Below are 54,799 nucleotides of genomic sequence, written 5' to 3' on the forward strand. Positions count from 1 at the left end.
TCCGAGATATCTCCCGGTGCGTCCTTCACTTTCGTCGCGAGTGTCCCTGTGGCCGACCCGCCCGTACAGCCGGCCAGCCCCGTGATGCCCGCGAGACCGATTGCGCCAGCCGCTCGGAGATACGTTCGTCGTGTCGTCGTTGTGTCGCTCATACACTTGTCGGGAGTGCCCAGACAGGGGTAAACCGGGGAGTTACTCGGCCGGAGTTGGGGGCGACTTTACCCCGATTAACCGCGGATTAGGCCCAGCGAACCGCAAGCAGTGGCCGGGGCGCCGCAGAAGGGGTGAATCGCGGCGTTCCGCGAGCGGCCCGCGGGTCACGCGACACTCAGTAGCCCTCGCTCAGTAGCCCCGCTCAATACCCCTCACCCAGTAGCTCCCGCGCGACGATGTTCTTCTGAATCTCGGTCGTCCCCTCGTAGATCTGGGTGATCTTCGAGTCCCGATAGAGTCGCTCCACGTCGAAGTCGTCGACGAAGCCCGCGCCGCCGTGGATCTGGACCGCCTCGTCGGCGACGTCCGTCGCCACGTCGGAGGCGAACTCCTTGGCCATCGACGCCAGCATCGTGAGGTCGTCCTCGGCGTGTTCGACGCTCCAAGCGGACTTGTACGTCAACTGCCGGGCCGCCTCGGTCCGGGTGTGCATCTCCGAAAGCTTGTGCCGAATCGCCTGAAACTCCGAAATCGAGCGGCCGAACTGCTCGCGCTCCTCCGCGTACGCCAGCGCACGCTCGGCGGCGCCCTTCGCGATACCGACCGCCTGCGCCGCGACCATCGTTCGCGTCTCGTCGAAGAACTGCATCAACTGGGGGAACCCCATCCCGCGCTGGCCGACGAGGTTCTCCTCGGGCACGCGCACGTCGTCGAACCGGAGCTCCGCCGTGTCGCTGGCCCGAATCCCCAGCTTTCCAGTGATCTTCTCGCTCTCGAACCCCTCGCGGTCGCGCTCGACGATGATCTGGGAGAAGCCGGTGTAGCGATCCCCAACGTCCGGGTCCGTCTCGCACATCACGACGAAGTAGTCGCCGACCGAGCCGTTGGTGATCCACATCTTCGAGCCATCGAGGACCCACTCGTCGCCGTCCTTCTCGGCAGTGGTCGAGATCGAACTTACGTCCGACCCGGCGTGGGGTTCGCTGATGGCCGCGCCCATCACCGCCTCGCCCTCCGTGATCGGCGGGAGATATTCCTCCTTCTGTTCCTCGGTGCCGAACTCCATGATGGCCTCGGCGCCGAAGCCGGCGCTGGTGATACAGAGCGCGATGCCCGGATCGACCGCGAACAGTTCCTCCGTCACCAGCGCCATCTCCAGCGTCGAGTAGCCGACGCCGCCGTACTCGATGGGGAAGTGGGCGCCCGTCAGGCCCAGATCAGCCGCCTGCTCGACGAGTTCGGCGGGGTACCTCTCCTCGCGGTCGTACTCCCCGGCGACGGGTTTGATCTCGTTTTCCGCGAACCGGCGCACCTCCTCCCGTAGCTGCTCCTGTTCCTGGGTCAGTCCGAACTCCATAGCTAATGCAACGAGAAACAGGTGAAGAGTTTTTTGCCGAACGAGGGTGACTGCGCCTCGAAACACGGGTCGACCGCCGACCGAGCGCGTCTCGCTACCAGACGAACCGGAACAGCAGCGTGAACGCGACGTAGGCGCCGACCGTCGAGAGCACGGGCACCACGTTCTGCATCACGAGCACCCGACCCGTCGTCGCGGGGTCGAACAGGTCCGAGGCCGACGGGATGTCCTCCGGCTGTTCCTCACCGATCTCTGGGGGCTGCTCGCCCGGCTCGTCGGCGGCCAGCGCGCCGACCGAAACCTTGGCGGACTCCTCGCCCTGGACACCGCCCGAAAGCGTCGCCGTCCGGGTCGCTCGCCCCCAGCCAAGCCCCACGATAGAGGTGGTGGCGATGATGACGAACGAGGCGGGGATGCCGATCGCCGAGAGTCCGATCACGATGGTCGAGGAGACGACGGCGACGACGATTGCCGCCGTCAGCGGGAGGTCGGTGATGTCGTTGCCCAGCGTGTCGAGCGTCCGGCGGGCGATAGTGAACGCCCCGACCGCGACCGCGACACAGCCCAGCAGGATCAGCATGTTCATGTCGACGCCCGCGCCGGTCAGCGGCGCGATGGCGTTGGCGATGTTGGAGGTGCCCGAGGCAAAGGCCATCAGGCAGCCAATCGAAATGACGACGATGCCGCCGACCATCTCCCGGCGGGTCGTGTTCGGCCCCGGCGCTGGCTTCGGAAACGCCCCAGAACGGTCGAGTTCCATCAGCGCCCCTTCGCTGTTGTCGATGGCGACCCACTGGTTGATCCGTGGGTAGAGGTAACGACCGATCATCCCGGAGACCCAGAAGCCGACGGTCGGCGCGACGAACCACCAGACCGCGATCTCGCCCATCACCTCCCAGTCGAGTTCGCCCGTCGCGACGCCCAGCCCCGCGATGGAGCCGACGGCGGTCATCGACGTCGACGCCGGGACGCCGAAGTAGTTGCCGACGAACAGCGCGCCACCGATGAAAAAGAGCACGACGATGCTCGTCTCGATGGTGAACACGCTGGTGCTGGTGATCAGGTCCTGCCCGAGTTTGTCGACGACCCGGCGCCCGATTGTCCACGCGCCGACGAAGAAGAACACCCCCATCAGCGCCCCAGCGCCGGTTTTGGAGATGGCGTCGGAGCCGACAGCCGGCCCGAACGCGGGGCCGGTCGTCGACCCCCCGATGTTGAACCCGACGAACAGCGCGACCGCGATCCCGACGAGGAGAAGAATATCGACCATACCGAAACGACGTGTGGCTCGCTCTTAAGCGATTGGACCGGGATCGGCGACGGCCATCGGGAGAGATGGGTATACCCGTCTGGAAGCCCGTCGTTACGTATGAACGAACTTCGACAGCGCGAGGTGGGCCGATGAAGCCCTCCCGCGTCGACGCCGTCGTCGACATCGCGTACGGCCTGACCATCTTCGTCGCCATCGTCCTGATCCTCGAACTCGGCACCGCCGTCGGGGTCGCGTTCGGCCTCGGGGTGCTGCTCTCCTACATCATCCACATCGCCTGGAAGATGGCCCGCTTCGACCCCGACTGGATGACCCAGGAGGTCGCCCAGCAGGTCGAAGAGACCGTCAGCGAGGAAGTCTCCGAGAAAGTCACCGAAGAAGTCACGGAAACCGTCAGCGACACCGTGAGCCAGGAGGTCGATCAGGTGACCGAGGAAGTCACGGAAACCGTCAGCGACACCGTGAGCCAGGAGGTCGAACAGACCGTGAGCAAGGAAGTCGACGAGGTCGCCGAGAAGGTCAGCGAAGAGGTCTCCGAAGAAGTCTCGGAGAAGGTGACCGAGGAGGTCAGCGACACCGTCACGGAGGAAGTCAGCGAGACCGTCAGCGAGGAAGTGAGCGAAGAGGTCTCCGAGAAGGTCACCGAGGAGGTCGAACAGACCGTGAGCAAGGAAGTCGACGAGGTCGCCGAGAAGGTCAGCGAAGAGGTCTCCGAGGAGGTCTCGGAGAAAGTCACCGAAGAGGTCGAACAGACCGTCGAGCAGACCGTCAAGCAGGCCGAAGCGGCGAACAACGACGAGGACTCGACGGACGAGGAGGACGGCGAGGAGACAAGCGACGAGGAGGCCGACGACGCCGACGCCGAAGACGGCGAGTAGTCAGGGCGGCGTCGTCGCGTCGACGGCCGTCTCCAGCAGATCCAGCGCCGCGGGGTCGTAGTCGTCCTCGACGCCCGCGACGTTCCAGAGCCCCGAGTCCCGGATCGCCGCGCTCGGACTGTGTCGGCCAAGCCAGTCGACGGGTCGGGGATCAATCGGCTCCCGTCCGGCGTTGCTCACCAGCGCGATGACGCTCCGTTCGAGGACCGCACGGTCACTTTTCGGGCCGGGTTCGTCGTCCAGATCCATCCAGAGGAACGGCTGTTCCCGGAGATACGTGCTCACGCGACGCTCCAGCAGATATTCTTCGTCGCGAACCACTGTCCGGTCCCGATCCACCGTCGACCAGCGCTCGCCCCAGTCGGGGTACTCGGTGTGGAGGTCGTGGTTCTCGATGATCGCTTCACCGACTCGCTTCCGGTAAACCGAGCCACGGTGGTTCCCGCCGTGAGGGTGGGCGTCGCTGCCGTCGCCGGTGCCGGAGTGCTGTTTCAGTCGGTCCCAGAGCGTCGTACTGCTGCCAGCCGACACGGCGTGGGTGCCGACGCGGGTGACGCGCCGCACGCCGTCCTCGTGGTACTGCCCCGGTTCGAGGAAGGCGTAGACCCCGCGGTCGGGCCAGTCCATGTGGCCCGTGCAGTTCTTGAGTCGACGCGCGCCGCCGACGCGCCGATCCAGCCGCTCGAGTACGTCGTAGAACCGGTCGAGGTCGTCCGCCCGGGCCATGCCTCCGCTGTGAGCGCCGCCGACTCAAGCTGTTCGGTCGCGTTCTCCTCGTTTCGACACGTTCGCCGCATGCATGGCGGATGGTCTTCACTCCGCAGCCATATCGGTCGGGCGGAACTGAGATGGAGGGGAAGCCCCCACGCCTCGATCACAGGCACCGTTCCGCTGTCGTTTTTCGTGCACTCACCCGTCGTAGTCGCGGGAAACCGCGACACGTTCAAACGTTTCTGTCCCGTATTCCCCGACACAATGATGCTCCCCACCCACGCGCTGTTCGGGATGCTCCTCGCGCTGCCCGTGGCGGCGCTGGCGCCGGAGCACAGCGCCGCCGCGCTGGCCGCCGGCCTCGTTGGGGGAGTTCTCCCGGATCTGGACCTGTACGCCGGCCACCGGAAGACGCTCCACTTCCCCGTGGGGTACAGTCTCCTCGCCGGTGCCGCCGCCGTCGGCGCGCTGCTCCACCCGACGGCGCTGACGGTCGGCGCCACACTCCTACTGACTGCGGCGGCCAGCCACAGCCTCGTCGACGTCTTCGGCGGGGGACTGGAGCTCCGCCCGTGGGAAGGAACCTCCGACCGCGCGGTCTACGACCACTACCGCGGGCGCTGGATCGCGCCCCGGCGCTGGGTTCGCTACGACGGCGCCTCCGAGGATCTGCTGCTTTCGGTCGGACTCGCCGGCCCGCTCTGGGTTCTCGTCGATCCGCCGTTCCGCCCGGTCGTGGTCGCGGCACTGGGCATCGCCGTGGTGTACACCGCTTCCCGCCGGACGCTCCCACGGATCGCCCAGACGCTCGCGATGTCGGTGCTCCCGGGTCGCGTGCCGCCGTCGCTGCTGGCGAAGCTTCCGGACCGGTACTCGGCCGAGGACGCGGGCCGCGACGACGGCACCGAGCGGAGAGCGTGACCACAGTCCCAGCCCAGAAACTACTTCCCCGTACTGTGACGCCTCACTGATACGCCGATGACCCCGTTGACCGTTGGCGCCCTCCTCCTCGTGGGCGCGCTGTTCGTCCTGCTCGCCGTCGGCTACCGGCGGGAGAACACGGCCGCGGTCGCCAACACCGCCACCGCGATTGCGGTGACGCTGGTCCCGCGGACGGTCGGCTGGGCACTCGGCGTCGATAGCGAGGCGGCCGGAATCTCGGCGCTCACGTTCTGGATCGCCGTCGCCAGCGTCCTCCACTGTCTCGGCATGCTCGGGCGCTACGAGTCGGTCTCGTGGTGGGACCACCTCACCCACGCGCTCTCGGCGTCGCTGGCCGCGGCGCTGCTGTACGCATGGCTGCTCGTCTCCGGGCCCGAGCGCGTCGCCTCGACGACCGTGATCGCCGGGACGTTGCTGGGAATACTGGCACTCAGCGTCCTCTGGGAGATCGGGGAGCTACTCGCCCGGGAGGTCGCCCGCCGGTACGGCATCGAACCGGTGCTCGTCCACTACGGCTGGCGGGACACCGCGTTCGACCTGCTGTTCGACATCGTCGGCGCGGCGCTGGTGGTCACACTGGACCTGCGACTGTTCGTCCCGACCGTCGAGTCGATCGTTCGGGCTATCTGAATCGAGTGACTTCGGCGGGTCGGGAGGGCAAACGTCGAAAACCGGATCGTTGATCGTCTAACACCGTCGCCAAAGAATACCGGTTATCCGTGCGGAGTACGAGCGTGGGATTAAGGCTCATGTCCGGCAAGTACGACCTCGTCATCGTCGGCGGTGGCATCAGCGGCGCGTCGCTTTTGTACACGACCGCGAAGTTCACCGACGTGGACTCGATTGCGCTGATCGAGAAGGAGGCGGAGATCGGCGCGATCAACTCCCATCACACCAACAACTCCCAGACGCTGCATTTCGGCGACATCGAGACCAACTACACCCTCGAGAAAGCCGAGGAGGTCAAGGAGGGCGCCGAACTGCTCGCGGGCTATCTGGAGAACCACGACCCCGACCGCGAGATGTACGCCAAGCGCAGCAAGATGGTGCTGGGCGTCGGCGACGAGGAGGTCGGGAAACTCGAACAGCGCTACGAGGCGGAGGGCTTTGGCGACCTGTTCCCCAAACTCCAGCCCATCGGCCGCGAGGAGATCGCCGAGACGGAGCCAAAGGTCGTCGAGGGCCGGGACCCCGACACCGACCTGCTGGCGCTCCAGACCCCCGACGGCTACGTCGTCGACTACGGCGAGGTCGCCAAGTCGTTCGTCGACGCCGTCCGGGATGAGGAGGGCGTCGACGTCCACACCGGGACGGAAGTCACCGACGTGACCCCGACGCTGGAGGGGCACACTATCGCGACCGACGACGCCGGGCGCTTCGACGCCGACGCCACCGTCGTCGCCGCCGGCTCCCACAGCCTCCAGATGGCCAAGGACCTGGACTACGGGCAGGACAAGGTCCTCCTGCCCGTCGCTGGCAGTTTCTTCCTCGCGGACGACCTGCTGAACGGCAAGGTGTACACCCTCCAGATGAAGAAGCTCCCCTTCGCCGCGATCCACGGCGACGCCGACGTCCACGACGGGAGCATCACGCGGTTCGGCCCGACAGCGAAACTGGTACCGACGCTCGAACGCGGCCGCATCTCCACGGTGGGTGACTTCCTCGACGTGTTCGGCCTCAACGTCGACTCCTTCCTCAGCTACGCCAACGTCCTCGCGGACCGCATCCTCCTGCCGTACGTGCTCCGGAACCTCGTCTACGACGTGCCGGGGATCGGCCCCAAGCAGTTCCTCCCGCACGTCCAGAAAGTCGTCCCCAGCGTCGAACTCGACGACATCGAGCGCGCAAAGGGGTACGGCGGCGTCCGCCCCCAGATCGTCGACACGAAGCAGAAATCCCTGGACATGGGCGAGGCCAAGATCGTCGGCGACGACGTGATCTTCAACATCACGCCCTCGCCGGGCGCCTCGACCTGCCTGAAAAACGCGATGCGGGACGCCCACACCGTCGTCGACTTCCTCGGCGACGAGTACGAGTTCGACGAGGACGCGTTCCGCGAGGACACTATCGCCGAGTTCCCGCGGGCAGAGTAAGCCGGCTGAGCCGGCGCTCTCGTCGTTCGGTACCATATTCTACTGCATAGCCACCACTAAGCACCCGCCGACGGAACGCCCGGCGTGAACCTTCCGCCGTCACTCGCTGCCTACCGGGAGCGCTGGGCGCAGATCACCCGCCTCGGCGCCCCGGTCGCCGCCAGTTCCGTCACGCGGAGCGTGATGGGCGCGACGGACATCCTCGTCGCGGCCGCCATCTCCCCCGGCGCCGTCGCCGTCGTCACCATCGCCGACCTCTATCGCCAACTCACGGGCCGCGTCGGGGCGGGCGTGGGCGGCGGCGCGGTCGCGCTCGCCAGTCAGGACACCGGTGCGGGCGCGGAAGCCAACCGCGACGAGACCCTCGCGCAGGCAACGCTGCTCTGCGTGCTGTTCGGCGTCGTCGCCGCGCTCGCGGCGCTCCTGTTCGGCGAACGGCTCATCGGGCTGGTCGAGGGCGGCCGACTCAACCCCGCGGCGGTCGCCGACGGCGCCGACTACCTGCTGGCGACGCTACTCGTCGCGCCGCTCACGCTCCCGAAATCCGTGTTCGCACAGGCGTTCTCGGCCATCGGCGACACCAAGACGCCGTTCTACATCGGCGCCACCGGCGACGTGCTCAACGTCGTCGCCTCGCTGGCGCTGGGGCTCGGCTTCGCGCCGCTGGGGATCCCCCGCCTCGGCGTGCTCGGGCTGGGCGTCGCGACTGCCGGCGCCAGCGTGGCGACGACGATCCTCTACCTCGTCGCGCTCCGGCGCCGGAGCCCGTACAGCTTCGTCCGGCCGAGGGACCCCACGCTCGGCAAGCAGGTGCTGCAGGTCGGCCTCCCGCAGTCGGCCGGCGGCTTCGTCACCAGCGCCGCGATGTTCCCGTTCAGCCGGATCGTGATCGGCTTCGGCACCGAAATCTACGCCGGCTATCAGGTCGCGTGGCGGCTCTACCAGCTGACGGTCGGCACCGTCGCCCCGGGGCTGGCGGTCGGCACGAAGATCCTCGTCGGGCAGGCCGTCGGCGAGGGCGACGTGGCCGGCGCCCGGCGCACCGTCCGGGCGGCGCTCTGGCTGAGCATGGTCGTCGCCGGCGGGGTCGGGCTGCTGCTCGCGTCGGCGACCGAGCCGCTGGCTGCGCTGCTGGTCGCCGGCGAGGACGCGAACCAGTGGACCGTGACGTTCGCCCGCCTGCTCGGCGCCGTCGCGCTGCTGGGCGTCGCGAACAACGTCCTCACGGCAGCGCTGCAGGGGGCCAGCGAGACCCGTGTCGGCCTGGCGTCCCGGATCGCCGGCATGGTCGGCGGGATGGTCGGCGTGACGTGGCTCGTCGGCGTCAGGCTGGGGTACGGCGTCCTCGGCGCCTACGCCGGCATCGCGGCGTGTTACGTGCTGTTCATCGCGGTGTCGGCGTGGGGGTATCTGTTCACGGACTGGGAGGCGCGGGCGGCCGGGATGATGGCCGAGCGCGGCTCGACGGACTGAGTGACTCCGGAGCCCGACCCACTCGAACTCCTTCTCGGCGGCGTCGACGGCCTTCCCAGCCGCGCTGCCCTCCCCGCCCACGCCCAGCGCCCGAATCAGCCACGGCAGCGAGAGCGCCTGAATCAGCAGTCCCGCGAGCGCGAGGCGTCCACCGCCACCGCATCCGGCGGTGGCGCGAATCCGTCGCCGCTCCGTCGGCGTCATCAGAAATCGAAGATTTCTGATTGGCAGACGAGAGCTCCGCTCTCGTCGACGACGTGGCGCGAGGGATGAGCGAGGGTTGAGCCCGAGTGAATCGGCTGGGGAGGCTGAGGCTGCGGCGCGTCGCGGTGCGGTCACAAGTTGCCAAGGGAACTCCGCGGTGACGTTCGCGGTCGCTGTCGGCGACGCACACCCACGAATCACCGGATTCAGAACCATCTTCGCACTAATAATCAAAGCCTGCGTTTAACTCCGCCCACCCACAACCACTGACGATGGCAGACGACTACGGCGGTATCCTCGGCGCCTTCCCCTACGCGTTCCGGCGGAGCGACTCGCTGCTGTTTCGCTCCTACGTGCTCGTGGGCGGCCTCGTGACGCTCGGCCTCGCTCTCACCTGCGTGCTCGCCGTCGTCGTCGTGTTCGGCCAGACCGCCGGCGCCCGCGGCGGTAACTTCACGCTCTCGCGGTCGTTCGTCGCCCTCCTGGGCCTGCTCGCGGTGCTCCCCGTCGTCGCACCCGTCCTGCTGGCCGCCCGGACCCGCCGGCGCGGCCTCGCGGAGGACGCGTCGTTCGAACCGCCCGAGCACTACGAACCGCTGCTCGCCGTCGGGGGCTACCTCTGTGTGCTCTCGCTGTATCTCGCGCTCGTGGCGTCGATGCCCGAGACGTTCACGCTCGACGGCGAGACGGTGACTCGCCCCGCGCCCTCGGGCCCGCTCGCGCCCGTCGTCGCCGCCCTCTACGCACTGCCGTCCCTCGCGGCGCCGCTGCTCCCGATTTCGGCGGCGGCGTTCGTGCTCGCGGTCCACCGACGGCTCACCTGAGGGCCGACGGCTCACCTGAGGGCCGACGGCTCACCTGGGGGCTGACGGCAGACCTGCGCCGGCCGCGGGCGAAATCCCGAAAAGCCTCCGGCGCCCAGCATCCGTATGAGCGACGCAGAACTCGACGGCGCGACCGAGGGCACGTTCCTCGTCACGCACGCCGACGACGACAGCGTACTGTTGCGGGACGTGGATCGCGGCCAGGTCCACACCCTCTCCGAGAACCCCGGACTGGAAGTCGACGACGCCGTCGAGGGTGTCGTCGCGCCCGAGCCACCGCTCGAACTGACCGCCGAACTGGTCGAGGTCAAGGAGCGCCGCTCGCTCTCGATCCGGGAGAGCCGGGAGCCCCCGACCACCCACGAACGCGAGATCGCGGCCGAGCAGTCGGTCGGCGAACTCACCCGGGAGGAACGCGCCGGCATCGGCGAACTCCACATCATCAGCGTGCCCGAGGCGGAGACCGAGGCGGCCGTACAGGACGTGCTCGAGGACCGCGAGGCAACCCTGGGCCGGGCGGCCCGACTGGGCGTGAACCGCGTCGAGATCCGGTCGGCGCCGGGCGTCGTCAGCGTTCGCTACCTGCCGTAGTCGCGTCGCCGGCGTTCTCGACGGCGCCGGCGCGGGCGAACTGCGGGCGATTCTCGATCAGCGACGCGAGGCTGAGTTCCAGCCAGATCAAAAAGGGAAGCAGCACCACGCCCAGAGCAGCCAGCAGTTGGACGACCGCGGGGGAGTCGACGACGGTCAGCGAGGCGCCGACGGTCAGGACGAGGTCCGTCGCGACCATACTCGGCGGGGAAGCGCCGACGGAACCACTGTCGCGGTGCGGCCGCTCTCACGCCGGACAGCTACTCCTCGTCCTCGAAGTCGAGCGCCACCGAGTTGATGCAGAACCGCTTCCCGGTCGGTTCCGGCCCGTCATCGAACACGTGGCCGAGGTGGCCCTCGCAGTTCGCACAGACCACTTCGGTCCGGGTCATGCCGTGGCGGGGGTCCTCCCGGGTTTCGACGGCGTCGTTCTCGGCGGCGTAGAAGCTGGGCCAGCCACAGCCGGAGTCGTACTTGGTGCCGGAGTCGAACAACACCTCGCCACAGCCCTTGCAGCGGTAGATGCCGTCGTCGTCGCGGTCGACGTGCTCGCCGCTGAATCGGGCTTCGGTGCCGCGCTCGCGCAGGATCTCGTACTCCTCGTCGGTGAGTTCCTCGTGCCAGTTCGGTTCCGAATCGGGGGAAGATTCGCTCATGGGTGTAGTTGGGTCGGGACGGGCCTAACGCTTCCGCCAGTTCGTTATGAGGATTCGTCAGTGGCACTTGTGCCGTTACGACAGCCGCGACGGCGAACAGCACCGCGGAGTTCCCAAGGACACTTGCGACCGCCGGGTGCCGGACACGAGGTCCGGTCACCAGAAATCGGAGATTTCTGGTTGGCAGACGAGAATCTCCGATTCTCGTCGACGCCCGCGAGGCGTCCACCGCTCAGCAGCCGGCGGTGGCGCGAAGCGTTCGCGTCGACGGACGCGAACCAAGCGCGAGGGACGAGCGCAGCGAGTGAGTCGGCTGGGGAGGCTGTGGCTGCGGCGCTGTGCGGTCACAAGTAGTCAAGGGAACTCCGCGGTCGTGTTCGCAGTAACAACTCCGACTCTCGGGAACCAGATCGAAACCCGAAAATCACCTCGAAATCCGCCCAAAAACTACTCTTCGCCCAGAATATCGTTCGCCTCCTCCTCCCCATCGCCCTGCCCCATCGCCGACTCCACGAGCAGATGGCCGCCGATGACGGCCGGGCTGATCACGGTGTCGGCGCCGGCGCGTTTGAGTTTACTCACGTTCTCGCGCTGGCTCACCCCGGCGGCGATGTGGAGGTCGGGGTTGAGTTCCCGCGCGGTCAGGATCGCCAGCGCGTCGTTGGCGTCGTTCTGCGTCGCGGCGATGGCGGCCCGCGCCCGCTCGATACCCGCACTGCGCAGGGGTGCCTCGTCGCTGGGGTCGGCGGTCAGCACGTGCACGTCGCGGGTCGCCAGTCGCCGCGTCGTCGTCTCGTCGTCGGTGATGACGACGAACTCCGCCTGGGACTCCAGTTCTTCGAGGATCGGTTCGGTCAGGTCGCCGTAGCCCAGAACCAACACGTGGTTCTCGAGCGTGTCGAGTTGTTGTTCTGTCATGCGTCCGAATGCGGCCGAGAGTCGGGCTTCGATCATCGGCGTCAGCACCACCCCGAGCGCGACGGCGAAGGAGGACACCGAGAGCACCACCACCGACATGGCGAACAGCCGTGCCTGCTGGCTCTGGGCGTAGACGTCGCCGTAGCCGACGGTGCTGCCGGTGACCAGCGTGTAGTAGAACGCGTCGGTCAGGGTGTGCAGGCCGTTGAACTCGTCGCGCAGCGCGTAGGCACCCGCGGTGCCGTACACCTGCGCGGCCACGAGCGACGCGACGGCCGCGACCTGCGTCGTCGAGACGTCCAGTTCCGCGTCGAACGTCCGGCGGTTGAGCGTCACCACGAGCAGCGCCAGCAACGACAGCGCCACCAGCGGCACGGAGTAGTTGGTGGCCTGCAACAGCCCCTGGGCGGCGGTCAGGGGGAGCATCACTACCGTCAGGAGCCAGCCTGCCCGGTAGCGCCGCCGGAGCAGGAGTGCCGCGATCATCGTCAGAAAGCCCGTCAGCGTCCCCGTGAAGCCGACCGTCCGGCGGACAATCGGGGGAACGAACTCAGACAGCGGCCCGGCGGCCGTCATCGTCGAGATGTTGACGATACCCGTCCCCACGGAGAGCGCGGCGACGGCGAACGTCAGGATGATCGAGGCGCGTACCCCCACCCAGTCCCGGTCCAGCTGCATACGCGACGACAGACGGAGGGTGGGCTTAAAAGGGCCAGCAGTCCCGGCCGCCGTCGCCGGTACGCCTATGTCGTCGCCGGCGGTTCGCCCGTGTATGACTCCGCTCCCGCTCCAGATCCTGCTCGGCGTCTATCTCGGGCTGGTGACGGGGATCGTTCCGGCCTTGGTCGCGTGGGGGCTGGGGTTCCTGTTCAAGTACCTGACCAACGTCACCATCCCCGGGTTCGGGGTGGTCGTGCTGGCGCTGGCCATCGCGGGCGTCAACGGCGGCCTGCTGGCGCTCAACGACAAGGCGATCACGGGCAGCGCCAACGGCGTCGCCATCCTCGTGGCCATCGTCGTCGTGCTGATGCTCTCGCTGTACGCCCACGCGAAGGGCGACCAGATGGGCGCGGCGACGCCCAAACGGCTCACGCTGCGAAAGCTCGCGGACCGAACCCTCTCGGCGGACGTGGTCGAACTGGTCGGGAGCCGCGGCCAGGTGAAGCTGAAGATCACCGGCGACGTGGGCGACATGGAGGGCTCGCCGCCGCTGCCGGCCGAACTCCGCACCGCGATCCGCGAGGCGCATCTCGCGCTCCCCGCGGACCTCCCGCTCTCGGAGCTCGAGCGCCGCGCCGAGGACCAACTCCGCACTGGGTTCGACCTCGCGGACGTCTCGGTCCGGATCGACGAACGCGGCCACGCGACCGTTGCCGCGGCGCCGCCCAGCGCCGGCCTCTCGAAGCGCGTCCCCACCGGGAAGCGCGCAGTGTCGCTGACGACGATGGTCCCCACGGGTCTCGCTGCTGGCGACGAAGTGCGCATCCGGACGGCGACGACGAGCTATGAGGGGACCGTCGTGAGCGTCACGCCGCCCGCGGAGAAGGCCGCGAAGCCGACAGTGACCGACGGCGGTACCGACGTCCCGGCGTCGACGCCGACGGCAAAGACTGCGGCAGGGGGCCCCAGCCGCGTCAGCGTCGCCGTGACCCGCGAGACCGCGCGGGCGCTCGTCGGCACAGAGGTAACCGGGCTCTCGGTCCGCTCCCGTGGCGAGCGCCAGGAGTTCGAGCTACTGGCCCTGCTGCGGCGCTCGGGCAAACGGCTCCGCCGGGTCACCGTCCGCGACGACGGGCCGCTCGACGGCGCCAGCATCGGTGAAGTCGGCATCCACTCGACGTACGGCGTCGTCGTACTCGCCGCTCGTGGCTCCTCGGGCTGGGTGCTCGCGCCCGGCAGCGAGTACGTCGCCGAGCCGGGCCAGGAGCTGTTCGTCGTCGGCACGCCCGGCGATCTCGACGCGTTCGCGGAGGTGGCGGCGTGATCCTCCAGTCGCTGCTCGCGCCCGCGGAGCTGCTGCCGTCGCTGGGGCGCCTGCTCTGGCTCTCGGCGCTCTCCTTCGTGGTCTCGCTGTCGCTCTCCGCGCTCTACCGCTGGTACTTCCGGGAGCCGATCCCGCGGGGGCTGGCGGCGCTGTTCGGCGTCGCCGCCGTCGCGCTCTACCTCAACACGGTGGGGCTGCTGGGCCGGGTCATCGGCGCGCCCGGGGCGGACCCGTTCGACGCGACCGGCGTCGGCACCGAACTGCTGACGCTGTTCGCGGCGTTCGTCGCGACGGTCCTGGGCCGCCGGGTCGGCAACGCGCTCCGCGGGGAGATCGCCGCCGCCGCGGGCGCTCACGAGGTCAACGCCGGCGTGGGAAGCGTGCTCCGCCGGGCGGTCCGGCTCTCGGCGGTCGAACTCCCCGACGCCGAGGCCATCGCGGACATGCCCAGCCACGACCCCGTTCCCGCGGAGACGAAGGCGGAACTCGGCGGGAAGACGCTGCTGTTCCCGCGGTCGAACACCACGACGCTGCGCGAGCGCCTGACCACCCGGCTGAAGGAGGACTACAACGTCGGCTACGTCGACGTGGAACTCGACAAGGACGGCACAGTCACGTATCTCGCGCTGGGCTCCCGGCTGGCGGGCATCGGCCCGACGCTTGGGCCCGGCACCTGCGCCGTCGCCGTCGAGGCCGACCCGGCGACTGACGCGGGCCCAGGCGACGTGGTGCAGGTGTGGACGGTCCCCGAGCACACTGCGCCGGCCGAGATGACGGTTCCGGAGGCCGAGACGCCGGACCCCGGGGCGGCCGTCCCCGAGGCGGAGGCGACGCCGCGCCGGGTAACGACCGCCGAGATCCGCGCGACGGCGGGCGAGACGGTCACGCTCGTCGTCGACGAGAACGACGCCGAGGCGCTCTCGCCGGACCGGCGCTACCGGCTGGTGACGCTGCCAGTCGACGCCGGCGCCGACCGGGAGTTCGCCTCGCTGCTGCGCGCGGCCGACGAGACGCTGGGCGTGGTGAAACTTTCCGAGGGGAGCCCGGTGGCCGGCGTCGCCGTCGGCGACCTCGACGCGACGGTCGTGGCGGTCCGGAACGGGGCCGGCGCGCTCGACGCGCTGCCCGACCGTGAGCGCGCGCTCGCGGCCGGGGATCGGGTGTACGCCATCGGCCGCCCCGACGTGCTGCGGTCGCTGGAGGAGCGGGTGGCCGCCTGAGCGCAACGCTCTTTGACGGGCGTCGCCGACGGATGGCCATGCAGTGGAAGCTTTTCGCTGATCTCGCGGAGGCCGCCGGGGAGCGAACTGTCACGGTCGAGGACGACGCCACGACCGTCGGCGACGCCCTGGAGGCGCTGCTCGAGGCCAAGCCCGCACTTGAGGCGCGCGCGCTCGACGCCGACGGTGAGCTACGCGGCGACGTGAACCTCCTCAAGAACGGCGAGAGCGTCGACGCCGAGGAGAGCGTCGCGGCCGGCGACGAACTCGCGCTGTTCCCGCCGGTCAGCGGCGGGGTGTAGCGACGGACGCGGACCCGCCGTCCGTCTTCTCGGCGTCGCGGTCGACCGCCGGATCCACCGCGCCGGCGGTCCCGCCGTCGGCGGCTGTCTGAGACGGCCCGGCGTCACTGTCCGCGCTGACTTCGCCTGCCTCTCGGTGGCTGCCGGTGTGTGTCCCGTTCGCGCTCGACCTCTCGCCGTGCCTTCGCATGGCTGCCGGCCGAGTGGGTCGGCTCCTCCCCCTCGTCGATCAGTCGTCGGTGTCCTCGGTAGACGTGTGTGTGGACTGGCCGGTCCCACGGCCGCGTCGCGTCCTGTGGATTCGGGGTGGCTACACGTATCGTGCTCCCCGGGTCGTGCGTCGGACTGCTCGTCCCGGGATCTGCGAGACTCATCCGGTCTCGACTGTCGGGACCGGGGCTGTACCGATCAGCCGTCGCTCGCGGGCAGGCGCGTCGAAAGAAACGTGGACGGACGACCGATTACGTCGGTCAGTCGCGTTACTGCTGTCGGTACCAGTAGGCGCCGCCGAGGAGCACCAGCACCGCGATGATCCCGATGATCAGGCCGGTGTTCCCACCGCCGTCGCCGCCCGGCGTCGTCGTCGCCGTGGCCGTGTCGGTCGGCTGGTCGGTCGCCGTCGCAGTGGGCGTCGCCGTCTCATCCGGCCGATCGGTCGCCGTCGCAGTCGGCGTTGCCGTATCAGTCGGCGTCGCGGTTGGTGTCGCAGTCGGCGTCGCGGTTGCCGTAGCCGTCTGCTGGTCGCCGCCGCCGGTCTGCCCGCCGCCGGTCTGCCCGCCGCCGGTCTGTCCGCCGCCGCCCGGCGCCTCAGTCGGCGTCGGGGTTGCGGTGGGTGTGGTCGGCGTTTCGGTCGGCGTCGGGGTGGTCGTCTGCTCCTGTCCAGCGACCGCGAACGGCGAGAAGCCGCTCACGTCGGCCGTGAGCGTGACTTCGTTGCCGCTCGTGTCGGTGGACGTAGTCAGCGGGTTCCACGAGCCATCCGTGTAGTGCAGGATGGTCGCGTCACTCGCGGGGATCCCCGCGTTGTCGAGGGCGCTCTGGGAGACGGTGATCTCCACCGTTCCGGAGCTACCCGACGGCGCGGAGATGTCGAGATACGCCGCGACGGAGCGTTCGGACACCGCCGGTGCGCTACCGGGCGGGCCGGACGTCTGTCGGACGTTCACGGTACCGGACGTGCCGGCGCCGAGGTCGACGGAGACGCTCGAAACCTCGTCGGTTCCGAGGTTCACCGTCGCGCGGCCCTCGCTGTCGAGGTCTGCGGAACCGCCCGCGACGGTGTCGGAGTCGACCTGGAAGTCGAGCTGCGTCGTGCCGCCGGACTCCCAGATCGCGACTTTGGATTCACCCATCACCTCGACGGTGACTGCGTCGCCGTCGGAGAGGCCGTTCTGTTGTGTGACTTCGACCGAGTACTCCCCGTTGGAGTCGGTCGTCGTCGTGTTGATGACCTCCCCGTCGTAGCGGACCTCGACGGTAGCATCGGGTACGGGTGCATCGCCGTCAGTCACCGTCCCCGAGTAGACCTGGGGCGGCGACGGCGGCCCTTCTTGCGCCACGGCAGCGGGCGCGAACGCGCCTGTGACCGTCAGCAGAGCGACGGCTACAACAGCGAGTAGCCGCAGCGCCGAACGGTTCGTAGTTCGTGTCATTTTGTAGGTGTCTGTGTCGTGTCCTTTTGGTTGCTATAAATAATTTGGTGGATGGGAGTTAGTTAGGGGGCAGTCCCCGAAATCTGTACGTCATTCGGGAGACTGTTTCCGTTCCCGTCATTGATGTCGTTGTTGTTGCTGTCGATGGACACAATGACTTCTTCGTCCGAATTGATGGTGTAGGTATCCATCGTGATAGTGTAGGTCGGGTCGGCGCTGTTAACGGTCCCGATAGTCCTATCTGTGCCTCCGACGCTCACATTGAAGTCGGTCGCATCAACGTTATTGACCGACTCGCTGAACGTCACATCAACTGAGTCAGACCCAGTGTTGATGGTGACGCTCTGAATCACCGGAGCAGCACTATCACTGACGATTGCATCGCCAGATTTGATGGTCACATCAGCGAGTTCGTTACCCGCGATGTCAGCGGTCGCACCACTACTGCCCGATGCGTAGACGACATCGACAGGAGCACTGCCGATACCGTCATCAGCCGTAGCATCACTGCTGGTGTCGATGGACACCTCAATGGTGTTGTCGTCAGCAGTGGTGCCGGTGGCCTTCGTAGTAGCGGTCGTGCCGCCGATGGTGTAGTCACCGGGTTCGACGGTCGAATCGTCGATCGATTCGGAGAACGTCAGGACCGCCGTGTCGATGTTCCCGTCACCATCGCTGTCCTGCTGGTCAACGCCAGTGCTTGTCGGCGCATTGTCGTCGACGGTCAGCGTCGCGATCTTGTCGTCCTGAACGCTCGCCCCTTTGCTGGGGACGATCTTCGCACCGACAGTGTAGTCGCCGATAGCGGACGGGTAGTCAAGGGTTAGGCTGCTCACCTCGACTCTCACACTCTCTTTCTGCGCGGAGAACGACAGTTCGACTGTGTCGTAGACATTGTCCCCGTCATCGCCGAGTACGAGATTGCTACTGTAGTCGACGTTGTCACCGTCCACGACGTCGACTGTACCAACGCGGGAGTTCTGACTCGTCTGACTGTTCACAACCTTGTCGGGGAGGTTGATGTAGACCGTGTCGGTGTTACCGTCGTCCCATTCGGTGTTCGGACTGACGTCGAACTTGATAACCTGACTGTCGGTAGACGTACTCGGCTGAACTGCCGCCGGGTCCACCATCGGGTTACTGAACGTGCTTGTGCTACCTACGCTCTCAACCTTCAGCGAATCGGAAACACTACTAACGCTGTCTTCAGCGTTGTTGGTGTCCACAGCGTTGTCGATGGTCGCCGTGTACGTGTTACCTCCCGTTGTGGTCGTACTCGTGACTAGCGTGTACGTGTACGGACCCGATCCACTTTCGGTGAATTCGCCTTCAGCAGCACCGATCGTGTCGTAGGTACCACCCAGGTTGTTACTTCCGGTGACCTTGAGCGTGCTAAGCTTCTCGTTCGAAGTAACCGTCAGGACGACATTATCGCTACTGTTTTTCGACACTGAGATGTCGGTATTCAGCGGCGTAGCGTCGTAGTTGACGGTATCGGAGCCGTATTCGACGTTACCACTCGCATCGATGACGGTGACATCCACGTCGGTCTGGCCTTCGTCAGCTGTCGCCGTCGCAGCGTCGATGGTGAAGGTTCCGACGTAAACGCCAGCGGCGTTTTTCTTCAGCGGAACTTCACTCGGACCGCCGAGTGCAGATCCGTCCGCGTAGACTTTCGAGACACCGGAATCGTCAGTTGCATCGACTTTCACTTTGACGGTGTTTCCGTCAACGACGAGTTCGTCGGTCGCATCGCCATTCTCGTAGGCGTTGGTGCTAACGATTGTCGGCTGCCCGCTCTGCAGGCCCGTGTAGTCGACGGGTGCGAGCATGCCACTGTCGTCGTTCGTGAAGAGCCAGTAACCCTCGCCGGGTTCCAGCACCTGCACGTTCTGACCAGTGTAGCCCTTCTCGACGCCCCAGTCAGCACTGCTCGGGAGCGTGGACATCGCCTGGTCGACGGACTGGTCACCTTCCTGGAACGCACCTACCAGGTTCCAGCCGTTGTTCAGCGATTCGCTGTTAATAGCGACTGCTTCCTCGTCGGACGGCACGTTCTCGACTTCAACGTCGACGGAACCGCTGGAGTTGGCCTTGACGATGTAACCGACACCGCCGACCATCTCCTGCAGGTCACCGTCGCCGGTCTGGACGTTGTAGGACATCCAGCCGTCGTCGTAGGTCATCACCGAGTCGACCTCGTCACCGAACTCGACGTCGTCCAGCGCGACCGAGCCAGTCTCGGCCGGGATGGAGACGACATTGAGGTCTTCGGTGTAGCTGAGTTCGAACGTGACATCAGCACCGGTCGTTGCGGTGGACGAGCTGTCACCGAACTGCTCGGTGACAGTCGTCGCGTTCAGCATCGCGTCGCCGCCGGTCTGCACTTCGTCCGAAACGGTGACGTTCACGATGCCGTCGCCGTCCGTTGCGGAAGCGTCAGCCACGGAGACGCCCGCACCGTTGAACTGCTTGTCGAACGTCGCCGCGCTGATCGGCTCGCTGAAGGTCAGTCGAACATCGATCTGACCTTCGCTACCACCGACGATATCGGCGTCAACGAGATGCGAATCCTCGGTGTCCACGGTGGTCATGTCGGTTCCGCCCTCGACGCCAGCGGCTGCCTCGTTGTCGGCGTCAACGGCGTCGTGGACGGTCAGCTTGTACTGGCCGTCGTAGTCGGCCTCAACAGTCGTCGTGTATCGGACATCACCGTTGCTCTTCGTCGTTGCAGTGAAGTCGTCAATCGTGACGTTGGTGGTGCTGTCCTCTGCGTAGTGGACGTTCGTCACGCCCACGTCGAGCGTCGAGAGTGCCTCGTCGGACACGATGACGACCTGCATCTCGCCGTCAGCGTTGGCGTTCTCGAGGTGGACACTGTCCGAAGCCGGGTCAGCACCACTCTGGTACGTAACTGACGGGACGTTGTCGACCTCGGCAGTCTGGGTAGCCATTACGGAGCTACCGTCGTCCTTGGTGATCGTCAGCTTGGCCTTAATTAGGCCGTCCTCCAGCGTGCTCGTGTTGAGCGTGTGATCGGCCAGTTCGGTGTACTCACCGAACGTGCCGCTCGTCCCGTTGTACACGGCGTAGGACACTGTCACGGACTCGTCGCTGGCCAGACCGCTGTAGTCGAAGAGATCTGCAGCCTGCACGCCGGCGGGCGTGTCCGCCGACAAGCCGGTAGTCAGGTCGGCATCACCGGTCAGCAGGGTATCTCCCTTCGCGGTGATCGTCCCTTCGACGTTGTTGATCGTTAGCGACGAGCTAACGCGGTCCGTGTTGCTGGCATTGTCTTCGGCAACGACGACCAGTTTGTAGCTGGCGCCGTCAGCCACAGTTCGCGTGTCGAAGCTGGCCGCCTCGGACGGCGTCAGCGTCGCCACGGTTTCGCCATTGGATGTCAGTTCGTACGTCCTCGATACGACGTCGTCGCCAGTGACGGTCACCGCGTTACGGAAGTCGACGACACCGCTAAGGTCCTTGGTGAAGCTGCCACCGACGTGCGAGGTGACGCTCGGATCGGTTGTATCGACGCCGAACGTCGTGTTCGCGTTCGAGGCGAGGCCGTTCGTAACGTCATCCTGAGCGGCGACGACCTCAACCATGGCAGAGTCGTTCTCGAACCCAGTACCGATGGCGAGGGTCGCTTCAGCCACATTCGGCTCGCCCGTCGGTGACGTGAAACTCGCCAGGCCGATGTCAGAGGCGGTTCCTTTGAGGAAGACATCGGCTTTGACCTGACTCGCGTCGACCGAGTCATTGAACGTGACACGGACGGTCGCGGAGTCAGACGTGTTGTACGTTCCACTGTACCCTGCGAGTTCGACACTCTCGACGCCGATCTCGGTCGTGTCAACGGAGAACTCGTAGTTCGCGCTAGCCGAGTTTCCGTTGGCATCGGCTGCCGAGACTTCGACGTAAATCGGCCCGTCCGGGAGCGTCGTCTGACTAGACGCTTGGGATGGGTCAATCACAATCTCGGTCTCGTCAGAATCGCCGTACGCCGCATTTACTGAATATGCATCACTGCTCTCAGTATACAGCGTTGCCGAGTCGTTCGTGACAGTCACTTCGATACTGTCGGTGTTGAGGTTAGCCTCAGTAGCGATGATGCTAATCTTCTGCTGATTGTCACCAACTTCACTGTCCGCAGTCGGTGAATTGAGGCTAAGCGTAGGTCCACCAACATCGACGGTGAACGTCTGCTCGCCCGAAGTGAACGAATTACCCGCGTTATCGGCGGCCGTCACGGTCCACGTCATACTACCGTCGACGAGGTCCGGAATATTCTCACTCGAGAAGTCGACCGTCAGGTTGTCAGTGCTCTCGTCGTAGGTGACACCCGTGGGTGCCTCGGAGACGTTGAGCTTGTAGGTCTTCTCTTTATCTGACTGATCGACACTCACTTCGACGGTGTCAGAGTTAATACCCGCCTGACCATTTTCGGTGAGGTTGATCTCCAGCGTAGGCGTAGTGGTGTTAACCGTCCCACCCGCGATGTTGCTGACCGTGGCCCCCAGCGATGGCTCAGAGTTATCGATCACGAACGAGGTAATCGCTTCTGCGCTTGCTGAGGTGGTGTCACTACCTTCACTGGCGTATACGGATGCCTCACCCTCAGCTGCACCGCCAAGGGAAAGCTCCGCGGTTACGACGCCGTTCTCTTCTCCGTCGACGTCGTTCGTACCACCGTCAGTAACGGTCGTCTTTGAACCAACCGGGGAATCACCACTATCCACTACTAGGAAAGTGGCATCATTTCCTGCTGTCGATACATCTGTTGAGACAGTGATAGTGTCTCCTGGTTGAGCAGGAGCACCACTGTCTACGGATAGGCCGCTTGCGGCCGCCGCGGCCGTTCCCGCCAGCGCCATGGTGCCTCCGAAGACGGAGACGACCATCAGCGCCGCTAGGAACACCGCGCGCGCCTTCTCGCGTGTCTTGCTGTGTGTCATGATTTCGTTTATCATGCCCGAACGGGAGCCGTTATGTTGACCCTAACTCCCATTCGCACATACCACCGGTATATACCCCCTCTTTGTTAAATGGTTGGGGTGTCTCGCAGACGTTGGGTTCTCAACACGTATCGCGAAAACGGGATGCCGTCGACGCCGCTACCCCTGCCCACGTTCCAGTAGTTCCTCGAAGTCGGCGTCCGGGTCGTCGTACCGATCCCGGAGGGTGCGTGCCACCTCCCCCGTGGAGGTGAGTTCGTACAACCCGGAGTTCTCTGCGGGCCCGACACGCTGGACTAACTCCTTCTCCGCCAACGCCCGCAGCCGCGTGTTGACGTACGAGCGGTCCCGATCCAGCCCGGCGGCGATGTTGATCGCGTTGTTCCGCCCCTGCTCGTCGAGGAATGCGAGTATTTCGAAGTCGGTCGGTTCTACGAGCTGCATCGCCGGAGTGATGGCCGTCGTCCCTGTCGACGCGCTACGAACGGTTCCATACCCCTAGTATATACCAATGGAATATAATACTTCGTCCGGCGTGTCCCGCGGCAACGGGAGGAACAAACCCCGAGAACTGTCCGCCAGCGCCGGGCGGGCGCTGTCACACCCCGGGTGGCCGTCAGTCCCGCGCTTCCAACCGCTCCTCGACCAGCGCGTCGAAGTCGACGTTCTCGTCGGCGTACTCCGCCTGCAGGTCCGCGACGACGATCCCCGTCTCAGTGATCACGTATAGGCCGCTGTTCGGCGCCGGCCCCACACGCTCTAGGAGTCCGTAGTCCGCGAGCACCGGGAGACGGGTGTTGATGTACGAGCGGTTCTTGTCGAGAACGTGAGAGAGGTTGCTCGCGTTGTTCCGTTTCCCGTCGGAGAGGGCCTGTAGAATCTCGAAATCCGTCGGGGCCGTTAACCTCATACAGCCCATACTCACCACCGGCAGCAATAATCCTTTGGAGTCTAACGCGCGCGTGAGTGGTCAGTCCCCCCCTGGTCCATCGCCGTTCACTGCACCCAGTGCGAACTGCAACTCGTCGATGATCTCCTCGTGACGGGAGATCGCCTCCTCGAGGTACTCTTTGGTCGAACGGTGATCTGTCTCCGACCGAGACATTCTGAAAACGTGTTCCTCTAGGGCACGGGTGGTGTACGAGTCCGCCTTCAGGAGCGAGCAGGCGATCTGCCAGCTGAGCTCGGACTCCCCGGGCGGCCCCCCAGCCAGCTCCGGCCCGTGGCCATCCGCCTCGATGTCGATTTCGGGGTCACTCCGACTTTTCATCACATAGGACATTACTCCTATCCAACTTAAAGCCATTCACTGCGTTTACATTTTTCCGGCGGCAGCTATCGCAGATATATTCAACTACGCATCGAACTCAAATACTGATAATTTAGGTGGATAAACCCCCCCGCAAGCGAGGGGTAGGACGCTATCAGAAATCGCCGGCGGCTGATCGGTGGCGCCGATGCGCTGGAGCCGGAGGGTGGCCCCGCGGGGTCGGTCGGCGTGACGACGGTCGTCGGCGAGAGTTCGGCGACCGCACGGCGGAACTCCCCGACGCTCCGGCGCTCGATGCCGCCCAGCGAACTCGACAGGGCCGTCATCGAGAGGCTGGTCACTCCGACTCGTCTAACTGCTCGGCCAGCGTCACGGCGTCGGCGGCGACGGTGGTGTAGTCGACGCCGGCCTCGTCCGAGACGAGGCGGATGTGGGAGGCAAGCAGCGAGAGCGCCTGCATCCCCTCCTGCTGGGGGTCGTCGGCCTCCTGGGCGAACGTCGAGTCGACCTCGCGGCCCTCGCGGACGACGCCGACGTAGAACGCGGTGGCGTCCTCGCCGATCAGGTCGCGGGCCTCCTCGACCCGGCGGGCGAACGCTTCGTCGTCGGTCTCGCCGCCGGTGCTCTCGGCATCGGCGTTCCCGTCGTTTCCGTCGTGGTTGTCGGCCACGTTACTCGGGGCGGGGGCGGGCGACAAACAGCGTTTGGACGATGCTGAACGGGTCGTACACCGACTGGTGGCAGGCACAGTAGACGCCGTCCTCGCCGCCGAACGACGCGGCGCCGGCGCTCTGCTTGTAGCCCGGCACACAGCAGAAGTGGGTACATTTGTTGAGCCACGCGATGAACCCCTGACTGGTGCTCGCGCTCAGCCAGTCGACGATGGACTGGTCGGCGTCGGTGTTCCCGTTGGCGATCTCCTCGATGATCGGGCTCCGGATCACCTGAATCGGGATGGTGTTCTCGGCGTCCTCGGAGCGCCAGCGACCGGTCGCGGGCTTGCCGAGGCCGTCCTCGCCGATCCCGTTGCCCCAGGACTCGTAGTTCTCGAACATGCTGACGTTGAGTCGGTCCCCACCCTCGAGTTCCTCGCTCTGCCAGTCGTAGGCCGGCCCGGCGTCCGAGCGGAGGTAGTTCTCGGACTCGTAGGTGGGGACGATCCCCTCGTAGGACTCGACGCCACAGTACTGGAACCACTCGGAGGAGTAGGGGACGCCGCCCATCTCCGTCTCGGCGACTTCGATGGTTCGGCCACCCTGTTCGACCTCCTGGACCTCGGGCCAGACGCCCTTGAGGTAGCCTTCGTCGTCGATCTCGATGGGAATCTGGGGCATCCCACGCGGGGCGGGACCCGCGGTGTTCTCGATGGCCATCGCCTCCGTCGACCCGCCACCCTCACCGGGTGAGGTAGTCGCGGAGTTGATGCCGACCGCGCTGGTCATCCCGACGGCCGCCAGCCCCGAGCCGCCGACGACGCCCTTCACGAACCGCCGCCGCCCGGATTCGGCGGGATACTTGTCCTCGTCTGCGCTCATGGCCAGTAGGTCGGGACCGCGTTCTCAAAAGCATGGCGAAGCACACGGGACTCGCCTACTCCGGAGGTCGTCGACGGTGGTCGATCAGCACCGTCCCCGCGCGGACGACGACGTACAGCGCCGTCGTCGCCAGCGCGAGGGCGCCGACGACGAGCCAGAGCTGCTCGACGTTCTGCGCGACCTCGCTGAGCAGTCGGACGGCGGGTTCGAACAGTCCTCCTCCGACGCTTAGCAGGCTTCCCAGCGCACCGATCACCCCGGCCGCGACCAGCGCGAACGCGATCCAGAAGGCGGCGATGGCTACGATGACGAGACACTCTTCGAGCACCCACCGAACCCGGTCGGGGAGCGCGTCCGGCGGCGGGGACTGAACCATACACTTGCGTATCACATATGGCGGGAAAAAAATGTCGGCCGGTGCTACAAAGGCCCCCGGGCCCCTCGCCTCGGCCATGCACGACGCAGAGCGAATCACGCTCGCCAGACTCCCCTCGGGCGTCGAACTGGAGACAACGATCCACACCTACGGCGACGGCGGCGGGCCGACGGTGTACGTACAGGCGGCCCAGCACGGCCGCGAGATCAACGGAACCGAACTGCTGCGGCGGCTCCACGGCGAACTGCTCGCCAGGCAGGACGACTTTTCGGGCACGCTCGTCGCCGTCCCCGTCGCCGACCCAATCACGTTCGACCGGGTCTCCTACACCGCACCGGAGGCACTGGATTCCGTCAACGCCAACATGAACCGCTGCTGGCCCGGCGACGAGGACGGGACCCTCCACGAGCGCATGGCGGCACGGCTCTGGGAGTACGCCGGCGAGGCCGACGCCATCGTCGACCTCCACACCGGCGGGAAGGCGATGCTGAGCCACACCGTCTACCTGAAAGGCGACGCCGAGTGTCGCGCGCTCGCGGAGGCGTTCGACCACGACCTCCTGCTGGCGGAGGCGGCGGGCGAGGACGCCGACGCCGAGTGGGCCGACCGCGGCTTCGGCGGGAAACTCCGCGTCGCGGCGACCCAGGCGGGAATCCCGACCATCACGCCCGAACTCGCGCACAACACCGAACTCGTGGAGGACGCCATCGACGCCGGCGTCGCGGGGATGCTGGAGGTGCTCCGCCACCTCGACATGCTGCCCGGCGAGACGGCGCCGACGAACGCCACCATCGCGCGGAACCACCTCGGCCGGGTGAAAGCCGCCGACTCGGGGCTGTTCCACATCGACGGCGACGTGGAACTCGGGGACTACGTCGAACCCGGCGACCACGTCGGGGCGGTGTACGACCCGACGACCTACGGGGTGCTGCAGGAGGTGACGGTGGACCGTGAGGGTATCGTCTACTCGCTGGAACAGGAGGCGACGGTGACCGCCGGGGCGACGCTGGTCGGGGTCGCCCTGTTGCTGGAGGAGTAGCCGACCGAAACCGACTTCCGGGATAGCGGGGAAGCCTCGGGTACGCGAGGGTGGCCGAGTCAGGACAAAGGCGGCGGGCTTAAGACCCGCTCCCGTAGGGGTCCGTGGGTTCGAATCCCTCCCCTCGCATACCGCCTCGAACGCCAGTGAGAGGCGTGTATGCGTCTCGGAGGGTTCGAAGCAGGGAGCGGGAGGTGAGCGAGCAAGGCGGGACCGGAGGTCCCGCTGGCAGCCGACGGCTGCGGCCGTCGGCGACGAAGCGAGTTCGCGTGGTTCGAATCCCGCCCCTCGCGATTCTCTGTTCGGCGTGCGGACTCGCTCGAGTCCTTTCGATCTGCGCTGTGGTGAAACAGTCAAAAATCTCGGATCACTCAGCGACCGCGCTGCTCTTCTTCGAGTTCCCGAGCCCGCTCGTTGATCTCGGCGAGTTCCCGGAGCCGTTCGTCCTCGGAGCCGCCGTGGCCGATTCGGACAGACAGGTCCATCGGCGACGGGACGAAGCGCCCCTCGTCCTCCTCGTCAGCTTCGGGTTCCGCTTCCTCGCCACCCCTGAACAGAGCGAGGAACAGTTCCCAGACACTGCGGGCCATACGGTACTCTACGAGCCGAAGGTTGGTAAGCGTTAACGTGGATTTCTCCGCGGGACCGACTATCCGGTAGTCTCACCGGCCCGAGTCACTGGCTCTCGGAATCATCGACGACCCCACACCGCCTGTATCGACGCCACAAAGCCTTTCATCGACGCCTAATTATATCTCATTACCATGCTACCGTCGTCGACGCCGGCCCGCGCCGACCTCCATCTCCTCTTCATCGCGGTCGCCCTCGCGGCCGGGTTCGGGTGGGGGCTGGCGTCGCCGCTGTCGCTCGGTGCCGGCGGCGCCGCCGGGTCGGTCGTCGCGAGCCTCGCCGTCGTCGATGGCGTCGTACTCAACCCCCCGACGGAGAACTGAGCCGTCGCTGATCGAGTGAGCCGTCACTGACGAACGAAGCCGTCACTGATCGAGTAGCGCTCAGCGAAAACGGGCCGCGCCGCCGCGAAAAAGCGCGGCGGCACGAGCCCGGTTGGTCCCCGCTGACGCTTCGGCCCTCCAAAGCGAAGCGTCAACTGAACCATGTGGGTGGAACAACTTAAACCTACTCGCTCCGGGTTTTCTTCGAGCGAACCCAAGTCGCGCCGACTCTACTGCCGGGCCGGGTGGTGCTCGGGCAGGCGCTGCTGGCCCTCGCCGTAGAGGCGCTCACGGAGGGTGTCGCCCGCGTACTCAGTTCGGAACAGATCCCGGTCCTGTAGCTCCGGCACCACCTGATCCACGAAGTCGTCGAGGCTGCCCGTGCGGACCGCCTCTTTCACGTTGAAGCCGTCGACGCCGACCTCCTCGTGCCAGTAGACCAGTTCGTCGGCGACCTGTTCGGGCGTGCCGACGACGATTGGGGAGGTAGAGCCGAGACCGGAGAACTCCGCCACCTCGCGCACCGTCCACTCCCGGTCCGGGTCGGCCTGCGTGAACGCGTTCATCGTCCCCTGGATCGCCTGGGTCTCGATGTGCTCGACCTTCTGGTCCGGATCGAGTTCGGAGAGATCCATGTCGAGAAAGCCCGAGAGGAGCGCGAGCGTCGCCTCGACGTCGATGGACTCCTTTAGCGCCTCGTACTTCGCCTCCGCTTCCGCCTCCGTCGGCGCGACGATGGGGACGATGCCGATGAAGAACGAAATCGAGTCCTCGTCGCGGCCGGCGTCGGCGGCCCGCTGCTTCACGTCCGCCATGTACTCCCGGACCCCCTCCTCGGTGGGCTGGGAGCAGAACACCGCCTCGGCGTTGGCGGCGGCAAAGTCCCGGCCGTACTCCGAGGAGCCGGCTTGATAGATCACGGGCGTGCGCTGGGGCGACGGCTCGGAGCCGTGCGGGCCGGGGACGTCGAAGAACTCGCCTTCGTGGTCGATGCTGTGGACCTTCTCCGGGTCGGTGTAGCGGCCGGCGTCGGCGTCCCGCAGCACGGCGTCGTCCTCCCAGGAGTCCTCCCAGAGCGCGTAGCAGACCTCGAGGAACTCCGCGGCGCGCTCGTAGCGGGTTTCCTTCTCCATGCGTTCGTCGAGGCCGAGGTTGTCGGCAGCGGACTCGAGGTAGGAGGTGACGACGTTGAACGCCACCCGGCCGTCGGTGAGGTGGTCGAGCGTGGAGAACTCCCGGGCGAGCTGGTAGGGGTGGTTGTAGGTGGTCGACTTCGTCACCGCGAAGCCGAGGTCCTCGGTGGCTTCGGCCATCGCCGGCACGACCAGCGCGGGATCGTTCGAAGGTGTCTGGACGGCCTTCTCGATAGCCGTCTCGCGGTCGCCGCCGTAGACGTCGTAGATGCCGCGCACGTCGGCGAAGAACACGCCGTCGAACTTGCCGCGTTCGGCCGTGCGGGCCACGTCGGTCCAGTACTCGCGGTCGGTGTACTCCGCCGACCGGTCGCCGTCCCGGCGCCACGTTCCGGGCGAGACGTGCTCGACGGAGTTCATCGTGAAGAGATTGAGGTGCAGATGCTCGTCGCTCATCTTGGTTGTTGGTTGGGGGCTGCGGGTTAGGAACTACCGGGTGCCGGCGAAACGGTGGGGTTTCGAGGTTATTCGGATTCGTTTGTTTTTGGATCGATGTTGGTGGCGTCGACGACAACCGCGACAGCAACAGCATCTCGTTCGTTGGCAAATTGTGACCGCATGGCGCCGGGGATGAACCCCGGCACAGCGCCGAGTCCCCACCCCTCCCCCCGCGCTCGCCGACTGCTGGCGAGCGCGAGGCGTCCACCGCAACCGTACCGCGGCGGCGCGAAGCGCTCGCGCCTCTGTGCGCGAGGCGAGCGCGAGGGATGAGCGAGGGTTAAGCCCGAGCGAGTCGGTTGGGGAGGCTGTGGCCGCGGTGCAGTAGCTGTGCGGTCACAAGTAGTCAAGGGAATTCCGCGGTGCCGTTCGCGGGGCTGGTCCAGACCCGAAAAACGACCGCTAACCCACCAAACGCGCCTAACAGGAACAGTAGTAGTCCCGATCCGTGAACTCCGTATCGATCAACTGCGCGGTCGGCACGGGATCGCTCGGGCGATACACACCCGTCGTCAGAGTCCCCTCCGTCTCGAACGCGCCCGAAACCAGCGACGCCCAATCACCCGTATCCAGCACGTCCCAGAACGTCTCCTCGCCCGCCAGCAGCGTCAGGTAGTCACGCAGGTACACCCAGCGCCCGTCGCCGATTTCGCCGGCCTTGAACGCCTCGCCGGTGGCGTCGGCGTACGCCGCGTACGGCAGGTCCGCACCCACCGAAACCGGGAGCGAGACCCACTTCCAGGGCCGCGTGTTGATGTCCAGTAGCACGTACTCCTCGCGGTCCGCGTCGTAGACGAACTCCGACTCGCTGATGCCGTAGTAGCCGGCGTCCTCGATCACCGAGAGCGCGCGGGCCTCGATCTCGGGCGCGTCGACGGTTTCGACCAGACACGAGGTGCCGAACTCCAGCGGGAACCGCACGGCGGCGTTTCCGACGACGGCGATTGGGTCGCCCGCCTCGGGCACGTAGGAGGCCAGCGAACGGTCCTTCCCCGTCGCGATGTTCACCTTCTCCTGCAGCATCACCTCGACGCCGGCCGCGGCGGCGGCGTCGAGCACGTCGTGCAGTTCCTCGCCGTTCACGACTTCGACGACGTTGCTCCCGATAGCCTCCTCGCCCTCGCGCTTGCGTGCGGGCTTGACCACCAGCGGGAAGCCGAGTTCCTCGGCGGCCGCGTCGGGGTCGGTCTCGCTCGGGAAGTACGTCTCGGGGTAGGGGACGCCGAGTTCCTCGGCGCGCTTGTAGAGTCGGCTCTTGTCGAGGACGCTCACGTGGTTGCCCCACGGCAGAGTCACGTTCTCCACGCCGGCGTCGGCGAACCCGTGGACCCACTCGTCCATGCAGCCGAAGGCGACGACCTCGCCAGCCGCGTCGGCGATAGCGGCAAGGTCTTCCGCGAACCCCTGAGGATCGTCCAGTGGGTAGCGCACTCGGCCGGCGAAGTCGATGGCGTCCGAGTGGGGCGCCACGCCGTCACCCACCTGATCGATGGCGATGACGGGCACCCCGTGGGCGTCGAGCGCGCGGGCGACGCTCAGCCCCGTGATGTGTGCGTTCGCGACCACAGCGGGCGTGCGGTCGAACTCGGCGTCGGCGACGGCGTCGACGAGCGCGTCGGTGTCGAGGAACTGCTCGGCCATACCCGTCCTACGGGGTGGGTGGGGAAAAGCCCCTCAAAACCGGCAGTCACGCGGTCGTACCGCCGTCAGTCCTGTTCCTCCCGCTCCCGCCCAACCGGGATTCCTCGCGGAAGGACGCGCTTATTCGCCTCGCGCGCCTGGTTCGGGTATGAGCGAGCTCCCCGATAGAGCCCTGCGGGCGTTCCGCGACCACGACGCGTTCGAGGCTGAGGACGGCCGATACGTCGCGACTGCCACCCCCTTCGAGGGTGTCGTCGACGCCGAGGCCGCCGAGGGCGGCCGGATCGAGTTCGCCGTCACGGTTCGCGTGCCGATGCTCGACGACGTGACCGAGGACGACGTGGCACCCATCGTCGAGGACGGCTGGTACGAGACCCTCGAACGCCGACTCGGCAGCATCGGTGGCGGCATCCTCGCGGGCGACGAGCGCCCCGACCCGTCCGTCGAATCGACCACCCACGACGGCGCGCGCGTCGCCGAGGCGACGCTGACGTTCGAGGACATCGACCCCCGGCGCGGCGTCAACGATGCAGCGGCAATCGTCGACTTCGTCGAGGGGACGTACGTCCAGGGCGTGATTCCGGGCTACGAGTACACCGATCCCGTGGCGGGGATTCTGGCAGAAGCGCGGCGGGCGGCCGGCAGCGACGGGATCGAACAGTAAGCAACGCGGGACTCTCAGTAAGAGTCGGCGACCGGCAGCCGGCGGATTCTCAGTAGGAGTCGGCGACCGGCAGCCGACGGATTCTCAGTAGGAGTCGGCGACCGACAGCCGACGGATTCTCAGCCGGAGTCGACGCTAACCGACAGCGACAGCGAAAAGGTCACGCGGCCCCGAGCGGGCGGTATGGCTTCGGCGCTCTCGGTCGCGCTCCTGCTCGCACTCGTCGCCGTCCACTCGCTGATCGCGGCGGTGTTGACCCGCTACTTCCGTATCGCGCTGGACACCCGCGGGGGCGCCGCGCTGTTCACCGTCACGGCGATCCCGCTGGTGCTGCTGGGCTCGACGTACGTGCTCTCCGGCGTGCTCAGCCTCGGCCCCCAACTCGGGAGTCCCGCCATCGTGTTCACGCTGCTGATCGCGGTTCCGGTCGGTCTGGGTGCGCTGGTCGACGTGCTCTACGTGCCGCCGCCGGAGGACGTCGCCGTCCCGGATACCTGGGAGTGAACGATACTGTCACCAACACGGCCACGGCATCCGGCTCCGTCGGCGCGACACGGCGGTCGCGCCGGGTCGCTCGCCGCGGCCGGTGTCACTCCTCGTGTTCAGCCAGTAATCTGTCCACGACGCCCTCGACCGTGTTGATCACGACTTCGGGCGACTGCGTGCCGTCGACGCGCACGAACCGCTCGGGTTCGGCCTCGATCAGGCGCTCGTAGTTCGACTCCACCTGCGCGAGAAAGGCGGTCTCCTCGAACTGGTTGGTCTTCCCGCTCCGAGCCGCCGCCGTCTCCGGATCGACGTCGATGTAGATGGTCGCGTCCGGCTCCCGGGTGAACGCCGAGTGGATGCCGCGGATGTACTCCATCGGCCGCTTGAGTTCGCTCCCTGAGAGCGCCGCCGCCTGATAGGCGTATCTGGAGTCGGAGTAGCGGTCCGAGATGACCAGTTCGTCGTCCTCGAGCGCCGGGCGGACCGTCTCCGAGAGGTGGTTCGCGTGATCGGCCGTGAACAGGAACAGCGTCGCCAGCTGGTCGGCCTCGTCGTCGTCGATGGCGCGGTTCACCGCGTCGCCGTACCACGACTCCGTGGGCTCCCGGGTGAACGTCGCCTCGGGGTGGGAGTCGTGGAGGGCCTCCCAGACGGTGGTTTTGCCGCTACCGTCGAGTCCCTCCAGCGTGATGAGCATGGCCGGAGCGTGTTCGCCCCCGGATTAAGGGCCGTCGGTTAGCGGCGATGGAGAGGCAAATGGGCGACGACCGACCACCGACGCCGCCCCGTTTTAAGTTAGCGCGCATCAAACAGCCGGGTATGCAGGTACTCGTCGCCGGCGGAGACGGCTTCATCGGTCGCCCGCTCTGTGCGGAGCTCGCCGAGCGCGGCCACGACGTGACCGCGATGTCCCGCAGCGCGCCGGAGGACCCGCTCCCCGACGGCGTGACCCACGCGACCGGTGACGTGACCGACTACGAGTCCATCGAACCGGTCGTCGACGGCCACGACGCGGTCGTCAACCTCGTTGCGCTCTCGCCGTTGTTCACCCCGAGCGGCGGCGAGGAGCAACACTTCTCGGTCCACCTCGAGGGGACGCGCTATCTCGTCGCGGCCGCCGAGGAGACCGGCGCCGACCGCTTCCTCCAGCAGAGCGCGCTGGGGGCGGACCCGCAGGGGCCGACCAACTACATCCGGGCGAAAGGGCAGGCCGAGAAAGTCGTTCGCGACTCCAGCCTCGACTGGACCATCACCCGGCCCTCGGTCGTGTTCGGCGAGGGCGGGGAGTTCGTGACGTTCACCAAACTGCTCGCGCCGCCGTACGTCACGCCGCTACCCGGCGGCGGGAAGACCCGATTCCAGCCGATCCACGTCGCCGACCTCGTGCCGATGCTCGCCGACGCGGTCGAAAAGGACGAGCACGTGGGCGAGACCTACGACATCGGCGGCCCCGAGACGCTCACGATGGCCGAAGTGGCGCGGCTGGGCCACCGGGCCGACGGCCGCGGGGTGAACGTGCTCCCGATCCCGATGCCCATCGCGAAGATCGGGCTCTCCGTCCTCGACTACGTCCCCGGGTTCCCGTTCGGCAGTGACCAGTTCCGCTCGCTCCAGATGGACAACACCGTCGACGACAACGACGTGTCCGCGTTCGGCGTCGACGAGGGCGACCTCACCACGCTCTCGGCGTTCCTCAAACTCGACTGACACGAGGGCGGGCCGTCCCCACCGTTTTTGGTTGTTCCCGTGAATCTCCGCTCGTACTATGGCGTGGCATCCGGGGCACCCGTCGCTGCTGCTGTTCGCGGTGAGCCTCTTTTCGGGCCTGCTCGCGGTCGCGATCCGGCGCACCCGGAGCGAGCGCTACGTCGGCGGCTTCGTCGCGCTGGTCACCGTCATCGGCACGTGGACGCTCAGCTACGGCGTCCAACTCGGCTTCGACACCCGGCCCGACCAGTTAGTGTGGTGGCAGCTAACCCTCGCCGTCGCGGGGTTCATCCCGACCGCGTGGCTGCTGTTCTCGCTGCGCTACGCCGGCAAGGGTACGTGGCTCACCCGCGCTGCGCGCTGGGCGATGGTGTCCGAGCCGGCGGTGTTCGCGGCGTTCGTCCTCACCAACCCCCAGCACGAACTGATCTGGTCGAGTCTGATGGTGCCGGCCGACGCGCCGCTGACGGTGTTCGCGCCGACGTTCGCGGTCGGCTACTACGTCCATATCGCCTACGCCTACGCTATCGTCGGCTTCGGCGTCTATCTGGTGCTCCGGACCGCGATCCGGTCCTCGGAGCTCTACCGCCGACAAGCGGAGACCCTGTTGGCGGCGCTCACGCTGCCGCTTCTGGCCAACGTCGCGTTCACGCTGGGGATCACCCCGACTCCGGGGCTGGACCTGACCCCGTTCACGTTCGTCGTTACGGTCACGCTGATGAGCGTCGCGCTGTTCCAGTTCGACCTACTGGATCGCACCCCCATCGCCCGCGAGGCCGCCCTCGACGTGGTCGGGAACGGCCTCGTGGTGCTCGATGCCGAGGGGATGGTCGTCGACGCCGACGAGCGCGCCCAGCGCGTGCTCGCGCCGGCACCGGAACCCGGCGACCACATCTCCACGGTGTTCCCGGAAACGCCGCTCTCGCGGCTCTCCGGCGCGACCGTCGAGGGTGACCCCGGCGGCATCCGCCGGCGCTACGAGGTGCAGGTGTCGGCGCTCCGGGACGCCGAGGAGCAGCTAACGGGCTACGCGCTGGTGCTCCGGGACGTGACCGACCGGCAGGCGTACGAACAGCGCCTGCAGGTCGCGAACCGCGTGCTCCGGCACAACCTCCGGAACGACATGAACGTGGTCCACGGGCTGGCCGAGCGTATCGCCGCCGACGAAGCGGCCGACCCCGCCGCAGTGGCCGCGCAGATTCAGGCGAAAGTCGAGGGTGTCGTCGACACCAGCGAGAAGGTGCGGGAAATGACCCGGATCGAACCCTCCTCGGGCGAGGACGTGACGCCGACGGATCTCACCTCGGTCGCGACGGCGGTCGTCAGTCGGTTCGACCTGCCGGCCAACGCCACCGTCGAGTCGTCGTTTGACGACGAGGACGCGGTGGCCGCCGTCGCCGACGAGTCCGCGCTCACGACCGCGCTCTGGAACCTCCTCGAGAACGCCATCGAGCACAACGACGGCGAGCCGTGGGTTCGGCTCCGGGCCGACACGATGGGCCAGACGGCGACGCTCCGCATCGACGACGACGGGCCGGGGATCCCCGTCGAGGAACGCGAGGTGCTCCGGCGCGAGGCCGAAACGCCGCTCAAACACAGTCAGGGGCTGGGCCTCTGGCTGGCCTCCTGGAGCGCCCGTGCGGCCGGCGGCGAACTCACTATCGAGTCGACCGGCGACGACGGCACCACGGTCCGCCTCGACTTCCCCATCGCAGAGCCGTGAATCCCCGACCACACAGCCTTTCCCCGCCGCCCGCTATCCCTCGTCCATGCGCGTCACGCTCTTGGGCACGGGAAGCGCCATGCCGCTCCCCGACCGCGTCCAGACCGGCCTGCTGCTCGAACGCGACGACCGGACGCTGCTCGTGGACTGCGGCGCCGGCGTCCTCCACCGGCTTGCGAACACGTCGGTCGGCTACGAGGGCGTCTCGACGGTCCTCCTGACCCACCACCACCTCGACCACGTCAGCGACCTGCTCGCGCTGCTGAAGGCGCGCTGGCTCGCCGGCGAGGAACACCTCCAGGTGATCGGGCCGACGGGGACGAAGGCGCTGCTCGACGACCTGCTCGAAGTTCACGACTACCTGCAGGACCGCGTCGACCTCTCGATCCGGGAGGTGAGCGCCGACGCCGAGTTCGAGGCCGCGGGGTTCGAGATTTCGACCCACCAGACCGACCACTCGATGGACTGTCTGGCCTATCGGTTCGCCGACGAGGACGCTGACTCCGAGTTCACCTTCGGCGCCGACGGCGAGGCCAGCGCGTCCATCGCGCGGTTCGCCGACGGCTCCGAGGTGCTGCTGCACGACTGCTCGTTCCCGGACGAGGTCGACGTGGACAACCACCCGACGCCGACCCAGTTGGGCGAGGCGCTCGCGGGCACCGACATCGACCGCCTGCTGCTGACCCACCTCTACCCCCACACGGAGGGGAAGCACGACGAGATGATCGAGAGCATCGAGGCCGCCGGCTTCGACGGCGACGTGCGCGTCGCCGAGGACGGGATGCGGTTCGAACTATGAGCGAAACGACGCCCACGGACGACCTGACCGACGAGGAGGCCTACGAGCAACTCCGCGAGGACGAGTACCTCGGGCCCATCGTCGCCGAGGTCGGGGCCGTCTCGCTCGACGCCGCGGAGGACGCGTTCCAGCGCCTGATCGTCTCGATCCTCCGCCAGCAGGTCTCGATGGCCTCCGCGGCCGCGACCCGGGAGCGCCTGTTCGACGCTATCGAGGTTACGCCGGCGGGGATCCGCGCGGCCGACGAGGAGACGCTACGGGACGCGGGCCTCTCCCGGCAGAAAACCCGGTACGTCAACGAGATCGCCGACGCGTTCCACGAGCACGGCTGGACCCGCGAGGCGTTCGCGGCGATGGACGACGACGAGGTGCGGGAGACGCTCACCGAGATCCCCGGCGTCGGCCCGTGGACGGCGGACATGTTCCTGCTGTTCGTCCTCGCCCGGCCGGACGTGTTCCCGGTCGGCGATCTGGGGGTTCGGGAGGGGCTGAAGACGCTCGTCGAGCACCACGGCGAGGACCCCGAGATGACCCGCGGGGAGATGACCGCCTTCGCCGAGCGCTGGGCGCCGGTTCGGAGCTACGCGGCGCTGTTCCTCTGGCAGGTCGAGGAGGAACTCGGCGAGCGCGCCGGCGACGTGGTTCCGTAGCTACACCGCGCTTAGCCCGCCATCGACGGCTATCCCCGCACCCGAGACGTAGCGCGCGGCGTCACTGGCGAGAAAGCAGATCGCGTCGGCCACGTCGCCGGGGTCGCCGAACCGCCCGAGCGGGATTTCCTCCTCGTAGCGCGCCGCTCGCTCGCCGCCGACGGTGTGGGTGTCCTTCCGGGTCATCGCGGTGTCGATCACCCCCGGGAGCACGCAGTTGACCCGGATATCCGGCCCGAGTGCGTCGGCCATGGACTTCGTGAAGTTCCGCACCGCGGCCTTCGAGGCGGAGTAGACCGGGTGGTTCCCGGTGCCGTGGCGTGCAGCGATGGAGGAGAGATTCACGATGACGCCCTCGTCCATCGCCGCCGCGGCGGCCTGCGCGCCGAAGAACACCCCCTTTGCGTTGATGTCCATCACCTGCCCGTACTCGATTTCGTCGATGTCCTCGAAGGGAATCGTCCGAAAGACGCCGGCGTTGTTGACCATCACGTCGATCCCACCCAGTTCTTCGGCGGCCTCGACGGCGATTTCGAGGTCCGACGGCTGGCGCACGTCGCATTCGACGAAGTGGGATTCGCGGTCGGTCTCGGCGTCGATGTACTCCTGCGTGGGTCGTTGATCCTGCGCGCCCCCCTCGGAGTCGGGAATCCGTGGCTCCTCGCGCACGTCGGCGATCACCACGTCGGCGCCGCGTTCGGCCATTCGGATCGCGGTCTCGCGACCGATCCCGCTCGACCCGCCGGTGACGACGGCGACCCTGTCGGTCAGGTCCATGGGCAGGGTTGGGCGCGGCGCGACGTGAACGGTGTGGCCGAGGGGTTACTCGGTCGGCTGGAGGAACATCACGTTCACCCGGCCGACGGCGTCGAAGTCCCGCAGGCGGTAGACCAGTTCGCGGATGCGGCCGGCGTCGCCGGTGCAGAACACCGTCTCCAGACACCAGTCGCCGTGGTGGAGGTGCTGGGTGGTGCCGATTACGTCCTGATACTCGTGTTGGACCGTGTGGAGGTCGCCGATGACCAGCGTGTGTTCGTAGTCGAACGCCAGCGCGGCGACGGCGTCGCCCTCGATCCCCCCCAGGTTGGTGTGGCGCTCAACGTACTCCTGCATCGCCTCCCGAACCGCCCGGGAGCGCGACTCCATCTCCTGTTCCTGCCACGTCTCGTCGAAGGACTCCAGCACGTCGGCCGGGACGTTGAGGCTCGTTCGCACAGGTGGGTTGGGTCGGCGCGCCACTTAGCCGTTATTACGGCTTCGCCGGTTCGGTCTTAACAACCCCTAAACCGGTCCCTCACCGCGGTTCGGTATGCTCCACGGCGAAGCGTTCGGACTCCTCTTGGGCGCCGTCGCCCTCGGTGCCGTCCATGGGATGGAACCCGGGCACGGCTGGCCAGTCGCGGCCTCATACGCGCTCGAACAGCCGAACAAGTGGCTCTACGGCTTCGCGGCCAGCCTGATCCTCGGGATCGGCCACCTGATCAGCAGCATCGCGATGGTCGGGGTGTTCTTCTACGCGAAGTCGTACTTCAGCCTCACGCAGGTCAACGAACCCATCACCGTCGTCGAGGGCGTGACCGTCGGCGGCCCGGTGAGTCTCGTTGCGGGGGTGCTGTTGATCCTGCTCGGCCTGCGGGAGTACTACGGCGGACATAGCCACTCCCACGGCGGGCACGGCGACCATGATCACGGGCATGATCACGGCGATCACGACCATCACGAGCACGATGACCACGCCCACCATCACGACGACGGCCACCGTGATCACGACCACCGGTCTGGCTGGTGGGCCCGGATCAAGCGCGCGCTCCCGTTCGTCGGCGGCCACTCCCACGACCACGACGGCGAGGCGGCGGCCGCCGAGCGCGGCCTGCTGGGCATCGCGTGGTTCGCGTTCCTGCTCGGCTTCGCCCACGAGGAGGAGTTCGAGATCATCGCGTTCTGTGCCGGCTCCACCCACTGTCTGGAGCTGATGAGTGCCTACGCGCTGACCGTGATCGGCGGCATCGTCGGCCTCACGATGCTGCTGGTGGCGGGCTACGAGCGATACGAGGCGCGCGTCGAGCGCTACACCCCGTACCTGCCGGCGTTCTCGGCGGCTGTGCTGATCGTGATGGGCGCGGGGTTCGTCGCGGGGCTGTTCTAAGCCGCCGTCGCCGAGACGGTAAGTTCTATACCCCCTCCGACCCGAGTAATCCTGTTACATGAGTCAGTCGTACGACCGGGGAACCGTCGAGGACTTCGGGCGGTGGCGGTCGTTCACCGCCGGCATGTGGGCGTGGATCTTCCACAAGTTCACCGGCTGGGTCCTCATCGGCTACCTCTTTACACACATCGCCGTGCTCTCGACGGCCCTCGCGGGCGAGACGGCGTACGAGAACACCATCGTCGGGCTGGAGGGGCTCGCCATCGTGCGGCTCCTCGAAGTGGGTCTGCTCGCGGTCGCGGTGTTCCACATCCTCAACGGGGTCAGGCTACTGTTCATCGACCTCGGCAAGGGGCTCGAAGCACAGGAGGAGAGTTTCTACGCGTCGCTGGTGCTCACGGGTGCGATCACCGTCGCCAGCGTCCCCACGTTCATCTCGGGGGTGTTCTGAGATGGCCGAGCACTACTCCTCGTTCGACCGCTCGGGAACGCGCTGGCTGCTCCAGCGGCTCACGGCCGCCTTCCTGGTGGTCGTGCTCGCGTTCCACTTCTTCCTCCTTCACTTCGTGAACCACGCCGCCGACGTGACGTTCGCGGGCACGTCCGCCCGGATGAGCACGTGGACGTACTTCTCGCTGATGGTGCTGTTCCTGCTGACGGCGACGTTCCACGGCGTCAACGGCGTCTACAACACGCTCGTCAAGCGCGACGGCGTCGACGGCTGGAAACAGACCGCGATCACGGCGGTGCTTGTGGTCGCCAGCCTGATCATGGTCGTACAGGGGCTGCGAACCGCGCTCGTCTGGACGAACCTGTTCTAACACATGAGCACACAACACGAACACACTGACGACGGCGAACCCGAGACGCCCGGCGACCGCCGCCGGGCCGAGAAGGCCGCCCGCGCCGCAGAGCGCGAGCAGGAAGCGGCCGACGCGGAGCCGGATCTCGGCGACGACGCGGTCACGCTGAAGGTGTTCCGCTACGACCCCGAGGTCGAGGCCAAGGCCGAACCGCGCTTCGACACGTTCCGGATCCCCTTCGAGAAGGGGATGACCGTCCTCGACGCGCTGATCGCGGCGCGGGACACGTACGACTCCTCGCTCACGTTCCGGCACTCCTGCCGGCAGGCGGTCTGTGGCTCGGACGCCCTGTTCATCAACGGGCGCCAGCGCCTCGGCTGTCAGACCCAGATCGCCGACCTCGAGGGCGACGTGGTCCGGGTCGAACCGCTCCCCCATCAGGACGTGGTGAAGGACCTCGTCGTGGACATGGAGCATTTCTACGACCAGATGGAGGCGGTCGAGCCGTACTTCCAGACCGACGAGACGCCCGACGACGACCTGGAAGAGCAGTTCCAGACCCCCGAGAACCGCGAGAAGATCAAGATGTCGACGCGGTGTATCTGGTGTGGCGCCTGTATGTCCTCCTGCAACATCGCCGCCGGCGACAACGCCTACCTCGGGCCCGCAGCGATCAACAAGGCCTACCGCTTCGCGATGGACGAGCGGGAGGGCGAGAACATGAAGGAGCACCGCATGGAGCTGATCGAACAGGAGAACGGCGTCTGGCGGTGCCAGACCCAGTTCTCGTGTACCAACGTCTGTCCCAAGGACATCCCGCTGACCGAGCACATTCAGGAGCTCAAGCGGGAGGCAGTCAAATCCAACCTGAAGTTCTGGTAAGATGAGAGAGTACGACGTGATCGTGGTCGGTGCCGGCGGCGCTGGGCTTCGTGCGGCAATCGCCGCACAGGAGGCCGGCGCGGACGTGGCGATGGTGACCAAACTCCACCCGGTCCGGTCCCACACCGGGGCGGCGGAGGGCGGCATCAACGCGGCGCTGCGCGAGGGCGACGACTGGCACGACCACGCCTACGACACGATGAAGGGCTCGGACTACCTCGGCGACGCCCCCGCGGTGGAGGCGCTCACCCGCGAGAGTCCGAAGGAAACGATTCAGCTCGAAAACTGGGGGATGGCGTTCTCCCGCGACGAGGACGGCGTGGTCTCCCAGCGGCCGTTCGGGGGGCTCTCCTTCCCGCGCACCACCTACGCCGGCGCCGAGACCGGCCACCACATGCTCCACACGATGTACGAGCAGGTGGTCAAACGAGGGATCGAGGTGTACGACGAGTGGTACGTCACCCGCCTCGCGGTCACCGACGAGGACGAACCCGAGGAGCGTGACTGTCACGGCGTCGTCGCCTACGACATCAAGCGCGGCGAGATCGAGGGGTTCCGCGCCCGCGACGGCGTGATCCTCGCGACCGGCGGCCTCGGGCAGGTGTACGACCACACCACCAACGCCATCGCCAACACCGGTGACGGCGTCGCGATGGCCTACCGCGCCGGCGTTCCCATCGAGGACATGGAGATGATCCAGTTCCACCCGACGACGCTCCCGACGACGGGGGTGCTCATCTCCGAGGGGGTCCGTGGCGAGGGGGGGATCCTCTACAACAGCGAGGGCGAGCGCCTCATGTTCGAACACGGCTACGCCAATAACGACGGCGAACTCGCCTCGCGTGACGTGGTCGCGCGGGCGGAACTCAACGAAGTCGCCGAGGGGCGCGGTATCGAGGACGAGTACGTCCACCTCGACATGCGACATCTCGGCGAGGAGCGCATCCTCGACCGACTGGAGAACATCCTCCACCTCGCGGAGGACTTCGAGGGCGTCGACGGCCTCGAGGAGCCGATGCCGGTCAAGCCCGGCCAGCACTACGCGATGGGCGGCGTCGAGACCAACGAGTGGGGCTCGACCTGTGTGAACGGGCTCTACGCCGTCGGCGAGTGTGCGTGTGCCTCCGTTCACGGCGCCAACCGACTGGGCGGCAACGCGCTGCCCGAACTCGCGGTGTTCGGCGCCCGTGCCGGCCGGCATGCCGCCGGCGATGTCGACGACGAGCCGGAGATCACCACCGGCTGGGACGAGGACAGTGAGGAAGGCGAGAACGTCTCCCCGGTGCCGCTGGGCGAGGCCGACCTCCCCTCCGCGGCGAAGGGCGCGCTCGCCGATGGCGGCCGATCATCGCCGCCATCCGCTGGTGCCGACGGCGGCGCCGCTGCCGAAGCCAGCGCCCCCGAGGGCGTCGTCGAGGAAGCGGTGCAGGCCGAGCGCACCCGCGTCCACTACCTCCTCGAGAAGGAGGAGGGCGTCAACCACGCCGAGGTCCGCGCGGACGTCCAGGAGACCATGACCGAGAACGTGAACGTGTTCCGCGAGGAGGGCGCGCTCGAGGACGCGCTGGCGGACATCCGCGAGGCCCGTCAGGAGTACCAGCACGTCACGGTCGAGGACCCCTCGCGCACCTACAACACCGACCTGATCCACACCATCGAGACGCGGAACGCGCTCGACGTGGCCGAGGCCATCACCGTCGGCGCGCTGGCCCGCGACGAGTTCCGCGGCGCCCACTGGCGCAAGGAGCACCAGGAGCGCAAGGACGACGAGTGGCTCAAGCACACGATGCTGTCGTGGAACGACGGCAGCCCCGGCCTCTGGTACAAGCCGGTCGTGCTGGAGGGCGAGAACAAGAGCTACGAGCCCAAAGAGCGCAGCTACTGATCCCGACGCCGTTTTTCACAGGACAGTCGAGCGGGGCGCCGGTCAGACCGGACGGCCGCTGACTGCCGAAAACTGATGCCGTAGAGACCGATTAGTTCCCGCGGGTAGACCGCGCCGCACGAACGTCACTGCCGTCACGGATCTTGTCCTCACAGGACGGGCAGACACGTGGCGTGTCGCGCCCCTCTGGAGTGAACACCCGGACGTACCGCCGCGTGACGAACGAACTACAGTTCTGGCATTCGGGCATCGTTCCTATTTATTAGGAAGCCCACGTAAAACTTGCCTTGCGATACTGTCCCACTATCGGGGACGCTGTCGCTATCGCGTGACGAAACCGGGTGTTCGCCCCCGGGAACGGCCAGCGAGGGCGAATCGCGTTGTTCGCGAGTGGTGAGGACGAACCGGATAGAAGAGTACGCGGTCCTCGGCGATATCGTTGCCGGCCACACCGCTGGATCTGTAGCGGCTCGCCCGCCAGCGGGCGCTTTCGCAGTCCGAGAGGCCGGCCTGTGCCGGCCCGATCAGGGCTGTCGAACGTTCTCGCCCAGTCCCGCAGTAAAGCGGTCGCCCGCGCGGCCGTCGTAGACGACGGTGCCGTCGACGACGGTCAGTTCCGGGAACACCGCCTCACGGCCCTCGAAGGGCGTCCAGTCGCATTTCGTGTGCAGCGCGTCGGCCTGGACCGGGTCGCTGTCGTCCAGATCGACCAACGTGAGGTCGGCGTCGTACCCCTCCGCGACCCGGCCCTTGCTGTCGAGGCTGAACCGCTCGGCGGGGTTCGCGGCGATCAGGTCCCGGACGCGTTCGAGCGTCAGCCCCCCATCGCGAACCTCCTGCAGGAGGAGGGGAAGCATCGTCTCCACGCCCGGCACGCCCGAGGGGGCGTCCCAGAGCCCTGCCTCCTTCTCCTCGCGTGTGTGGGGCGCGTGGTCGGTCGCGATCAGATCGACCGTGCCGTCGGCGACGCGCTCGTACAGTTCCTCTCGGCGGGCTTCACTCCGGATCGGGGGGTTCATCCGGCCGAACGTGCCCAGTTCGTCCAGATCGTCGCGAGAGAGCAGCAGGTGGTGGGGCGTGACTTCGGTGCTCATCCCGGCCGCGTCGGCGTGCTCGGCGGCCTCCGGCGTCGACGTGTGGGCGACGTGGATGTCGACGCCGGCGCCGCGGGCGGCCTCGCAGGCGGCCTCGACGGCCTCGATTTCCGCCGTCGCGGTGCGGTACTGGCTCCAGAGGTCGGCGTTTGCGTCCTCGCCCGTCCCGCCGGCGTCCGCCTCCCGCACGCTCTCGTCGAACAGGTCGGCGTCCTCGGCGTGGACGGTGACGGGAATTTCGGCCTCGGCGGCCGCTGCAAGTGCCCCCTCGAAGCGCGCCTCGTCGATGCCCATGTCGCCGGTGGAGTCGACGAGGAACACCTCGCCCAGCGCGAACACCGGGCGGGAGAGCAGCGAGTCGGGGTCCCAGTCGTCGTTCACGCCGCCGTTGAGGCCGAAGTTGACCGCCGAGTTGGCCGCGAACTCGGATTTCTCGTCGAACGCTTCGCCGTCGACGGTCGGGGGCGAGGTGTTGGGCTGATCGACGACGGTGGTGACGCCGCCCGCGGCCGCCGACCGGGAGCCGGTCGCCCAGGTCTCCTTGTGGCCGTGGCCGGGCTGACGGAAGTGGACGTGCACGTCGATAGCGCCCGGCAGCAGCGTCAGGCCGTCGGCGTCGACGGTCTCCTCGTTGGGGAGCGAGTGCAGCGACTCCGCGATCTCGGCGATCCGTCCCTCGTCGGTCCGCACGTCCCGGATGCGGCCGTCCGGGAGTTCGGCGCCGGTGATGAGCATACGCCTACTGGGGAGGGCCCTCCCCTAAGCTTCCCGGCCTGTCGCCTCGGCCAGCGACTCGACGGTCGTCGCCCGGTCGCCGACAATCGCGTCCTCTAGGGCCCGCGCGACCGGTTCGGAGTCCGCAGGTCCGCCGGCCGAAGCCACGCTCCCCACCGATTCCGGGTCGAACGGTACGTCGAGCGCGTCGTAGACGGGCGCGAGCACCTCCCGGATCTCGCCCCGGTCGGCGACGATCACGACGCCGGAAACGAGCGTTGCGTCCGCGGTGACGCGTTGAGCGATCCCGGCGAGCTTCCCGAATTCTTCACCGTCGGATCCACCGCACCGCGCCTGCACTGAGTAGTCGCCCGGGCAGAACGACTCGGGCGGCTCGCCCCGTTCGGCGTCGACGCCCAGCGAGTCCAGCGCGTCGATCACCGTTCCCACGGCGTCCTCGTAGCGATCCGTGATCCCCGTCCGGCCGTCGTCGGTCGGCTCCAGCGCGGCGAAGGCGACGGTCGTGCCGGTGTAGGCGACCGCCCGGCCGCCGACGGAGCGTTCGACCGGCGGGAACCCCCGCTCGCTCGCGGCCGCGCGGGCGGCGTCGTAGCCCGGTTCGTTGGCGTCGCGCCGGCCGAACGCCAGCTGACGGTGGGGGGTCAACGCCCGTACCGCCGGCTCCCCCGACTCGGAAACGGCGTCGAGCAGGTCCCGCGTCGCCTCGCGGTCGTCCTCCGGCGTCGACGCCCGCCCGCGGATCACGCGCATTGGACGCAATCCGGCTCCGACGTACCTAAGCGTGACCGTCGCCACCCGTCGGGCATGACTGCGGACGCGCCGGCCGAGCGCCCTGTCGCGCTTCCCGACTCGCTGCTGGGCCGCTACGCGCGGTTCTCCTGCTACAACTCGCCGTATCCGGCCCACGACCGCGGGCGCGCGGTCGACCTCTATCCCGACGACGGCACCGCGCCGGCGCCGGTGCCGGGGGAAATCGTCGCCACCCGGACCGTTGGGTGCCCGGACCGCCCATACGCCGTCGATCACGACCACCTGATCGTCGTCGACGTGGCCGACGACTGGGCTGACGGCCGCGGCGCGGACCTACTGGCCCGCATCCTGCACGTCGACCCGGGCGTCGACGCCGGGGACTGGGTCGACGCCGGCGACTCGCTGGGCGAGACGGTGCGCTCGGGCTTTTTCGGCCGCTGGGTCGACGACCACCTCCATCTGGGCTTCCGGCCGGCGGACGCGAACCCGTATCGGGCGTCGGGGTCGCTCCCGGTCGTTCCGGACGTGGAGATTCGCGGGTCGTCGTGGGACGGGCGCGGAACGGTCGTCGGGGTCGGAAAAACGTACGTTCGCCTCGACGCGCCCGTGCACCCGGATCCGGGCGCGTGGGCGACGCTCGCGGCCGACGACGGCACGCCGGTGGACGGCGGGGTGGCGCACTATTCGGGTGGCGGCGCGTATGGAGCGGGTGGTGCTGGGTCGGTCTCTCTGCTCGGCGCCGAAGTCGGGACGACAACGCCGCGAGAGGGCGTCGTTGGCGCCGATGTGGACTGGGGAGAAATCGCGGTCACCGTCGAGGCTGAGGGGCAGTCCGAGCGCGCGACTGGCCTCTCGCTGTTCGCGTCTCGGGAGGACTTCGGCACGAAAATCGTCTTCCACGAGGGCCACGACTTCGCCGTCGGCGACGACGTACGGGTCAGCGTCGAACTAGCGGAGTCGTCGATCCGGCTGGCCTAACCACGCTGCTCCCGCCACTCCCGCTTGCGCGTCTGGTACACCTCGTCGGCCTCGACCCGGCCGAGGACGTGGTCGAAGATCAGCGCCGCTTTCCGCTTCTCGGGGTCGGCCCAGTGGACCTTCTCCCGCTCGGTTCCGTCCGCATCGTACTTCTTCCCGCCCGGGTAGTGCGCGTAGCGCATCGCCCGCGTGTAGCCCATCTGGAGGTACTTCCGGGCCAGGTCCATCCCCACGAACTCCTCGTCCCGGCGGTAGCGCAGGAACTGCTCGTAGATCGATTCGGCGGCGTCGGCGGCCGTCGCCGGGTCGGCATACCCCCACCGCGGCAGGAGTTCGGACTTGTACGGCTGGACCTTGAACACGCCCTCCTCGCCCCGGCCGACGCGGTACGGCTCGGGGTCGGCCCGGAAGTCGTGGTCGTACTCGCCGTCTTCAGTCTCCGGGAGGTCCGCCATCGCGGGCATCGCTCCCGGGTTGGGCCGGCACCGCCCTGAAGCTATGGCCGAACCCGGCGGCTACTTGGTCGGCCGGGTCGGACCGGGGCGTATGACCGACGTTCAACCGCTGCCCGACGAGGCCGCCGAGTTCCTCCGCTACGCCGTCGAGGAGGAACACGGCTACCTCTCGTGGCTCGGCACCGAGGTCGGCGCCGTCGAGCGTGGCCACATGGAGCTCACGGTGCCGTTCGACGAGAAACTCACCAACCTCGCCTCGAAGCCGACGATCCACGGCGGCGTCGCAGCGACGCTCGTCGACACCGCCGGCGGCCTCGCGCTCCGACTCGCCGCCGAGGACCCGCTCTCGGTCGACGTGGCGACGGTGAGTCTGAACGTGAACTACCTCCGGCGCGCGACGGGGGATCTGCACGCCAGCGCCGACGTGGTCCGGGCCGGGTCGACCATCGGCGTCAGCCGCGTGAACGTCACCAGCACGGTTCCGAAGGACGGCGACGACGACCGGGACTGGGGCGTCGAGGAAGGGGAGGAACAGCTGGTGGCGACGGGGCAGCCCTCCTACCGGCTGTTCCGTTAGTCGAACGCGACCGAATCGAGGTCGGTTACCTCGCCGAACAGCCAGTCGGCGTGGTCGACGGCGTACTCCTTGTGCTCGGCCTCGATGTAGCCCAGCGCGTCCTCCACGAGCACGGGCTTGTAGTCCCGCAGCCCGGCGCTGCCGGCGGTGTGGAGCACGCAGACGTTCGCTAAGGTGCCGCAGATCAGCAGGTCGTCGATGCCGTGGGCGTCGAGGTAGCCCTCGAGTCCCGTCTGGTAGAACGCGTCGTAGGTGTGTTTCTCGACGACGTAGTCCTCCTCGCGCACGTCGAGGTCGCCGTGGAGTTCGGCGTCCCACGACCCCTCGACGACGTGCTCGCCCCAGCGCTCGAACTCGTCGTAGTAGTGGTTCCCCTCGAACTGCTCCTCCGGGTGGGTGTCCTTGGTGTAGATGACGTTCGCGCCGGCGTCGCGGGCGCGGGCCACGAGGTCGGTCACTGGCTCGACGGCGGACTCGCTGGCGGGCGCGAACAGGCTGCCGTCGGGGTGGCAGAACCCGTTCTGCATGTCGACGACGACCACAGCAGTGCGCTCGGGATCGGACATGGCCGGACGATGGGGCGTCGGCGTCTTAGCTCTCCCGCCAGCGCCACGGTCTTTTTGGGGTGTCCCCCACATGTGTGGCTATGCGACGAGCCTCCGCGGTGTTTCTCACGGTCGTCGTGGTCCTCGCCGGCCTCACCCCCGTTGCCGCCGCCGCCCCGGGTGACGCCGCAGTAGATCCGGCGCCCGTCGAGGCGACGACGGCACAGACCGCCGACAACGAAAGCGCCCCCGCTGACCCCGAGAGCGACCGACTCGGCTGGGAGAACGGCTACTGGCACAACGAGAGCATCGACATCGACCAGAGCGACGGCCTGACGGAGGCCGAACTCAACGCCACCGTTTCGCGGGCGACGGCCCGGGTCGAGGTGATCCGCGGGCTGGAGTTCGACATGGCACCGCCCGTCGAAATCGTCTCCCGCGAGGAGTTCGCGAGTTCGGGCAACCGCTCCTCCAGCGAGGCGTTCCGCACGTTCGACGACACGAAGTTCGAGGCGCTGTTCATGATCGGCGAGTCTGAGGACTCACTGGAGGTGCAAGACGAGAACCGCGGCGCGACCGTCGGGGGCTACTACAGCCCCGCTGCGGACTCCATCGTGCTCGTAGCCGACAACCAGAGCGAACTCCAGGTCGACGAACTCACGCTCGGCCACGAACTGGTCCACGCGATTCAGGACCAGGAGTTCAATCTGACCGCCTACACCAGCGAGACCCGTGACGGCGCCAACGCCAACAGCGGCCTGATCGAGGGCGACGCCAACTACGTCCAGCACCGCTACGAGCAGCGCTGTGGCGAGGGCGGTAGCTGGAACGGCACCTGCCTCAGCCCCGAGAGCGGCGACGGCGGGGGCGGCCCGCCGAACATGGGCGTCTACTTCCTGAACTACCAGCCCTATAGCGATGGCCCGTCGTTCATCGCCGCCACGTACCGCCAGGGCGGCTGGGCGGCTGTCAACGACCTCTACGACGCGCCCCCCGAGAGCGCCGAGCAGGTGATCCACCCCGACCGCTACGGCACTGATCCGCCGACGGCGGTCGAACTCTCCGACCAGCACGGCGAGGGCTGGGAGCGCGTCCGGCCAGAGAACCGCCTCGCCCACGCTGAAGTCGGCCAGTCCGGCGTCGCTGCGATGTTCGCGTACCCGCTGTACGCCGACCGCCCGGGCGTCCAGGGCTACGCCCGGAACGTCGTCGGCCCGAACACGTGGCTCAACTACACTGACTCCCAACAGCTCAGCCAACTCGACCCGCTGAACTACGGCTTCGACGCCGCCGCGGGCTGGGACGGCGACCGGATGCATTTCTACCAGAACACCGCCGGCGAGACGGGCTACGTCTGGCGCCTGGTCTGGGACAGCCCCGAGGACGCCACGGCGTTCCGTGACGCCTACGCGGAGCTACTCGCCTACTGGGGCGCCGAGCAGGTGGGCGAGCAGACCTACCACATCCCCGAGTCGAGCGGTTCGTCGTTCGCCGACGCGTTCCATGCAACCGTCAATGGTGACACCGTCACCATCGTCAACGCGCCGACGACCGACTCGCTGAGCGAGATCCGGTCCTCGGCCGACCCGCAGGTCGCGACGCCGACGGCGACGCCGGATCCGACCGCGACGCCGGCAGCCACGAGCCCCGACGAGACGGCCGATCCGGCGACGAGTACCACCAATTCGCCGGGCTTCTCCGCGGTGACCGCGCTGGTCGCGGTACTGGCCGCCGCGCTGCTGGCCGGCCGACGCCGGTAGCTCTTTTCCCCTCCCGGCCGGGGGTTGCTCCGTGAAGCTTCGACTCCTCGCACTCGCCTGCTGTCTGGTGCTCGCTGGCTGTGCCGCCCCGGCGGCGCCGTCGCCGGCGCCCGACGGCGAACGGATCGGCGTGGAGAACGGCTACGCCGCCAACGACACGCTCACGGTCACCGCGAGCGACGGCCTGAACGACTCCGAACTCACGGCCGTCGTCGGCCGGACGATGGCCCGCGTCGAGGTGGTCCGGGAGCTGGAGTTCACCGAGACGGTGCCCGTCGACGTGATCAGCCGCGAGCAGTATCTGAACCGCTCGGGACGGGACACGACCGTCGACACCGCCGTCGAGCGCGCCCGCGAGCAGCGCTACGAGGCGGCGATGCTCGTCGGCGAGGACCGGACCGTCGGCGCGACGTTCGACTCGATATACGGCGGCTCCGTGCTGGGCTACTACTCCTCGGCGTCGAACCAGATCGTGCTCGTCAGCAGCAACGAGACGCCGACCGTCGACCGCGGGACGCTGGCCCACGAACTCCACCACGCGCTGCAGGATCAGCGGCTCTCGCTGCTCGGCGGCGCCGACAGCCCGGACGAGGCGACGGCCCAGACCGGCGTCGTCGAGGGCGACGCGCGCTACGTCGAGACGCGCTACGAGCAGCGCTGTGGGGAGACGTGGGACTGCATCCCCCGCCCCGCGGGCAGCAGCGCCGGCAGCATCGACGACCGGAACCTCGGGCTCTACCTCACTGTCTACGTCCCCTACAGCGAGGGGCCGACGTTCGTCCACCGAGCCCACCAGCGCAGCGGCTGGGACGCCGTCAACGACCTCTACACCCGGCCGCCACAGTCGAGCGAACAGCTGATTCACCCCGGCGACTACCCCGAGGACCGACCCGCACAGGTCGTCGTCCCGGATCGCTCCACGGCCGCCTTCGACCGCGCGAGTCCCACGACGGTCGGCGAGTCGACGCTGTTCGCGATGCTCTGGCAGCAGCGCGCTATCGACCGCGGGTCGCTGCGCGACGACCCCGGCCCGTACTCGGCGTACAACTACTCCCACCCCGCCACTGAGGGCTGGGCCGGCGACAAACTGGTGCCGTACTTCGGCGAGGAGGGCGACGGCTACGTCTGGAAACTCCGCTGGGAGTCCAAGCGCGACGCGCGGCAGTTCACCCGGGCCTACCGCGGGATGCTCACGGAGTCGCTGAACGCGACGAGTGAGAGCGACGGCGTCTACCGCGTGCCCGACGGCCCCTACGAGGACGCGTTCCGGGTGACCCAGGACGGGAAGACGGTCCGCATCGTGAACGCGCCGACGGTCGACGCGCTGGACGAGGTTCGGACGGAGGCGTAGTCCGCCCCTCGCCGTCGTCGCCGTCGAAACGCGCCTTCTGGCGGTTTTCTGCCGACCCACGACGCCTCCCGAACAGCGACGGCGCCGACGACAACGCTTAACTACTTTGTTGTACCATGTGGTAATGATGTCTTTCGACGGCTTCACCGACGCGAGCGAGGCAGAGGTCACCCGAGCAATCGCCGACGAGTGGCACGACGAGTTCATGCAGTTCACCGACAGCGAGGTGGTCGTCGTCGGCGGCGGCCCCTCGGGGCTCGTCGCCGCCAAGGAACTCGCCGAGCGCGGCGTTGACGTCACCGTCGTCGAGAAGAACAACTACCTCGGCGGCGGCTTCTGGCTCGGCGGCTTCCTGATGAACAAGCTCACGGTCCGCGACCCGGCCCAGGAGGTGCTCGAGGAACTCGGCGTCCCCTACGAGGAGAGCGACGAGGCCGAGGGGCTCCACGTCGCCACCGCGCCCCACGCGAGTTCGGCGCTGATCAAGGCCGCCTGCGACGCCGGCGCGCGCATCCAGAACATGACAGAGTTCACCGACGTGGTCGTCCGCGAGGACCACGAAGTCTCCGGCGTCGTGCTGAACTGGACGCCCGTCCACTCGCTGCCGCGCGAACTCACCTGCGTCGACCCCGTCGCCGTCGAGGCCGACCTCGTCATCGACGCCACGGGCCACGAGGCAGTCGTCGTCTCCAAACTCCACGAGCGCGGGGTCATCGACGCCGCTGGGATCGAGGAGACCGGCGAGGCCGGCATGGACACCTCCGCGGAGGGCGAGTACGGCGCGCCGGGTCACGACTCCCCGGGCCACGACTCCATGTGGGTCGGCCAGAGCGAGGACGCCGTCGTCGAGAAGACCGGCACGGTCCACGACGGCCTGATCACGACTGGGCTCGCGACGGCGACGACCCACGGGCTGACCCGGATGGGGCCGACGTTCGGCGCGATGTTGCTCTCCGGGAAGAAGGCCGCGCAGGTCGCCATCGACGAACTCGGTCACGAGGCGCCGAGCGTCGGGATGCCGGGCGCACAGCCCGGCCCCGCTGACGACTGATGGGTCGGCCGGTCGCGCTCACCGTCGCTGGCTCGGACAGCGGCGGCGGCGCGGGGGTCCAAGCGGACCTCAAGACCATCGAGGCCCGCGGCGCGTTCGGCGCGTCGGCGATCACGGCGCTCACGGCTCAGAACACGACTGGCGTGCGAGCCAGCACCCGCACCGACCCCGAGATGGTCCGCGAGCAGATTCGCGCGGTGGCCGACGATCTGGGCGTCGACGCCGCCAAAACCGGAATGCTCGCCGACGCAGAGGTCGCCGCCGCCGCGGCCGACGAACTCGCCGACGCCGACTTCCCGGTCGTCGTCGATCCCGTCGTCGTCGCTCAGTCCGGCGACCGACTGCTTTCCGAGGCCGGGGAGGCCGTGCTGCGCGAGGACCTCCTCCCCGCGGCGGCGCTGGTGACGCCCAACGCCCCCGAGGCCGAACTGCTCACCGGAATCTCGGTCGAGACGCCCGACGACGCCCGCGAGGCGGGCGAGGCGCTGGTGGGTCTGGGGGCCGACGCGGCGCTCGTGACGGGCGGCCATCTCGACGGCGAGACCGTCGTCGACGTGTTCGTCGGCGACGAAGTGCGGGAGTTCCGCACGCCCCGCGTCCCGGACGCGAACAGTCACGGGAGTGGCTGCACGCTCTCGGCGGCCGTCGCCGCCGACCTCGCACAGGGCGTCGACCGCCTCGCGGCGGTCGAGAACGCCGAGGCACTGCTGGCCCGCGCAGTCGCTCACGGCCACGAAATCGGCGAGGGTGACGGCCCGGTCCACCACCTCGCGGGCCTCCGGACGCGCGCCAACGCGCCACGCGCGCTCCGGGCCGTGCGCGAGACGGTTGGAGCACTCGAGACGCCCGAAGTCGCGCCGCTGATCCCCGAAGTGGGAACTACCGTCGCGGTGGCCACACCGACGGCCACAGTCCCTGAGGACGTGGCGGCCTGCGAGGGTCGGCTCACCCGGGTCCCCACTGGCGTCCGTGCGCCGGGTGGCGCCGCGATGGGCGCCTCCAGCCACATCGCACGGCTCCTCCTCGGCGCTCGCGAGCACGACCCGTCGGTCTCTGCGGCCTGCAACGTCCGGGCGAGCGACGCGGTCCGAGCGGCACTAGCGGGTCAGCTAACGGTTGCGACGGTCGACCGAACCGCGGAGCCAGCCGAGGTCGAGGGAACGATGGACTGGGTCGCCGAGCGCGTGCTCACCCGGCGCGGCGGCGACGCCCCCGACGCTATCGTCGACGGCGGCGCCCACGGGAAGGAGCCGATGGTTCGCCTGCTCGCGCCCGACGCGGCCACGCTGCGCGAGCGCGTGCTGATGCTCGCCGACGCGGTGGCGTAGCCGGGTTTCCGACTCAGACTACCGCCCGGACGGCGAGCAGGACACCGATCCCACCGACCATCGCGGCCAGCAGGCTCCCGGTTTTCCGGCTCAGGAGGACGACCGCCGCGCCGCCGAGCCACGCGCTCGGGCCGCCGGCGACCAGTTCCGGGCCGACGATGGCGACGACGACGGCGCCGGGCAGCACCGACAGCCCGGCATCGACGCGGTCGGAGGGTTCGACGTGGCCCAGCAGCCAGAGCCCCCCGACCTTCGTGAGATACGTCAGCAGCGCCATCACGATGATGATGCCGACGACGACCGGATCGAGATCAGCGACTGACACGGATCACCTCCACGAGGCTGCCGGCGATACCGCCGGCGAGGATGTACCACCGGCCGGGGAACACGTCGGCGGTCACGACGGCGACGAGGAACGCGACGGCCCACGGCAGCAGCGTCGCCTTCCCGTCCCAGAGTTCGGTCGCGATAGCGAGGAAGATGGCTGGGAGCACGAAGTCGAGGCCGTACTGGCTGGGGTCGCCGATGGCGGCGCCGACGCTCGCGCCGACGACCGTCGCGGCGACCCAGAACAGCCAGACGGCGACGCCGCTCCCGAGCAGAAAGGCGCCGCGGCCGCTCCCCTCCGTGAGGTCGCCCATCGCCAGTGCCCACGTCTCGTCGATGAGGAAGAACATGCTCCCGTAGGCTTCTCTGAGGCCGAGGCGGGCGAACCACGGGCGGAGCGCTGCGCCCATCAGGACGTAGCGGGCGTTGACCACTGCGACCGTCGTCAGCACGGCGACGACCGGAATCGGGTCGGCCCAGAGTTCGACCGCGATCAGTTGGGCCGCGCCGGCGAACACGGTGGCGCTCATCAGCGCGGCCTCGGCCGTGCTGAGTCCGGCCTGTCTGGCGACCACGCCGAACACGAGGCCGTAGCCGCCGACGCCGGCCGCGACCGGGAGACAGCGGCGGAACCCCTCGCGGGCGCCCGCCGCGGAGAACGTGACGGCCCCTCGGCCGTCGCTGTCGCTCGTCATCGAGTAGGCGTTCCGCCCGGGTCGCCCTAAGCCCTCGGAGATCGATCGCCAGTGCCGTTGTTTCTCGGCCGACCGCGCTGCCGTCGTCAGCCTCGATCAGTCCCCCTGTGTCGCTTCGGCCGGGCTTGATGTGGCTCGCCGCCCAACGTCGGGTATGACCGATAGCCCGCAGCGCGCGTTCACGCTCGACTACGACCCCGGCGAGATCCGCTTTGGCCGCGGCGCCGTCGACGATCTGGGCGGCCTGCTCGCGGATCGCGGCCTCGCTTCCGCGCTGGTCGTCACCGGCGAGAACGTCGGCGCCAACCCACTGGTGATGGACCCCATCGAGGCGGGTCTCGGTGACGCCCTCGCCGGCGTCTTCGACCGGACGACTCCCGCGAAAACCATCGGCGCAGCGCTCGACGCCGCCGAACGAGTGCGCGACGAGGGGATCGAGGCCATCGTCGCCGTCGGCAGCGGCTCGAGCCTCGACACCGCGAAGGCCGCCAGCGCGCTGGGAAGCTACGGCGACCCCGCGGCCGCAGCAGAGCACGCGATCCAGTCCGGCTCCGTCCCGGTCGCCGACGACGGCCAGCCGACGCCCGTCATCGCGGTGCCGACGACGCTCGCCGGCGCGGACCTCTCGGTGATCGGCGGCGTGAGCCTCACCCTCGAAGCCGACGCCGACCCCGGCGCAGTGGAGAGCGGCGGCGTGAGCGACCGACGGCTGATGCCCGCGGCGGTCTGCTACGACCCCTATCTGTTCGAGACGACCCCGCGCTCGGTGCTCAC

Annotated in this window: 60 protein-coding genes and 1 tRNA gene (2 of these 61 only partly in view); 32 read left to right on the top strand and 29 right to left on the bottom strand. The window is 67.8% G+C overall.

Features of this window, described 5'->3' with window-relative positions; all coding sequences use genetic code 11:
- From J2753_RS12870 to J2753_RS12880, 3 genes are all read right to left on the bottom strand, one after another.
- Positions 1-152, bottom strand: partial view of a DUF4382 domain-containing protein gene (locus J2753_RS12870; protein ID WP_209492467.1) — the beginning only. 544 nt of this gene lie to the left of the window's left edge; 152 of the gene's 696 nt are visible here — the first part of the coding sequence; the start codon lies at positions 150-152; its stop codon lies beyond the left edge, outside the window.
- A gap of 203 nt (positions 153-355) precedes the next feature.
- Entirely contained in the window at positions 356-1,510 is a 1,155-nt protein-coding gene (locus tag J2753_RS12875; protein WP_209492468.1) for an acyl-CoA dehydrogenase family protein, read from the bottom strand.
- Between the two features lie 94 nt (positions 1,511-1,604).
- On the bottom strand, positions 1,605-2,780 hold the full coding sequence (locus J2753_RS12880; protein WP_209492469.1) for an inorganic phosphate transporter: 1,176 nt from the start codon (positions 2,778-2,780) through the stop codon (positions 1,605-1,607).
- Between the two features lie 131 nt (positions 2,781-2,911).
- Between J2753_RS12880 and J2753_RS12885 the strand changes: the two genes are divergently transcribed.
- Entirely contained in the window at positions 2,912-3,658 is a 747-nt protein-coding gene (locus J2753_RS12885; RefSeq protein ID WP_209492470.1) for a DUF445 family protein, read from the top strand.
- On the opposite strand, the gene J2753_RS12890 is transcribed toward J2753_RS12885, so the two are convergent.
- The gene (locus J2753_RS12890; RefSeq protein ID WP_209492471.1) at positions 3,659-4,384 is read right to left on the bottom strand and encodes a hypothetical protein; all 726 of its coding nucleotides are present in this window, start codon (positions 4,382-4,384) and stop codon (positions 3,659-3,661) included.
- A gap of 249 nt (positions 4,385-4,633) precedes the next feature.
- Here J2753_RS12890 and J2753_RS12895 point away from each other — a divergent pair, with 249 nt between their 5' ends.
- From J2753_RS12895 to J2753_RS12925, 7 genes are all read left to right on the top strand, one after another.
- Positions 4,634-5,290, top strand: a complete 657-nt coding sequence (locus J2753_RS12895) for a metal-dependent hydrolase (protein WP_245334646.1) — start codon at positions 4,634-4,636, stop codon at positions 5,288-5,290.
- 66 nt (positions 5,291-5,356) lie between these two features.
- Positions 5,357-5,941: a hypothetical protein gene (locus J2753_RS12900; RefSeq protein WP_209492472.1), complete on the top strand. Its 585-nt coding sequence runs from the start codon at positions 5,357-5,359 to the stop codon at positions 5,939-5,941.
- 119 nt (positions 5,942-6,060) lie between these two features.
- Entirely contained in the window at positions 6,061-7,404 is a 1,344-nt protein-coding gene (locus J2753_RS12905) for an FAD-dependent oxidoreductase (protein WP_209492473.1), read from the top strand.
- Positions 7,405-7,488: 84 nt separating this feature from the next.
- Positions 7,489-8,877, top strand: coding sequence for an MATE family efflux transporter (locus tag J2753_RS14645; protein ID WP_209492474.1), 1,389 nt, complete (start codon positions 7,489-7,491; stop codon positions 8,875-8,877).
- Positions 8,878-9,150 carry a hypothetical protein gene (locus J2753_RS12915; protein ID WP_209492475.1) on the top strand — a complete coding sequence of 91 codons (273 nt, stop codon included), beginning with the start codon at positions 8,878-8,880 and terminating at the stop codon, positions 9,148-9,150.
- Between the two features lie 203 nt (positions 9,151-9,353).
- A complete protein-coding gene (locus tag J2753_RS12920) occupies positions 9,354-9,905 on the top strand; it encodes a hypothetical protein (RefSeq protein WP_209492476.1) in 552 nt (183 codons plus the stop codon).
- A 105-nt stretch (positions 9,906-10,010) separates the two neighbouring features.
- Positions 10,011-10,496, top strand: coding sequence for a DUF5812 family protein (locus J2753_RS12925; RefSeq protein ID WP_209492477.1), 486 nt, complete (start codon positions 10,011-10,013; stop codon positions 10,494-10,496).
- Here the strand turns inward: J2753_RS12925 and J2753_RS12930 are convergent.
- The 3 genes from J2753_RS12930 to J2753_RS12940 form a co-directional block, all read right to left on the bottom strand.
- Positions 10,474-10,695 carry a hypothetical protein gene (locus J2753_RS12930; protein ID WP_209492478.1) on the bottom strand — a complete coding sequence of 74 codons (222 nt, stop codon included), beginning with the start codon at positions 10,693-10,695 and terminating at the stop codon, positions 10,474-10,476. The genes J2753_RS12925 and J2753_RS12930 overlap by 23 nt on opposite strands.
- 61 nt (positions 10,696-10,756) lie before the next feature.
- Complete coding sequence (msrB, locus tag J2753_RS12935; protein WP_209492479.1) at positions 10,757-11,152, bottom strand: peptide-methionine (R)-S-oxide reductase MsrB; 396 nt, start codon at positions 11,150-11,152, stop codon at positions 10,757-10,759.
- A 447-nt stretch (positions 11,153-11,599) separates the two neighbouring features.
- Positions 11,600-12,748 carry an NAD-binding protein gene (locus J2753_RS12940; protein ID WP_209492480.1) on the bottom strand — a complete coding sequence of 383 codons (1,149 nt, stop codon included), beginning with the start codon at positions 12,746-12,748 and terminating at the stop codon, positions 11,600-11,602.
- A gap of 94 nt (positions 12,749-12,842) precedes the next feature.
- On the opposite strand from J2753_RS12940, the gene J2753_RS12945 reads away from it, so the two are divergent.
- From J2753_RS12945 to J2753_RS12955, 3 genes are read left to right on the top strand one after another with little or no spacing between them, the layout of a single operon-like run.
- The gene (locus J2753_RS12945; protein ID WP_209492481.1) at positions 12,843-14,054 is read left to right on the top strand and encodes a potassium channel family protein; all 1,212 of its coding nucleotides are present in this window, start codon (positions 12,843-12,845) and stop codon (positions 14,052-14,054) included.
- Positions 14,051-15,274: a potassium transporter TrkA gene (locus J2753_RS12950; protein WP_209492482.1), complete on the top strand. Its 1,224-nt coding sequence runs from the start codon at positions 14,051-14,053 to the stop codon at positions 15,272-15,274. The genes J2753_RS12945 and J2753_RS12950 overlap by 4 nt, the downstream gene beginning before the upstream one ends.
- A gap of 32 nt (positions 15,275-15,306) precedes the next feature.
- A complete protein-coding gene (locus tag J2753_RS12955; RefSeq protein WP_345777193.1) occupies positions 15,307-15,576 on the top strand; it encodes a ubiquitin-like small modifier protein 1 in 270 nt (89 codons plus the stop codon).
- A 479-nt stretch (positions 15,577-16,055) separates the two neighbouring features.
- Here the strand turns inward: J2753_RS12955 and J2753_RS12960 are convergent, their stop codons facing one another.
- From J2753_RS12960 to J2753_RS13000, 9 genes are all read right to left on the bottom strand, one after another.
- On the bottom strand, positions 16,056-17,228 hold the full coding sequence (locus tag J2753_RS12960; protein ID WP_209492484.1) for a PGF-pre-PGF domain-containing protein: 1,173 nt from the start codon (positions 17,226-17,228) through the stop codon (positions 16,056-16,058).
- A gap of 62 nt (positions 17,229-17,290) precedes the next feature.
- On the bottom strand, positions 17,291-22,201 hold the full coding sequence (locus tag J2753_RS12965; protein ID WP_209492485.1) for a surface glycoprotein: 4,911 nt from the start codon (positions 22,199-22,201) through the stop codon (positions 17,291-17,293).
- 144 nt (positions 22,202-22,345) lie between these two features.
- A complete protein-coding gene (locus tag J2753_RS12970; protein WP_209492486.1) occupies positions 22,346-22,630 on the bottom strand; it encodes a MarR family transcriptional regulator in 285 nt (94 codons plus the stop codon).
- Positions 22,631-22,802: 172 nt separating this feature from the next.
- Positions 22,803-23,096 carry an ArsR family transcriptional regulator gene (locus J2753_RS12975; RefSeq protein ID WP_209492487.1) on the bottom strand — a complete coding sequence of 98 codons (294 nt, stop codon included), beginning with the start codon at positions 23,094-23,096 and terminating at the stop codon, positions 22,803-22,805.
- A 60-nt stretch (positions 23,097-23,156) separates the two neighbouring features.
- Positions 23,157-23,468 (bottom strand): hypothetical protein, encoded by a 312-nt coding sequence (locus J2753_RS12980; protein ID WP_209492488.1) that lies wholly within the window; start codon positions 23,466-23,468, stop codon positions 23,157-23,159.
- Positions 23,469-23,536: 68 nt separating this feature from the next.
- The gene (locus tag J2753_RS12985) at positions 23,537-23,782 is read right to left on the bottom strand and encodes a hypothetical protein (protein WP_209492489.1); all 246 of its coding nucleotides are present in this window, start codon (positions 23,780-23,782) and stop codon (positions 23,537-23,539) included.
- Positions 23,783-23,793: 11 nt separating this feature from the next.
- Positions 23,794-24,126, bottom strand: a complete 333-nt coding sequence (locus J2753_RS12990; RefSeq protein WP_209492490.1) for a hypothetical protein — start codon at positions 24,124-24,126, stop codon at positions 23,794-23,796.
- A 1-nt stretch (position 24,127) separates the two neighbouring features.
- Positions 24,128-24,991: a ubiquinol-cytochrome c reductase iron-sulfur subunit gene (locus tag J2753_RS12995; protein WP_209492491.1), complete on the bottom strand. Its 864-nt coding sequence runs from the start codon at positions 24,989-24,991 to the stop codon at positions 24,128-24,130.
- Positions 24,992-25,046: 55 nt separating this feature from the next.
- Positions 25,047-25,367 carry a hypothetical protein gene (locus J2753_RS13000; RefSeq protein ID WP_209492492.1) on the bottom strand — a complete coding sequence of 107 codons (321 nt, stop codon included), beginning with the start codon at positions 25,365-25,367 and terminating at the stop codon, positions 25,047-25,049.
- A 76-nt stretch (positions 25,368-25,443) separates the two neighbouring features.
- Here J2753_RS13000 and J2753_RS13005 point away from each other — a divergent pair, with 76 nt between their 5' ends.
- Both J2753_RS13005 and J2753_RS13010 read left to right on the top strand, forming a co-directional pair.
- Positions 25,444-26,406: a succinylglutamate desuccinylase/aspartoacylase family protein gene (locus tag J2753_RS13005; protein WP_209492493.1), complete on the top strand. Its 963-nt coding sequence runs from the start codon at positions 25,444-25,446 to the stop codon at positions 26,404-26,406.
- A 44-nt stretch (positions 26,407-26,450) separates the two neighbouring features.
- A tRNA-Leu gene (locus J2753_RS13010) sits at positions 26,451-26,535 on the top strand.
- Positions 26,536-26,777: 242 nt separating this feature from the next.
- Here J2753_RS13010 and J2753_RS13015 read toward each other — a convergent pair.
- The gene (locus J2753_RS13015; RefSeq protein ID WP_209492494.1) at positions 26,778-26,996 is read right to left on the bottom strand and encodes a hypothetical protein; all 219 of its coding nucleotides are present in this window, start codon (positions 26,994-26,996) and stop codon (positions 26,778-26,780) included.
- 174 nt (positions 26,997-27,170) lie between these two features.
- Between J2753_RS13015 and J2753_RS13020 the strand changes: the two genes are divergently transcribed.
- Positions 27,171-27,359, top strand: coding sequence for a hypothetical protein (locus tag J2753_RS13020; RefSeq protein WP_209492495.1), 189 nt, complete (start codon positions 27,171-27,173; stop codon positions 27,357-27,359).
- Positions 27,360-27,589: 230 nt separating this feature from the next.
- Here the strand turns inward: J2753_RS13020 and J2753_RS13025 are convergent, their stop codons facing one another.
- Entirely contained in the window at positions 27,590-28,948 is a 1,359-nt protein-coding gene (locus tag J2753_RS13025) for an LLM class flavin-dependent oxidoreductase (protein ID WP_209492496.1), read from the bottom strand.
- Positions 28,949-29,410: 462 nt separating this feature from the next.
- Positions 29,411-30,631: a carboxylate--amine ligase gene (locus J2753_RS13030; RefSeq protein ID WP_209492497.1), complete on the bottom strand. Its 1,221-nt coding sequence runs from the start codon at positions 30,629-30,631 to the stop codon at positions 29,411-29,413.
- Between the two features lie 148 nt (positions 30,632-30,779).
- Here J2753_RS13030 and J2753_RS13035 point away from each other — a divergent pair, with 148 nt between their 5' ends.
- Both J2753_RS13035 and J2753_RS13040 read left to right on the top strand, forming a co-directional pair.
- Positions 30,780-31,295, top strand: a complete 516-nt coding sequence (locus J2753_RS13035) for a DUF5813 family protein (RefSeq protein ID WP_209492498.1) — start codon at positions 30,780-30,782, stop codon at positions 31,293-31,295.
- Between the two features lie 183 nt (positions 31,296-31,478).
- The gene (locus J2753_RS13040; protein WP_209492499.1) at positions 31,479-31,799 is read left to right on the top strand and encodes a hypothetical protein; all 321 of its coding nucleotides are present in this window, start codon (positions 31,479-31,481) and stop codon (positions 31,797-31,799) included.
- 85 nt (positions 31,800-31,884) lie between these two features.
- On the opposite strand, the gene tmk is transcribed toward J2753_RS13040, so the two are convergent.
- The gene (gene tmk, locus J2753_RS13045) at positions 31,885-32,481 is read right to left on the bottom strand and encodes a dTMP kinase (RefSeq protein WP_209492500.1); all 597 of its coding nucleotides are present in this window, start codon (positions 32,479-32,481) and stop codon (positions 31,885-31,887) included.
- Positions 32,482-32,603: 122 nt separating this feature from the next.
- Here tmk and J2753_RS13050 point away from each other — a divergent pair, with 122 nt between their 5' ends.
- The 4 genes from J2753_RS13050 to J2753_RS13065 are packed head-to-tail and all read left to right on the top strand — an operon-like array spanning position 32,604 to position 36,663.
- Positions 32,604-33,491, top strand: coding sequence for a complex I NDUFA9 subunit family protein (locus J2753_RS13050; RefSeq protein ID WP_209492501.1), 888 nt, complete (start codon positions 32,604-32,606; stop codon positions 33,489-33,491).
- A gap of 58 nt (positions 33,492-33,549) precedes the next feature.
- Positions 33,550-35,214, top strand: a complete 1,665-nt coding sequence (locus J2753_RS13055) for a sensor histidine kinase (protein ID WP_209492502.1) — start codon at positions 33,550-33,552, stop codon at positions 35,212-35,214.
- A 46-nt stretch (positions 35,215-35,260) separates the two neighbouring features.
- Positions 35,261-36,013 carry an MBL fold metallo-hydrolase gene (locus J2753_RS13060; protein WP_209492503.1) on the top strand — a complete coding sequence of 251 codons (753 nt, stop codon included), beginning with the start codon at positions 35,261-35,263 and terminating at the stop codon, positions 36,011-36,013.
- Complete coding sequence (locus J2753_RS13065) at positions 36,010-36,663, top strand: DNA-3-methyladenine glycosylase family protein (protein WP_209492504.1); 654 nt, start codon at positions 36,010-36,012, stop codon at positions 36,661-36,663. The genes J2753_RS13060 and J2753_RS13065 overlap by 4 nt, the downstream gene beginning before the upstream one ends.
- On the opposite strand, the gene J2753_RS13070 is transcribed toward J2753_RS13065, so the two are convergent.
- Complete coding sequence (locus J2753_RS13070) at positions 36,664-37,440, bottom strand: SDR family NAD(P)-dependent oxidoreductase (protein WP_209492505.1); 777 nt, start codon at positions 37,438-37,440, stop codon at positions 36,664-36,666.
- A 45-nt stretch (positions 37,441-37,485) separates the two neighbouring features.
- Complete coding sequence (locus tag J2753_RS13075; protein WP_209492506.1) at positions 37,486-37,878, bottom strand: CopG family ribbon-helix-helix protein; 393 nt, start codon at positions 37,876-37,878, stop codon at positions 37,486-37,488.
- Between the two features lie 94 nt (positions 37,879-37,972).
- Here J2753_RS13075 and J2753_RS13080 point away from each other — a divergent pair, with 94 nt between their 5' ends.
- The 5 genes from J2753_RS13080 to J2753_RS13100 are packed head-to-tail and all read left to right on the top strand — an operon-like array spanning position 37,973 to position 42,379.
- The gene (locus tag J2753_RS13080; protein ID WP_209492507.1) at positions 37,973-38,809 is read left to right on the top strand and encodes a hypothetical protein; all 837 of its coding nucleotides are present in this window, start codon (positions 37,973-37,975) and stop codon (positions 38,807-38,809) included.
- Between the two features lie 58 nt (positions 38,810-38,867).
- A complete protein-coding gene (gene sdhC / locus J2753_RS13085; protein WP_209492508.1) occupies positions 38,868-39,260 on the top strand; it encodes a succinate dehydrogenase, cytochrome b556 subunit in 393 nt (130 codons plus the stop codon).
- A 1-nt stretch (position 39,261) separates the two neighbouring features.
- Positions 39,262-39,630 (top strand): succinate dehydrogenase, encoded by a 369-nt coding sequence (locus tag J2753_RS13090; protein ID WP_209492509.1) that lies wholly within the window; start codon positions 39,262-39,264, stop codon positions 39,628-39,630.
- A 3-nt stretch (positions 39,631-39,633) separates the two neighbouring features.
- Positions 39,634-40,494, top strand: a complete 861-nt coding sequence (locus J2753_RS13095) for a succinate dehydrogenase/fumarate reductase iron-sulfur subunit (protein ID WP_209492510.1) — start codon at positions 39,634-39,636, stop codon at positions 40,492-40,494.
- A 1-nt stretch (position 40,495) separates the two neighbouring features.
- Positions 40,496-42,379: an FAD-binding protein gene (locus J2753_RS13100; RefSeq protein ID WP_209492511.1), complete on the top strand. Its 1,884-nt coding sequence runs from the start codon at positions 40,496-40,498 to the stop codon at positions 42,377-42,379.
- Between the two features lie 91 nt (positions 42,380-42,470).
- On the opposite strand, the gene J2753_RS14795 is transcribed toward J2753_RS13100, so the two are convergent.
- The 3 genes from J2753_RS14795 to J2753_RS13110 all read right to left on the bottom strand — a co-directional run bounded on the left by J2753_RS14795 (position 42,471) and on the right by J2753_RS13110 (position 44,958).
- A complete protein-coding gene (locus tag J2753_RS14795) occupies positions 42,471-42,629 on the bottom strand; it encodes a DUF7563 family protein (protein WP_449271808.1) in 159 nt (52 codons plus the stop codon).
- Between the two features lie 274 nt (positions 42,630-42,903).
- Entirely contained in the window at positions 42,904-44,208 is a 1,305-nt protein-coding gene (locus tag J2753_RS13105; protein ID WP_209492512.1) for a dihydroorotase, read from the bottom strand.
- Positions 44,209-44,232: 24 nt separating this feature from the next.
- Positions 44,233-44,958 carry a lipoate--protein ligase family protein gene (locus J2753_RS13110; RefSeq protein WP_209492513.1) on the bottom strand — a complete coding sequence of 242 codons (726 nt, stop codon included), beginning with the start codon at positions 44,956-44,958 and terminating at the stop codon, positions 44,233-44,235.
- 54 nt (positions 44,959-45,012) lie between these two features.
- On the opposite strand from J2753_RS13110, the gene J2753_RS13115 reads away from it, so the two are divergent.
- Positions 45,013-45,936 carry a hypothetical protein gene (locus tag J2753_RS13115; protein WP_209492514.1) on the top strand — a complete coding sequence of 308 codons (924 nt, stop codon included), beginning with the start codon at positions 45,013-45,015 and terminating at the stop codon, positions 45,934-45,936.
- Here J2753_RS13115 and J2753_RS13120 read toward each other — a convergent pair.
- A complete protein-coding gene (locus tag J2753_RS13120; RefSeq protein WP_209492616.1) occupies positions 45,933-46,391 on the bottom strand; it encodes a DUF4385 family protein in 459 nt (152 codons plus the stop codon). The genes J2753_RS13115 and J2753_RS13120 overlap by 4 nt on opposite strands.
- Before the next feature lie 91 nt (positions 46,392-46,482).
- Between J2753_RS13120 and J2753_RS13125 the strand changes: the two genes are divergently transcribed.
- Positions 46,483-46,968, top strand: a complete 486-nt coding sequence (locus J2753_RS13125; RefSeq protein WP_209492515.1) for a PaaI family thioesterase — start codon at positions 46,483-46,485, stop codon at positions 46,966-46,968.
- On the opposite strand, the gene J2753_RS13130 is transcribed toward J2753_RS13125, so the two are convergent.
- A complete protein-coding gene (locus J2753_RS13130) occupies positions 46,965-47,534 on the bottom strand; it encodes a cysteine hydrolase family protein (protein ID WP_209492516.1) in 570 nt (189 codons plus the stop codon). The genes J2753_RS13125 and J2753_RS13130 overlap by 4 nt on opposite strands.
- A gap of 80 nt (positions 47,535-47,614) precedes the next feature.
- Between J2753_RS13130 and J2753_RS13135 the strand changes: the two genes are divergently transcribed.
- From J2753_RS13135 to thiD, 4 genes are all read left to right on the top strand, one after another.
- A complete protein-coding gene (locus J2753_RS13135; RefSeq protein WP_209492617.1) occupies positions 47,615-49,273 on the top strand; it encodes an Hvo_1808 family surface protein in 1,659 nt (552 codons plus the stop codon).
- 31 nt (positions 49,274-49,304) lie between these two features.
- The gene (locus tag J2753_RS13140; protein ID WP_209492517.1) at positions 49,305-50,624 is read left to right on the top strand and encodes an Hvo_1808 family surface protein; all 1,320 of its coding nucleotides are present in this window, start codon (positions 49,305-49,307) and stop codon (positions 50,622-50,624) included.
- A 127-nt stretch (positions 50,625-50,751) separates the two neighbouring features.
- Positions 50,752-51,675, top strand: a complete 924-nt coding sequence (locus J2753_RS13145; RefSeq protein ID WP_209492518.1) for a sulfide-dependent adenosine diphosphate thiazole synthase — start codon at positions 50,752-50,754, stop codon at positions 51,673-51,675.
- Positions 51,675-53,003: a bifunctional hydroxymethylpyrimidine kinase/phosphomethylpyrimidine kinase gene (gene thiD / locus J2753_RS13150; RefSeq protein WP_209492519.1), complete on the top strand. Its 1,329-nt coding sequence runs from the start codon at positions 51,675-51,677 to the stop codon at positions 53,001-53,003. The genes J2753_RS13145 and thiD overlap by 1 nt, the downstream gene beginning before the upstream one ends.
- A gap of 13 nt (positions 53,004-53,016) precedes the next feature.
- On the opposite strand, the gene J2753_RS13155 is transcribed toward thiD, so the two are convergent.
- Together J2753_RS13155 and J2753_RS13160 are read right to left on the bottom strand one after the other, a co-directional pair.
- Positions 53,017-53,328 (bottom strand): AzlD family protein, encoded by a 312-nt coding sequence (locus tag J2753_RS13155; RefSeq protein ID WP_209492520.1) that lies wholly within the window; start codon positions 53,326-53,328, stop codon positions 53,017-53,019.
- Positions 53,315-54,025, bottom strand: a complete 711-nt coding sequence (locus tag J2753_RS13160) for an AzlC family ABC transporter permease (RefSeq protein ID WP_209492521.1) — start codon at positions 54,023-54,025, stop codon at positions 53,315-53,317. The genes J2753_RS13155 and J2753_RS13160 overlap by 14 nt, the downstream gene beginning before the upstream one ends.
- A gap of 154 nt (positions 54,026-54,179) precedes the next feature.
- Between J2753_RS13160 and J2753_RS13165 the strand changes: the two genes are divergently transcribed.
- On the top strand, positions 54,180-54,799 hold the 5' portion of the coding sequence (locus J2753_RS13165) for an iron-containing alcohol dehydrogenase family protein (protein ID WP_209492522.1). The gene runs 598 nt beyond the window's last position; only the first 620 of its 1,218 coding nucleotides appear in the window; its start codon is at positions 54,180-54,182; the stop codon falls past the right edge of the window.

The sequence above is a fragment of the Halolamina salifodinae genome, assembly GCF_017874235.1.
GTDB classification, from domain to species: domain Archaea; phylum Halobacteriota; class Halobacteria; order Halobacteriales; family Haloferacaceae; genus Halolamina; species Halolamina salifodinae.

Coding starts and splice junctions, on each gene's coding strand:
- J2753_RS12890 (WP_209492471.1), bottom strand. CDS start 4,384: ATGGCCCGGGCGGACGACCTCGACCGGTTCTACGACGTACTCGAGCGG.
- J2753_RS12875 (WP_209492468.1), bottom strand. CDS start 1,510: ATGGAGTTCGGACTGACCCAGGAACAGGAGCAGCTACGGGAGGAGGTG.
- J2753_RS12965 (WP_209492485.1), bottom strand. CDS start 22,201: ATGATAAACGAAATCATGACACACAGCAAGACACGCGAGAAGGCGCGC.
- J2753_RS13130 (WP_209492516.1), bottom strand. CDS start 47,534: ATGTCCGATCCCGAGCGCACTGCTGTGGTCGTCGTCGACATGCAGAAC.
- J2753_RS12925 (WP_209492477.1), top strand. CDS start 10,011: ATGAGCGACGCAGAACTCGACGGCGCGACCGAGGGCACGTTCCTCGTC.
- J2753_RS13030 (WP_209492497.1), bottom strand. CDS start 30,631: ATGGCCGAGCAGTTCCTCGACACCGACGCGCTCGTCGACGCCGTCGCC.
- J2753_RS13125 (WP_209492515.1), top strand. CDS start 46,483: ATGACCGACGTTCAACCGCTGCCCGACGAGGCCGCCGAGTTCCTCCGC.
- J2753_RS13110 (WP_209492513.1), bottom strand. CDS start 44,958: ATGCGCGTGATCCGCGGGCGGGCGTCGACGCCGGAGGACGACCGCGAG.
- J2753_RS13070 (WP_209492505.1), bottom strand. CDS start 37,440: ATGGACCTGACCGACAGGGTCGCCGTCGTCACCGGCGGGTCGAGCGGG.
- J2753_RS13135 (WP_209492617.1), top strand. CDS start 47,615: ATGCGACGAGCCTCCGCGGTGTTTCTCACGGTCGTCGTGGTCCTCGCC.
- J2753_RS12955 (WP_345777193.1), top strand. CDS start 15,307: ATGGCCATGCAGTGGAAGCTTTTCGCTGATCTCGCGGAGGCCGCCGGG.
- thiD (WP_209492519.1), top strand. CDS start 51,675: ATGGGTCGGCCGGTCGCGCTCACCGTCGCTGGCTCGGACAGCGGCGGC.
- J2753_RS13095 (WP_209492510.1), top strand. CDS start 39,634: ATGAGCACACAACACGAACACACTGACGACGGCGAACCCGAGACGCCC.
- J2753_RS12970 (WP_209492486.1), bottom strand. CDS start 22,630: ATGCAGCTCGTAGAACCGACCGACTTCGAAATACTCGCATTCCTCGAC.
- J2753_RS12960 (WP_209492484.1), bottom strand. CDS start 17,228: ATGACACGAACTACGAACCGTTCGGCGCTGCGGCTACTCGCTGTTGTA.
- J2753_RS12885 (WP_209492470.1), top strand. CDS start 2,912: ATGAAGCCCTCCCGCGTCGACGCCGTCGTCGACATCGCGTACGGCCTG.
- J2753_RS13115 (WP_209492514.1), top strand. CDS start 45,013: ATGACTGCGGACGCGCCGGCCGAGCGCCCTGTCGCGCTTCCCGACTCG.
- J2753_RS12995 (WP_209492491.1), bottom strand. CDS start 24,991: ATGAGCGCAGACGAGGACAAGTATCCCGCCGAATCCGGGCGGCGGCGG.
- J2753_RS13145 (WP_209492518.1), top strand. CDS start 50,752: ATGTCTTTCGACGGCTTCACCGACGCGAGCGAGGCAGAGGTCACCCGA.
- J2753_RS13050 (WP_209492501.1), top strand. CDS start 32,604: ATGCAGGTACTCGTCGCCGGCGGAGACGGCTTCATCGGTCGCCCGCTC.
- J2753_RS13015 (WP_209492494.1), bottom strand. CDS start 26,996: ATGGCCCGCAGTGTCTGGGAACTGTTCCTCGCTCTGTTCAGGGGTGGC.
- J2753_RS13160 (WP_209492521.1), bottom strand. CDS start 54,025: ATGACGAGCGACAGCGACGGCCGAGGGGCCGTCACGTTCTCCGCGGCG.
- J2753_RS13120 (WP_209492616.1), bottom strand. CDS start 46,391: ATGGCGGACCTCCCGGAGACTGAAGACGGCGAGTACGACCACGACTTC.
- J2753_RS13000 (WP_209492492.1), bottom strand. CDS start 25,367: ATGGTTCAGTCCCCGCCGCCGGACGCGCTCCCCGACCGGGTTCGGTGG.
- J2753_RS13005 (WP_209492493.1), top strand. CDS start 25,444: ATGCACGACGCAGAGCGAATCACGCTCGCCAGACTCCCCTCGGGCGTC.
- J2753_RS12930 (WP_209492478.1), bottom strand. CDS start 10,695: ATGGTCGCGACGGACCTCGTCCTGACCGTCGGCGCCTCGCTGACCGTC.
- J2753_RS12980 (WP_209492488.1), bottom strand. CDS start 23,468: ATGTCCTATGTGATGAAAAGTCGGAGTGACCCCGAAATCGACATCGAG.
- J2753_RS13080 (WP_209492507.1), top strand. CDS start 37,973: ATGCTCCACGGCGAAGCGTTCGGACTCCTCTTGGGCGCCGTCGCCCTC.
- J2753_RS13100 (WP_209492511.1), top strand. CDS start 40,496: ATGAGAGAGTACGACGTGATCGTGGTCGGTGCCGGCGGCGCTGGGCTT.
- J2753_RS13040 (WP_209492499.1), top strand. CDS start 31,479: ATGGCTTCGGCGCTCTCGGTCGCGCTCCTGCTCGCACTCGTCGCCGTC.
- J2753_RS14795 (WP_449271808.1), bottom strand. CDS start 42,629: ATGCCCGAATGCCAGAACTGTAGTTCGTTCGTCACGCGGCGGTACGTC.
- J2753_RS12895 (WP_245334646.1), top strand. CDS start 4,634: ATGATGCTCCCCACCCACGCGCTGTTCGGGATGCTCCTCGCGCTGCCC.
- J2753_RS12905 (WP_209492473.1), top strand. CDS start 6,061: ATGTCCGGCAAGTACGACCTCGTCATCGTCGGCGGTGGCATCAGCGGC.
- J2753_RS13090 (WP_209492509.1), top strand. CDS start 39,262: ATGGCCGAGCACTACTCCTCGTTCGACCGCTCGGGAACGCGCTGGCTG.
- J2753_RS13025 (WP_209492496.1), bottom strand. CDS start 28,948: ATGAGCGACGAGCATCTGCACCTCAATCTCTTCACGATGAACTCCGTC.
- J2753_RS12975 (WP_209492487.1), bottom strand. CDS start 23,096: ATGAGGTTAACGGCCCCGACGGATTTCGAGATTCTACAGGCCCTCTCC.
- J2753_RS13055 (WP_209492502.1), top strand. CDS start 33,550: ATGGCGTGGCATCCGGGGCACCCGTCGCTGCTGCTGTTCGCGGTGAGC.
- J2753_RS12985 (WP_209492489.1), bottom strand. CDS start 23,782: ATGACGGCCCTGTCGAGTTCGCTGGGCGGCATCGAGCGCCGGAGCGTC.
- sdhC (WP_209492508.1), top strand. CDS start 38,868: ATGAGTCAGTCGTACGACCGGGGAACCGTCGAGGACTTCGGGCGGTGG.
- J2753_RS12940 (WP_209492480.1), bottom strand. CDS start 12,748: ATGCAGCTGGACCGGGACTGGGTGGGGGTACGCGCCTCGATCATCCTG.
- J2753_RS12880 (WP_209492469.1), bottom strand. CDS start 2,780: ATGGTCGATATTCTTCTCCTCGTCGGGATCGCGGTCGCGCTGTTCGTC.
- msrB (WP_209492479.1), bottom strand. CDS start 11,152: ATGAGCGAATCTTCCCCCGATTCGGAACCGAACTGGCACGAGGAACTC.
- J2753_RS13020 (WP_209492495.1), top strand. CDS start 27,171: ATGCTACCGTCGTCGACGCCGGCCCGCGCCGACCTCCATCTCCTCTTC.
- J2753_RS12945 (WP_209492481.1), top strand. CDS start 12,843: ATGACTCCGCTCCCGCTCCAGATCCTGCTCGGCGTCTATCTCGGGCTG.
- J2753_RS13065 (WP_209492504.1), top strand. CDS start 36,010: ATGAGCGAAACGACGCCCACGGACGACCTGACCGACGAGGAGGCCTAC.
- tmk (WP_209492500.1), bottom strand. CDS start 32,481: ATGCTCATCACGCTGGAGGGACTCGACGGTAGCGGCAAAACCACCGTC.
- J2753_RS12920 (WP_209492476.1), top strand. CDS start 9,354: ATGGCAGACGACTACGGCGGTATCCTCGGCGCCTTCCCCTACGCGTTC.
- J2753_RS13060 (WP_209492503.1), top strand. CDS start 35,261: ATGCGCGTCACGCTCTTGGGCACGGGAAGCGCCATGCCGCTCCCCGAC.
- J2753_RS13105 (WP_209492512.1), bottom strand. CDS start 44,208: ATGCTCATCACCGGCGCCGAACTCCCGGACGGCCGCATCCGGGACGTG.
- J2753_RS13035 (WP_209492498.1), top strand. CDS start 30,780: ATGAGCGAGCTCCCCGATAGAGCCCTGCGGGCGTTCCGCGACCACGAC.